The organism is Kosakonia sp., from assembly GCF_032104925.1.
Lineage (GTDB): Bacteria > Pseudomonadota > Gammaproteobacteria > Enterobacterales > Enterobacteriaceae > Kosakonia.
Genome location: NZ_DAMCGF010000012.1, coordinates 1 through 44230, shown reverse-complemented (window position 1 = coordinate 44230; position 44230 = coordinate 1). Strand labels below are relative to the sequence as shown.

Annotated in this window: 40 protein-coding genes, 1 tRNA gene and 1 other RNA gene; 30 read left to right on the top strand and 12 right to left on the bottom strand. The window is 53.5% G+C overall.

Going from position 1 to position 44230, the window contains the following annotated elements; translation table 11 throughout:
- The first annotated feature begins 520 nt into the window (after positions 1-520).
- From RT644_RS19670 to RT644_RS19645, 6 genes are all read left to right on the top strand, one after another.
- Complete coding sequence (locus RT644_RS19670; RefSeq protein WP_313627766.1) at positions 521-1180, top strand: hypothetical protein; 660 nt, start codon at positions 521-523, stop codon at positions 1178-1180.
- Between the two features lie 59 nt (positions 1181-1239).
- Positions 1240-1761, top strand: coding sequence for a CS1 type fimbrial major subunit (locus RT644_RS19665; RefSeq protein ID WP_020455426.1), 522 nt, complete (start codon positions 1240-1242; stop codon positions 1759-1761).
- A 365-nt stretch (positions 1762-2126) separates the two neighbouring features.
- Positions 2127-4223, top strand: a complete 2097-nt coding sequence (locus RT644_RS19660; protein ID WP_233500425.1) for a TcfC E-set like domain-containing protein — start codon at positions 2127-2129, stop codon at positions 4221-4223.
- Entirely contained in the window at positions 4220-5503 is a 1284-nt protein-coding gene (locus tag RT644_RS19655; protein WP_313627763.1) for a hypothetical protein, read from the top strand. The genes RT644_RS19660 and RT644_RS19655 overlap by 4 nt, the downstream gene beginning before the upstream one ends.
- Before the next feature lie 32 nt (positions 5504-5535).
- Positions 5536-6813, top strand: a complete 1278-nt coding sequence (locus RT644_RS19650; protein ID WP_313627810.1) for a hypothetical protein — start codon at positions 5536-5538, stop codon at positions 6811-6813.
- Between the two features lie 32 nt (positions 6814-6845).
- Positions 6846-8123 (top strand): hypothetical protein, encoded by a 1278-nt coding sequence (locus RT644_RS19645; protein WP_313627762.1) that lies wholly within the window; start codon positions 6846-6848, stop codon positions 8121-8123.
- Positions 8124-8165: 42 nt separating this feature from the next.
- On the opposite strand, the gene RT644_RS19640 is transcribed toward RT644_RS19645, so the two are convergent.
- On the bottom strand, positions 8166-8327 hold the full coding sequence (locus RT644_RS19640; protein WP_313627760.1) for a hypothetical protein: 162 nt from the start codon (positions 8325-8327) through the stop codon (positions 8166-8168).
- 652 nt (positions 8328-8979) lie between these two features.
- On the opposite strand from RT644_RS19640, the gene RT644_RS19635 reads away from it, so the two are divergent.
- On the top strand, positions 8980-9654 hold the full coding sequence (locus RT644_RS19635; RefSeq protein WP_160268551.1) for a hypothetical protein: 675 nt from the start codon (positions 8980-8982) through the stop codon (positions 9652-9654).
- A 124-nt stretch (positions 9655-9778) separates the two neighbouring features.
- Here RT644_RS19635 and argG read toward each other — a convergent pair whose 3' ends face one another.
- Positions 9779-11125 carry an argininosuccinate synthase gene (gene argG, locus RT644_RS19630; RefSeq protein WP_020455416.1) on the bottom strand — a complete coding sequence of 449 codons (1347 nt, stop codon included), beginning with the start codon at positions 11123-11125 and terminating at the stop codon, positions 9779-9781.
- A gap of 377 nt (positions 11126-11502) precedes the next feature.
- On the opposite strand from argG, the gene RT644_RS19625 reads away from it, so the two are divergent.
- The 12 genes from RT644_RS19625 (at position 11503) to mtr (ending at position 25225) form a co-directional block, all read left to right on the top strand.
- Positions 11503-11579 (top strand) — tRNA-Met (locus RT644_RS19625).
- 208 nt (positions 11580-11787) lie between these two features.
- Positions 11788-12240 (top strand): ribosome maturation factor RimP, encoded by a 453-nt coding sequence (gene rimP / locus RT644_RS19620; protein ID WP_017457352.1) that lies wholly within the window; start codon positions 11788-11790, stop codon positions 12238-12240.
- Positions 12241-12269: 29 nt separating this feature from the next.
- Complete coding sequence (gene nusA, locus RT644_RS19615; RefSeq protein WP_017457353.1) at positions 12270-13757, top strand: transcription termination factor NusA; 1488 nt, start codon at positions 12270-12272, stop codon at positions 13755-13757.
- 24 nt (positions 13758-13781) lie between these two features.
- Positions 13782-16496 (top strand): translation initiation factor IF-2, encoded by a 2715-nt coding sequence (infB, locus tag RT644_RS19610; RefSeq protein ID WP_020455415.1) that lies wholly within the window; start codon positions 13782-13784, stop codon positions 16494-16496.
- Positions 16497-16628: 132 nt separating this feature from the next.
- The gene (gene rbfA / locus RT644_RS19605; protein WP_017457355.1) at positions 16629-17030 is read left to right on the top strand and encodes a 30S ribosome-binding factor RbfA; all 402 of its coding nucleotides are present in this window, start codon (positions 16629-16631) and stop codon (positions 17028-17030) included.
- Positions 17030-17977, top strand: a complete 948-nt coding sequence (gene truB, locus RT644_RS19600; protein WP_313627758.1) for a tRNA pseudouridine(55) synthase TruB — start codon at positions 17030-17032, stop codon at positions 17975-17977. Before rbfA ends, truB begins: the two co-directional genes overlap by 1 nt.
- Positions 17978-18122: 145 nt before the next feature.
- Complete coding sequence (rpsO, locus tag RT644_RS19595) at positions 18123-18392, top strand: 30S ribosomal protein S15 (RefSeq protein ID WP_017457357.1); 270 nt, start codon at positions 18123-18125, stop codon at positions 18390-18392.
- 244 nt (positions 18393-18636) lie between these two features.
- Positions 18637-20772, top strand: coding sequence for a polyribonucleotide nucleotidyltransferase (pnp, locus tag RT644_RS19590; RefSeq protein WP_020455413.1), 2136 nt, complete (start codon positions 18637-18639; stop codon positions 20770-20772).
- Between the two features lie 108 nt (positions 20773-20880).
- Entirely contained in the window at positions 20881-21765 is an 885-nt protein-coding gene (gene nlpI, locus RT644_RS19585; RefSeq protein ID WP_020455412.1) for a lipoprotein NlpI, read from the top strand.
- Positions 21766-21871: 106 nt separating this feature from the next.
- Positions 21872-21952, top strand: coding sequence for a protein YrbN (yrbN, locus tag RT644_RS23675; RefSeq protein ID WP_097400725.1), 81 nt, complete (start codon positions 21872-21874; stop codon positions 21950-21952).
- Positions 21945-23840 (top strand): DEAD/DEAH family ATP-dependent RNA helicase, encoded by a 1896-nt coding sequence (locus RT644_RS19580; RefSeq protein WP_045513214.1) that lies wholly within the window; start codon positions 21945-21947, stop codon positions 23838-23840. Before yrbN ends, RT644_RS19580 begins: the two co-directional genes overlap by 8 nt.
- A gap of 140 nt (positions 23841-23980) precedes the next feature.
- The gene (gene mtr / locus RT644_RS19575; protein WP_313627755.1) at positions 23981-25225 is read left to right on the top strand and encodes a tryptophan permease; all 1245 of its coding nucleotides are present in this window, start codon (positions 23981-23983) and stop codon (positions 25223-25225) included.
- A 42-nt stretch (positions 25226-25267) separates the two neighbouring features.
- Here the strand turns inward: mtr and RT644_RS19570 are convergent, their stop codons facing one another.
- From RT644_RS19570 to RT644_RS19560, 3 genes are all read right to left on the bottom strand, one after another.
- Positions 25268-26275, bottom strand: a complete 1008-nt coding sequence (locus RT644_RS19570; RefSeq protein WP_313627753.1) for a luciferase-like monooxygenase — start codon at positions 26273-26275, stop codon at positions 25268-25270.
- Between the two features lie 142 nt (positions 26276-26417).
- On the bottom strand, positions 26418-27296 hold the full coding sequence (locus RT644_RS19565) for a U32 family peptidase (protein WP_020455408.1): 879 nt from the start codon (positions 27294-27296) through the stop codon (positions 26418-26420).
- A 7-nt stretch (positions 27297-27303) separates the two neighbouring features.
- Complete coding sequence (locus tag RT644_RS19560; protein ID WP_020455407.1) at positions 27304-28299, bottom strand: peptidase U32 family protein; 996 nt, start codon at positions 28297-28299, stop codon at positions 27304-27306.
- Between the two features lie 239 nt (positions 28300-28538).
- On the opposite strand from RT644_RS19560, the gene RT644_RS19555 reads away from it, so the two are divergent.
- Together RT644_RS19555 and RT644_RS19550 are read left to right on the top strand one after the other, a co-directional pair.
- A complete protein-coding gene (locus RT644_RS19555; RefSeq protein WP_020455406.1) occupies positions 28539-29063 on the top strand; it encodes an SCP2 domain-containing protein in 525 nt (174 codons plus the stop codon).
- Positions 29057-29560, top strand: coding sequence for an N-acetyltransferase (locus RT644_RS19550; protein ID WP_313627751.1), 504 nt, complete (start codon positions 29057-29059; stop codon positions 29558-29560). The genes RT644_RS19555 and RT644_RS19550 overlap by 7 nt, the downstream gene beginning before the upstream one ends.
- On the opposite strand, the gene RT644_RS19545 is transcribed toward RT644_RS19550, so the two are convergent.
- Positions 29547-29888, bottom strand: a complete 342-nt coding sequence (locus tag RT644_RS19545) for a GIY-YIG nuclease family protein (protein WP_020455404.1) — start codon at positions 29886-29888, stop codon at positions 29547-29549. The genes RT644_RS19550 and RT644_RS19545 overlap by 14 nt on opposite strands.
- A 14-nt stretch (positions 29889-29902) precedes the next feature.
- Here RT644_RS19545 and RT644_RS19540 point away from each other — a divergent pair, with 14 nt between their 5' ends.
- On the top strand, positions 29903-30340 hold the full coding sequence (locus RT644_RS19540) for a YhbP family protein (protein WP_020455403.1): 438 nt from the start codon (positions 29903-29905) through the stop codon (positions 30338-30340).
- Here RT644_RS19540 and RT644_RS19535 read toward each other — a convergent pair.
- Positions 30326-30844 (bottom strand): type 1 glutamine amidotransferase, encoded by a 519-nt coding sequence (locus RT644_RS19535; RefSeq protein ID WP_020455402.1) that lies wholly within the window; start codon positions 30842-30844, stop codon positions 30326-30328. The genes RT644_RS19540 and RT644_RS19535 overlap by 15 nt on opposite strands.
- Before the next feature lie 120 nt (positions 30845-30964).
- On the opposite strand from RT644_RS19535, the gene RT644_RS19530 reads away from it, so the two are divergent.
- Together RT644_RS19530 and RT644_RS19525 are read left to right on the top strand one after the other, a co-directional pair.
- Positions 30965-31618 carry an NAD(P)H-binding protein gene (locus RT644_RS19530; protein WP_045513199.1) on the top strand — a complete coding sequence of 218 codons (654 nt, stop codon included), beginning with the start codon at positions 30965-30967 and terminating at the stop codon, positions 31616-31618.
- 51 nt (positions 31619-31669) lie between these two features.
- Positions 31670-32707, top strand: a complete 1038-nt coding sequence (locus tag RT644_RS19525) for a permease (protein ID WP_020455400.1) — start codon at positions 31670-31672, stop codon at positions 32705-32707.
- 58 nt (positions 32708-32765) lie between these two features.
- On the opposite strand, the gene dolP is transcribed toward RT644_RS19525, so the two are convergent.
- Genes dolP through RT644_RS19505 form a run of 4 tightly spaced genes read right to left on the bottom strand, consistent with a single transcriptional unit; the run spans position 32766 to position 36456 of the window.
- On the bottom strand, positions 32766-33341 hold the full coding sequence (gene dolP, locus RT644_RS19520; RefSeq protein WP_017457372.1) for a division/outer membrane stress-associated lipid-binding lipoprotein: 576 nt from the start codon (positions 33339-33341) through the stop codon (positions 32766-32768).
- Between the two features lie 9 nt (positions 33342-33350).
- Positions 33351-33941: a DnaA initiator-associating protein DiaA gene (gene diaA, locus RT644_RS19515; protein WP_040016590.1), complete on the bottom strand. Its 591-nt coding sequence runs from the start codon at positions 33939-33941 to the stop codon at positions 33351-33353.
- Between the two features lie 23 nt (positions 33942-33964).
- Complete coding sequence (locus tag RT644_RS19510; protein ID WP_020455399.1) at positions 33965-34360, bottom strand: YraN family protein; 396 nt, start codon at positions 34358-34360, stop codon at positions 33965-33967.
- Entirely contained in the window at positions 34318-36456 is a 2139-nt protein-coding gene (locus RT644_RS19505) for a penicillin-binding protein activator (RefSeq protein ID WP_313627747.1), read from the bottom strand. The genes RT644_RS19510 and RT644_RS19505 overlap by 43 nt, the downstream gene beginning before the upstream one ends.
- 62 nt (positions 36457-36518) lie before the next feature.
- On the opposite strand from RT644_RS19505, the gene rsmI reads away from it, so the two are divergent.
- Positions 36519-37382 carry a 16S rRNA (cytidine(1402)-2'-O)-methyltransferase gene (gene rsmI, locus RT644_RS19500; protein WP_313627746.1) on the top strand — a complete coding sequence of 288 codons (864 nt, stop codon included), beginning with the start codon at positions 36519-36521 and terminating at the stop codon, positions 37380-37382.
- Between the two features lie 73 nt (positions 37383-37455).
- On the opposite strand, the gene garD is transcribed toward rsmI, so the two are convergent.
- Positions 37456-39027, bottom strand: coding sequence for a galactarate dehydratase (gene garD / locus RT644_RS19495; protein WP_020455396.1), 1572 nt, complete (start codon positions 39025-39027; stop codon positions 37456-37458).
- A 421-nt stretch (positions 39028-39448) separates the two neighbouring features.
- Here garD and RT644_RS19490 point away from each other — a divergent pair, with 421 nt between their 5' ends.
- The 5 genes from RT644_RS19490 to rnpB all read left to right on the top strand — a co-directional run bounded on the left by RT644_RS19490 (position 39449) and on the right by rnpB (position 44161).
- Entirely contained in the window at positions 39449-40783 is a 1335-nt protein-coding gene (locus tag RT644_RS19490) for an MFS transporter (protein WP_313627744.1), read from the top strand.
- A gap of 25 nt (positions 40784-40808) precedes the next feature.
- Positions 40809-41579 carry a 2-dehydro-3-deoxyglucarate aldolase gene (garL, locus tag RT644_RS19485; protein WP_020455394.1) on the top strand — a complete coding sequence of 257 codons (771 nt, stop codon included), beginning with the start codon at positions 40809-40811 and terminating at the stop codon, positions 41577-41579.
- Between the two features lie 31 nt (positions 41580-41610).
- Positions 41611-42501 carry a 2-hydroxy-3-oxopropionate reductase gene (garR, locus tag RT644_RS19480; protein WP_313627742.1) on the top strand — a complete coding sequence of 297 codons (891 nt, stop codon included), beginning with the start codon at positions 41611-41613 and terminating at the stop codon, positions 42499-42501.
- A gap of 103 nt (positions 42502-42604) precedes the next feature.
- The gene (garK, locus tag RT644_RS19475; RefSeq protein WP_020455392.1) at positions 42605-43750 is read left to right on the top strand and encodes a glycerate 2-kinase; all 1146 of its coding nucleotides are present in this window, start codon (positions 42605-42607) and stop codon (positions 43748-43750) included.
- A 32-nt stretch (positions 43751-43782) separates the two neighbouring features.
- Positions 43783-44161, top strand: an RNA gene (gene rnpB, locus RT644_RS19470) — RNase P RNA component class A.
- Positions 44162-44230: the final 69 nt, after the last annotated feature.

Here is a 44230-nt window from a genome sequence, read left to right as displayed (position 1 = left end):
TTTAAACCTTCAAACCTTCAAACCTTCAAACCTTCAAACCGCCAAATCGCCAAATCGCCAAATCGCCAACTTCTATCCTTAAACTTCTAACCCTTTCTGGGTATATCTGGTGGCAATTTTCTTCCACGCTTATTAATTCAATGATTAATGCAGGAAACTCGTGCTGTGCAAGGCGCTAGCCTCCATGTTTTAGCAAAGGCTGGTTAAAGGACAAGTCAGGAGGCACATTAAAACATATTAATCTTATAAATCATCGGCATATATCACCTCAAAAATAGCAATTACTGGTCTGAGGAGTAAAATTGATCAAGATTCGGTTTTTAATAATTTATTAATCTGCATGTGTTCGGTTGCTTTAATTTCGAGGCGTGATTATCGTTGCCTCGTTTTTAGCGTTGTCTGGATACTGAATATGTGTTGCGTTTCCTTATTAAGAAAGATTTCATCTGTTTCTCTGGCTCTTATATTCGGACTTAAGATGTCTGCGGCCTTCGCTCTCCCTGAAATAGGGATTGGAAGCATGTATGACACACTGACGCCTGATAAGCAGTCTATTTCTAAACGTATTTATAATACCGGGACATCCACGGCTTTTGTCCGCATCGATCTACTGGAAGTAAATATTGATAAAAGCGGGAAAGTTAAAGAAGCACCGGTAAAAGAGATTGCGGGTAATTCTTTACAGAAAGACAGACTTATTGTCACCCCGCTCAGAATGATTATCCCGCCTGGCGGATTCCAGGCCGCAAGATTCATGTGGCCAGGCGATCGCTCGGTTGAAAAATATTATCGAGTAAGATTTGTTCCGGTTCTGCCAAAAACTGATGATGGCTTCGGATTAAATAATAAAGAAGTCGATGAATATCGTAAAAAAGCATTGAACGCAGGCCTGAATGTTTTATCTGGCTACGGCACATTAGTGATCGTTTTGCCTACAAAGCCTGTTTTTAATACGCAAATTGAATCGTCTTCACCGGCGGGAATTAAAGTAGCAAACAAAGGCACCGCCACGATTGTTCTGGAGAATATCCGCAATTGCACCTCGTCTGGTACAGGGTGTAATAGCGCTACGCGTCTTTTCATCCTGCCTGGTAAAACGAAGGTAGTAGATAAACAGAAAGGGCGCAGTACTCTTTTCACCCTTATTGAAGGGGAAAACCAAAAGAAACTACGTTTCTAGTATTAAGAAGTAAGTTGCAAATAAGCAGTGTTGTATTCTTTAAATTGAAAGGATTTTCCATGTTGACTAATAAAATTGCAAAAGCTTGTCTCTTTGGTGGTGTTCTGTCTTTATCTGTATTAGGCAGCACAACGGCGATGGCCGCAAACCAACAAAGTTACAATATCGATGTTTTCGCTCATGTTCCTAGCGATGACTTTCAGGTTGAACCTGTAGAAAGCGGATGGATTAATCAGGCTCAAGAAATTGAGTATGATATTACAACGTCCAAATTAAAAGCATTTGAAAAACAGTTCCAGTATAAGAACGTTTCTGGCGGAATTCAGGCAACATTGATGAATACCGATTCTAATGGTGACGCTATTCTGTCAAACGGTACCGATATTATTCCTCTGAAAGTTGAATTTAACGGTGTTGAACTGAGCGATACGGCGCAAACCGTTGTTGACGATACCACAGCAAAAGCTGGCGGCCGTACTACTTTGCGTATCAGCCAGTCTGACTCTAAAGCTCTTACTGTGCAGGGTGATTTTACCGGCCAGGTAGCGATGATGTTTGAGGAAGCGCTAGTTAATCCGTAACGTTTATTTCCGTTTATACCCTATAAGTTCATTATAAAAATATTATGAAAATATCATTAATACTTCTTGTTGCTGTTCCATTCGTTGTTTCGGCTGGTGATATGCAACTTGCTGCAAATATGAAAGGGCTGCCAGAAGATTTTAAGCGGTATTTTTATAATTCTGAAGTTGTCGTTCAGGTATATCTGAACGACAACTATATTTTCGATGCCAGTATTTCTCTGCGGGAAAATGGAGATATTAAACTCCTGCGAGTTATTGATGAGCAGCCAAATAGTGATCCCGCAACAAATGCAGTCTGGTCTGATTTTCTTCAGAAGGGTGTTGCCATAGGTAAATGCACAGAGTCTTGCCCGTCCGGACTCATGCAGGTTGTTTATTCTCTTGATAACTCCGCGTTAAAACTTTACACCGCTAATTATGAAACCAGCCAGGTCGTCAGCCGTTATTTGTCAGTGCCAGATGACGCACCGACCGGGTTGATTATGAATAACAGCCTCTCAATCACCGACACGGCTTCAATGCGCAGTTGGGGGATTAACTCATCTTTAACCTCTTCACTGGGCGGCTGGAGTCAACAAGCGGCGTTCCAGTCTTCAGGCACTGACGGTGAGTATCAGTACAGGAATTACAGCCTCTATCAGCTTTTCACCCAAAAAGAGTTTAAAGGCAGCTTTTTGCGTCTGGGTGTGTTTACTCCTGACAGCGATAACGGCAACGTCCAGACCGCGGGGTTTGGCAATGATACTGTTATTGGCGGCATGTGGGGAACATCGGACGCCTTGCTCGCAACCACCGACAGTGTAAGCGCGTGGCCTGTCTATGTGACGGGGCGCAATCAGTCCGTTGCTGAAGTCTGGCGCAATGGCCAAATGATCCGTACCCAGCAATTACAGGCGGGCGTACAGGCGCTGGATACCCGCCCTCTGCCGCTTGGTATTTATGATATTACGATCAAAATTATCGAAAATGGCCAGGTGGTTGATACTCAGGAAGCGCAGATTTTTAAGGCGCAGGGTTGGAATAACCCTGACAAACGCTGGCGTATGAATCTCTGGGGCGGCCAACGTCGCGCGCTGGCAAGTGGCGATGTGAGCGCGGAGGATAAGAATCCCTTTGCGGCTGGCGCGGGTATGGAATGGCTGGTCAATCCCCTGGCGACCGTTGGACTTTCCGGCGCGATGTCTCTTAAAGAGCGTCGTCTGCGGATGCGCACCAACATTACGCTTTCGCAAGACGATCGCTTTTTTGCGCAGTACACGCTGGGTAATTCGCAATATCAAGCGAATCAGGACACAGATCTCCGCTATTACCGCAACTTATATGCGGGCGGTTCCGCCAGCCTTTACTGGCGTTCTACGCTTAGCGATGTTTATGGAAGGCGCGTTCGTACCCGTCAGGCAGGTCAAACGTGGGGTGCCTCTTTGTCGTCCCGATTGCCGGGAGGCTCTTCGCTGATTCTCAATACGCAATATATTGATACCCCCTGGCGTAAAGGAACCGCGGCGGATGTTTCGTGGAGTACGCAAACACGCCTCTTTGATCGCAGTACCACTTTCCGCATGAGCGCTTATGACCGTCCGGGCTTTGATAATGATCGCCGCGATCGGGGTGTCTCTTTTAGCGTGTCGATCGCCTTGTCTCCCTCCGAAGAACATTCGGTATCTTTGAGCACCGGCCTGGAACAGGATCAGAGTTATTCCAGCCTGCAGTATCAATGGGAACCAAAAGATAAAGGGACGCTGCGCAACTTAGGCGGCGGTGTTTCCTTGAGTGCTGCGGATACTACGTTGAATGGCAATGGCGCAGTGGATACCCCCTGGATAAACGGTAACTTCTACGCGCAGCACAGTATGCGGAGCAAAACGAATATTGCAGGCGCGAACCTAAGCCAGGTGCTGGTTATGGGCGGCGGTAAGGTCGCGTCCGTCAATGGCAACAACAGTGGCATGCAGTCTGCGGTGATTGTGGATATGGATGCTGACGATAAAAACACCCGTATCCTCGCAACGGGCAATATGAGCGAACTGCGTCTGAAACCAGGCCGCAATATTTTGCCGGCGGAGCTCTGGAAAAGAAGCGATATCCAGTTTAGCGCCCCCGGTGGCGACAGTGTGCAGGTGTTCCCGGAGCGCCAGACTATCCAGATGAATCGCGGTAGCGTTCAGTATGTGAACATCAAAACAGTGAAGACCTTAACCCTGATTAGCATGCTGCAGAATGCACAAGGCCAGCTGATTAAAAACCGCTACGTCAAAAGCGATGTCGCGCAGGCCATGGTTAATGCGGAAGGGGTATTGACGCTGGACTCCGGTGTCACAAATCGCCAGTTAACGGTTCCGGCAGAAAATGGCGAGCCAGAACTGCACTGCGAAATTCCAGCCGGGTTGGATCCCAATAAGAGAGTGCAGTTTATCAGCGCGCTTAAATGCCAGCAGGTTGGTTCAGGTGCAACGAAATGAAACAGGTTGCACTGAGCTTATTTACGGGGATGGCGCTACTTGCCGGTAGCGCAACGGTGATGGCTGCCACGATGGAGATTACCGCGTCATTTACGCCATCGCTGGAAAACCCGGAAAATAACACTTTCACCAACACCACGCCCGCGGGTGGGTACTGTACGATTTATCCGGACCAATGCGTTGATCTAAAAACATTCAGTATTTCCATGGGCGGGATAACCGCGTCGCTGGCGACGGCTGGCTTCACGGTCGATTCGGATCCCCGAATGGGCGTCTATTTCAAAATGCCGGGCGCATGGCGGAATACCACGTTAATCAACCGCGAAGATGGTTCCGAAACCTCTGTCCGCTTCAGGGTGAGGGGATTCGGTGCAACGTTAAATACGCATAATGACTGGACGATAGAAGATCACAATACTGCCTGGTCAGGAAGCCCCACTGGATGGGGAAACTTTGTTTTTGCCCCTTCACCTTGCTCCTATTCCGGCGTAGGGGTTTATTCAACCAGATATTTTCGTTTTATGTGGCAATGGCCAGCCGAAAATGTGGCCTGTTATAAAGTGGCAAAAATACCGCTGACGGGTGAGCCTTACTTAATTAATGACACCAGCATCATGTATGAGCTGCAAACACCGGAGCCGCTGAAATTAACTTCAGGGCTTTATGAAGGCACCTTATCCCTGACGGTGGGCCCCGGCGGCGATATTGATTTCGGTGATAATTTTCAGGCTTCCGACACTCAGTTAAACCTTCACTTTTCCCTGAGCGTAAACCACGAGCTGAAGCTCACCACCACCCCGGAAAACCAGTCAGTCTCTCTGCAGCCCTGTGCGGCCGGAAAAATTTGTACCGCTGACGAAGGGGAGGCCAACTGGGAACGCTGGATGGTTACCCGCATCACGCCCCAGCTGACCGGCAGGAGCAATTTTAACCTGACAAGCTCGGGGAGCTTTACGGTTTTCCTCGACTGCGCCGATCAGACAGGTAAGGAGTGCGCGCTCACCAGCGATAACAGCGGACAACAGGTGCCGATGAAAGTGATGATAAATCTGCCGGAAAAGGTGGTGGATATGCAGACCGGTTCAAGGGTAAGCGGCAGGCCACTTTTGATTGGCAAAAGCGCAGGGCAGAACTATTTCACTGCAAAAACCTACGGCACAAATGAGCCCGGCAGTATCGATTTTCTGGTGCGCCAGAAAGATGTGGACACCATGCTGGCGACGCGTCCGGATACCTATCGCGGTGCGGTGAGCGTGATTTTTGATCCGAATATCTTTTGAATTTACGCGACGGCGCAGATCGAGTGAAAAAAATGAATCTTCCATTTACACGCGTGCTTTCACAGTTGCTGGCTGCATGCCTGCTTCTTGTGAGCTTCGCCTTATCGGCGGCGACAATGGATATTACCGCGTCATTTACGCCATCGCTGGAAAATCCAGAAAATAATACTTTCACCAACACCACGCCCGCGGGTGGGTACTGTACGGATTATCCTGAGCAGTGTCTTAATTTGAAAACATTCAGTATCTCCATGGGTGGAATAACCGCATCGCTGGCGACGGCAGGCTTCACGGCCAATTCTGACCCCAGGATGGGCGTCTATTTAAGGATGCCGGGCGCATGGCGGGATATAACATTAACCAACCAGGAGGATGGATCCCATACCATTGTTCGTTTCAGAGTCGGTGGATTTGGTGCAGTGTTAAATACACATAATGCATGGACTATCGATGATTATAAGGGATCCTGGTCCGGTGGAAGCTTTGTTAATGCCCCCTCACCCTGCATGTTTTCCGGTGTAGGGGCATATACAACCAGATACTATCGTTTTATGTGGCGATGGCCAGCCGACAATGCGGCCTGTTATAAAGTGGCAAAAATACCGCTGACGGGTGAGCCTTACTTAATTAATGACACCAGCATCATGTATGAGCTGCAAACACCGGAGCCGCTGAAATTAACTTCAGGGCTTTATGAAGGCACCTTATCCCTGACGGTGGGCCCCGGCGGCGATATTGATTTCGGTGATAATTTTCAGGCTTCCGACACTCAGTTAAACCTTCACTTTTCCCTGAGCGTAAACCACGAGCTGAAGCTCACCACCACCCCGGAAAACCAGTCAGTCTCTCTGCAGCCCTGTGCGGCCGGAAAAATTTGTACCGCTGACGAAGGGGAGGCCAACTGGGAACGCTGGATGGTTACCCGCATCACGCCCCAGCTGACCGGCAGGAGCAATTTTAACCTGACAAGCTCGGGGAGCTTTACGGTTTTCCTCGACTGCGCCGATCAGACAGGTAAGGAGTGCGCGCTCACCAGCGATAACAGCGGACAACAGGTGCCGATGAAAGTGATGATAAATCTGCCGGAAAAGGTGGTGGATATGCAGACCGGTTCAAGGGTAAGCGGCAGGCCACTTTTGATTGGCAAAAGCGCAGGGCAGAACTATTTCACTGCAAAAACCTACGGCACAAATGAGCCCGGCAGTATCGATTTTCTGGTGCGCCAGAAAGATGTGGACACCATGCTGGCGACGCGTCCGGATACCTATCGCGGTGCGGTGAGCGTGATTTTTGATCCGAATATCTTTTGAATTTACGCGACGGCGCAGATCGAGTGAAAAAAATGAATCTTCCATTTACACGCGTGCTTTCACAGTTGCTGGCTGCATGCCTGCTTGTTGTGCACTTCGCCTTATCGGCGGCGACAATGCACATTACGGCAGAGTTTGTGCCATCGCTGGAAAACCCGGAAAAAAACACCTTCACGAATACCACGTCACAGAGTGGATATTGTTCAATTTTGCCTGGGGAATGTGCCGGTACCGGAATGGTCAGTATCTCAATGGGCGGCATAACGGCCTCTCTGGCGACGGCTGGGTTTACGGCTAATTCGGATCCCAGAATGGGGATGTACTTTAAAATGCCAGGCGCAATGCGCAATATCACGGTGGTGAATCAGCAAACGGGCTCGTCGGTGACGCTTGGTTTCAGGGTTAACGCTTTTTCTGCAAGATACCATACGCGAGCAGACTGGCCCGTCAGCCAGCATCAATCTACGTGGAACGGCAGTAGTTTTGTATATGCTCCCGCACCCTGCGGTTATTCGGGCGTGGGCTGGATTAGCTATACCGCTTATCTATTTATGTGGAAATGGCCAGCCAGTGATTCTGCCTGCTATAAAACAGCCAGGATCAACCTGACGGACGAGCCCTATTATATTGACTTGACCAGCTTAGGGTATGAGTTAGTCACACCTGATCCGCTGAAAATGGCATCCGGCACCTATACAGGAACCCTATCTCTTAGCGTGGGTTCCGGTGGAGATATTGATTTCGGTGATAACTTTAAGACTTCCGACAATCAGTTAGATCTCAACTTTACCCTCTCTGTAAATCATGAACTGAAACTCACGCCGGCCGCCGGTGCGCAGACGGTCGCCCTGCAACCCTGCCCATCGGGAAAAATCTGCTCAGAGGATGAGGGGAAGGCCAACTGGGAACGCTGGATGGTTTCCCGCGTGACGCCGCAACTGACGGGGCGAAGCGCGTTTACGCTCTCCAGTTCCGGTGGGTTCACCGTGTTCCTGGACTGCGCCGATCAGATAGGTAAGGAGTGCGCGCTTACCAGCGATAACAGCGGGCAACAGGTGCCGATGAAGGTGACGATCAACATGCCGGATAATGTGGTGGATATGCAGACCGGCTCCACGGTGACCGGCAGACCGCTTTTCATTGGCAAAACTGCGAACCAAAACGAGTTCACCGCCAAAGTCTATGGGGCAGATAAACCCGGCAGTATCGATTTCCTGGTGCGCCAGAAAGACGTGGACACCATGCTGTCGACGCGCCCGGACACCTATCGCGCTGCGGTCAGCGTGATTTTTGATCCGAATATCTTTTGAATTCACGGAGCCACTTCTTCGCGGAACAAGTGACGCTGCCATTCAGGACGAAAGCGGCTGCGGCGGGGGGCGGGAAATAAGCGCAATATCGCATCTGGTGGTGATGGTGCGCAGGGCTTCCCGGCGCAAAAGCGTATCCGGACGCGTTGCACTACCTTTCAGTGCCGGAAAAGCAAAACCGTGAACCTGAATTACCTGGCGCATTTCCGCCAGACTGGAATTGCATAAGAAAGTGCCATTTATCAGCGCCTTCTGTTATGCGTTTTGATTTTTACAGAGAAATATTATGTCCCTACTACGCCACATTACGCGAGCAGCCTTATCCGTTTCGCTATGCGTGATAAGTTTCTGCGCTGTCGCGGCGGAAATGAATATCAGCGCCAGTTTTACTCCGTCGGCAACGAATCCGGAAAACGGCGCATTCACTAATACCACACCGGTTTCTGGGTATTGTGCGACCTGGCCTGCGTATTGCCCTGCGGGCTCCTTTGGTATTGCGTTGCCGTTAGAGCTGCGCTTAAAACAGCCGATTGTTGCCAATGATGTACCAAGAAATAACCCCTACTTCGGATTAAGTAATAAAGCCAGAACGCTACCTGTCGTTAACGAAACGACCGGCGAAGTTGCGCAAGTGACCTTCCGGATCAGTGGCTTCAGTGGGCGATACTCATTGGCCGGGAATGATTACGCCTGGGTTGGGGGATCGTATTCCTCGCCAAACTCACCTTGCCAGAACAGTGGCCCCCTTGTGGGAAACTCCAACTGGACGGCTTTTGTATGGAGAGTCACCACAGCAGAGGGCGCTTGTTATAAAGTCAGTACCATAGACAGAACAGAGCCCTCGCGCTTCTACGAAATGAGTATTGCCTACGAACTGGATACGCCAGATCCGCTGAAGATGAGTTCCGGTATCTATAAAGGTACTGCTCCACTCACCATTGGCCCCGGGGGTAACATTGATTTTGGCGATGTGTATGTAGCCAGCGATACCATGCTGAATATTAACTTTGCGCTGACGGTAACTCATGAACTGAAACTCACGCCGGCCGCCGGTGCGCAGACGGTTGCCCTGCAACCCTGCCCATCGGGAAAAATCTGCTCAGAGGATGAGGGGAAGGCCAACTGGGAACGCTGGATGGTTTCCCGCGTGACGCCGCAACTGACGGGGCGAAGCGCGTTTACGCTCTCCAGTTCCGGTGGGTTCACCGTGTTCCTGGACTGCGCCGATCAGATAGGTAAGGAGTGCGCGCTTACCAGCGATAACAGCGGGCAACAGGTGCCGATGAAGGTGACGATCAACATGCCGGATAATGTGGTGGATATGCAGACCGGCTCCACGGTGACCGGCAGACCGCTTTTCATTGGCAAAACTGCGAACCAAAACGAGTTCACCGCCAAAGTCTATGGGGCAGATAAACCCGGCAGTATTGATTTTCTGGTGCGCCAGAAAGATGTGGACACCATGCTGTCGACGCGCCCGGACACCTATCGCGGTGCGGTGAGCGTGATTTTTGATCCGAATATCTATTGAGGATATGGAACGCCCATCCTGGCGGGAGAAAGCGAACCGGCTTGATAAATGTTGTTAAGCTGAAGCGATAACTTAAAGCAGAGAATCGTGCCTGCAAGGCAGGCACGAAGATGCAGAGAGAGACTTATTTTTTCTCGCTGTTTTCCAGGTTTTCTACCTGAGGCAGGCCATTCCCGGCCGTGGTGGAAAGCAGACCGGTTTGCACGTAGTTGAACAGTTTCTCACGGGTATCGGTAATATCCAGATTGCGCATCGTCAGTTGACCGATACGGTCATCCGGGGAGAACACGGACTCGCCTTTTTCCATCGTCAGACGCTCTGCTTTGTAGGTCAGATTGTCGGAAACGGTATTCAGAATCGAATAATCATTGCCGCGACGCAGCTCCAGCGTGACTTCACCGGTGATGGCGCTTGCTACCCAGCGTTGCAGGGAGTCACGCAGCATCAGTGCTTGCGGATCGAACCAGCGGCCCTGGTACAGCAAGCGACCAAGCTGGCGACCATGGGCGTGATATTGCTCAATAGTGTCTTCGTTGTGGATACCGGTCAGCAGACGTTCGTACGCGATATGCAGCAACGCCATTCCCGGGGCTTCGTAAATACCGCGGCTTTTCGCTTCGATAATACGGTTCTCAATCTGATCGCTCATTCCCAGACCGTGACGGCCACCGATGCGATTGGCTTCCAGCATCAGTTCAACATCATCAGTGAAGGTTTTGCCGTTCAGCGCAACCGGATGACCACGCTCAAAACGTACGGTAACTTCTTCCGCCGGGATTTTGACATTCTCATCCCAGAATTTAACCCCCATGATTGGGTTAACAATCTTCACGCTGGAATTGAGGAACTCTAAATCTTTCGCTTCGTGCGTTGCGCCCAGCATGTTGGAGTCAGTCGAGTAGGCTTTTTCTGCCGACATTTTGTAGTCGAAACCAGAGGCAACCATGAATTCGGACATTTCCTGACGGCCGCCGAGTTCATCAATAAAGTCGGTATCCAGCCACGGCTTATAGATTTGCAACTCGGCGTTAGTCAGCAGGCCGTAGCGATAGAAACGCTCAATATCGTTGCCTTTATAGGTGCTGCCGTCGCCCCATATATTCACACCATCTTCTTTCATTGCCGCAACCAGCATCGTGCCGGTTACCGCGCGGCCCAGCGGCGTGGTGTTAAAATAAGTCAGACCACCTGTCGTATTATGAAAAGCGCCGCACTGGATGGCGGCAATGCCTTCGGCGACCAGCTGTTTACGGCAGTCGATTAGGCGAGCATTTTCCGCACCGTACTCCTTTGCGCGACGGGGAATGGCGTCATAGTCATCCTCGTCCGGTTGACCCAGGTTCGCAGTGTATGCATAAGGAACCGCGCCTTTTTGGCGCATCCACAGCAGCGCTGCGCTGGTGTCCAGTCCGCCGGAGAAAGCGATGCCGATACGTTGACCTGCGGGAAGATGCTTGAGAATCGTCGTCATAAAAAAATCCCTGCTTGATAGACCGATGGTGAGAGACTTAACAGCCACGCCATACTCTTTGTGCCATCCGACCAGAACAATTAGTGAATGGTTATGCAAAATAAGTGAGTTTTCATTTAATCATCTTTTGACGATGACCGGAAGAGAAGAGTGCAATTTTCATTGCGATAGTGGTGAACACTGCTGTTTACATGCTTAAAAATAATACGCAACAAAATTGCATACGTCAGGGGCACAGGATGCTAACGCGCCACGGTTGACAGAACGGCATGTATATCAATATACTGCAGCCCGGTTTTACGTCCCGTCTTCGGTACCAAATCCCAGCATTATTTGCAAATTTGCACTCAAGCGAGTAGAATTTGCCACGTTTCAGGCGCGGGGTGGAGCAGCCTGGTAGCTCGTCGGGCTCATAACCCGAAGGTCGTCGGTTCAAATCCGGCCCCCGCAACCACTTTCCCTAAGTGTTCTTTTTCAAATATACTATGAAGACTTAACGCCTTCGCAGCTGGATTTGAAAAAAATACTCACGGAAGGTTCTCCAGGCCGCAGTTGCGGCTATAGGGTTCAGTTATTTAAAGCCCCGATTTATCGGGGTTTTTTGTTATCTGAGTACGAAATAACTGGGCTATACGCCCTTTTTTTATGTCTTGGGGGTGGACTTGTCCACATTAGAGCAAAAATTAACAGAGATGATTACGGCGCCGGTTGAAGCACTGGGCTATGAACTGGTCGGTATCGAGTTTGTGCGCGGGCGCACATCTACACTGCGCATCTATATTGATAGTGAAGATGGCATCAATGTTGATGATTGCGCTGATGTCAGCCACCAGGTCAGTGCGGTACTGGATGTTGAAGATCCGATTACCGTGGCTTACAACCTGGAGGTTTCCTCACCAGGTCTTGAGCGTCCTTTGTTTACGGCTGAGCACTATGCGCGCTTTAAGGGCGACGAAGTCTCGCTGGTTCTGCGTATGGCGGTTCAAAACCGTCGTAAGTGGCAGGGCATCATTAAAGATGTCGATGGCGAGATGATCACCGTTACGGTCGAAGGTAAAGATGAAGTGTTCGCATTGAGCAATATTCAAAAAGCGAACCTGGTCCCCCACTTTTAACAGTCTGGATTTGAGGTGAAAGGCCCCCGATGAACAAAGAAATTTTGGCTGTTGTTGAAGCTGTTTCTAACGAAAAGTCGCTTCCGCGTGAAAAAATCTTTGAAGCGCTGGAAAGTGCTCTGGCTACAGCAACCAAGAAAAAATACGAACAAGAGATCGATGTTCGTGTAAGCATTGATCGTAAAAGCGGTGATTTCGACACGTTCCGTCGCTGGCTGATCGTTGAAGAAGTGACGCAGCCGACACGTGAGATCACCCTCGAAGCAGCGCGTTACGAAGATGAGAGCCTGAACCTCGACGACTATGTTGAAGATCAGATTGAATCCGTCACGTTTGACCGCATCACCACCCAGACCGCAAAACAGGTCATTGTACAGAAAGTACGTGAAGCTGAGCGCGCAATGGTGGTCGATCAGTTCCGCGAGCACGAAGGCGAAATCATCACCGGCGTGGTGAAGAAAGTGAACCGCGACAACATCACGCTGGATCTCGGCAACAACGCTGAAGCCGTTATCCTGCGTGAAGATATGCTGCCGCGTGAAAACTTCCGTCCGGGCGACCGCATCCGCGGTGTGCTGTACGCTGTGCGCCCTGAAGCGCGTGGTGCGCAGCTGTTCGTGACCCGTTCCAAACCGGAAATGCTGGTTGAACTGTTCCGCATTGAAGTGCCGGAAATCGGTGAAGAAGTTATCGAGATTAAAGCCGCAGCCCGCGATCCGGGTTCTCGCGCCAAAATCGCCGTGAAGACGAACGACAAGCGTATCGATCCGGTCGGCGCCTGCGTGGGTATGCGCGGTGCGCGTGTGCAAGCGGTTTCGACGGAACTTGGCGGTGAGCGTATTGATATCGTGTTGTGGGACGATAACCCGGCGCAGTTCGTTATCAACGCAATGGCACCGGCTGACGTTGCTTCTATCGTGGTGGATGAAGATAAACACACCATGGATATCGCCGTTGAGGCGGGCAACCTGGCGCAGGCTATCGGCCGTAATGGTCAGAACGTGCGCCTCGCGTCTCAGCTGAGCGGCTGGGAACTCAACGTCATGACCGTTGAGGATCTGCAGTCCAAGCATCAGGCTGAGGCTCATGCCGCGATTGATACCTTCACCCGCTACCTGGACATTGACGAAGATTTCGCCACCGTTCTGGTCGAAGAAGGTTTCTCTACGCTGGAAGAACTGGCCTATGTGCCAATCAAAGAGCTGCTGGAAATCGATGGTCTGGATGAAGACACCGTCGAAGCCCTGCGTGATCGTGCGAAAAACGCGCTGACCACTCTGGCACTGGCGCAGGAAGAAAGCCTCGGTAATAAAGAACCGGCTGAAGACCTGCTTAACCTGGAAGGTCTGGATCGCGCACTGGCTTTCAAACTGGCTGCTCGTGGTGTTTGTACGCTGGAAGACCTCGCTGAACAAGGTGTGGATGACCTGAGCGATATCGAAGGGTTAACCGATGAGAAAGCAGGTGAGCTCATCATGGCCGCACGTAATATTTGCTGGTTTGGCGACGAAGCGTAATAAACTGTAGCAGGAAGGAACAGCATGACAGATGTAACCGTAAAAACGCTGGCCGCTGAGATTCAAACCTCTGTGGACCGCCTGGTACAGCAATTTGCTGACGCAGGGATCCGCAAGTCCGCTGAAGACTCAGTGACGGCACAAGAAAAGCAGACGCTGTTAGCGCATTTGAACCGTGAGCACGGTTCTTCGCCTGACAAGCTGACTCTGCAGCGCAAGACGCGCAGTACATTAAGTATTCAGGGCACCGGTGGGAAAAGTAAATCGGTGCAGATCGAAGTCCGTAAAAAACGCACCTTTGTAAAACGCGATCCACAAGAGGCTGAACGTCTCGCTGCGGAAGAAGAGGCGATGCGTGAAGCGGAAGAGAAGGCCCGTCGTGAAGCAGAGGAAGCCGCTGAGCGCGAAGCCGAGGAAAAAGCCAAACGTGATGCCGAAGCTCGTGCGAAACGTGAAGCTGATGAAAAGGCTAAACGCGAAAATGCTGAAAATGCAAAACGCGAAGCTGCGGAAAATAGCAAAGTGAGCAACCAACAATCTGACGAAATGACCAGGACAGCCCAGGCGGAAAAAGCCCGCCGCGAATCCGAAGCGCAAGAACTTAAGCGCAAAGCGGAAGAAGAGGCTCGTCGTAAACTGGAAGAAAATGCGCGTCGCGTAGCGGAAGAAGCTCGTCGTATGGCTGAACAAAATGAAGCGAACTGGGCAGCTCCGGCAAGCGAAGAAGAAGAGACTACTGGTGACTACCATGTAACCACTTCCCAGCATGCCCGCCAGGCGGAAGATGATAACGACCGTGAAGTTGAAGGCGGTCGTGGTCGCAGCCGCACAGCGAAAGCAGCGCGTCCGAAGAAAGGCAACAAACACGCTGAAAGCAAAGCTGATCGTGAAGAAGCGCGTGCGGCAGTTCGTGGTGGTAAAGGCGGCCGTCAGCGTAAAGGTTCTGCTCTGCAGCAGGGCTTCCAGAAGCCCGCTCAAGCGGTTAACCGTGACGTCGTGATCGGCGAGACCCTGACCGTTGGCGAACTGGCTAACAAGATGGCGGTTAAAGGCTCTCAGGTCATCAAAGCGATGATGAAACTGGGCGCGATGGCGACCATCAACCAGGTTATTGACCAGGAAACTGCGCAACTGGTTGCTGAAGAGATGGGCCATAAAGTTATCCTGCGTCGTGAAAACGAGCTGGAAGAAGCGGTAATGAGCGACCGTGACACAGGTGCTGCGGCAGAACCGCGCGCACCGGTTGTGACCATTATGGGTCACGTTGACCACGGTAAAACCTCTCTGCTGGACTACATTCGTTCAACGAAAGTGGCCTCAGGCGAAGCGGGCGGCATTACTCAGCACATTGGTGCTTACCACGTTGAAACCGACAACGGCATGATCACCTTCCTGGATACCCCAGGCCACGCCGCGTTTACCGCAATGCGTGCCCGTGGTGCTCAGGCAACGGATATCGTGGTTCTGGTTGTTGCTGCCGATGACGGCGTGATGCCGCAAACTATTGAAGCTATCCAGCACGCGAAAGCGGCGCAGGTGCCGGTAGTGGTTGCCGTGAACAAGATCGATAAGCCTGAAGCCGATCCGGATCGCGTTAAAAACGAACTCTCTCAGTACGGCATCATTCCGGAAGAGTGGGGCGGCGAAAGCCAGTTCGTACACGTTTCCGCGAAAGCTGGTACCGGTATCGACGAACTGCTGGATGCGATCCTGCTGCAGGCCGAAGTTCTTGAGCTGAAAGCCGTACGTAAAGGTATGGCGAGCGGCGTGGTTATCGAATCCTTCCTCGATAAAGGTCGTGGTCCGGTGGCATCCGTGCTGGTGCGCGAAGGTACGCTGCATAAAGGCGATATCGTGCTGTGTGGCTTCGAATATGGCCGCGTGCGTGCGATGCGTGACGAACTGGGTCGCGAAGTCACCGAAGCGGGTCCGTCCATTCCGGTAGAAATCCTCGGTCTGTCCGGTGTTCCGGCTGCGGGTGATGAAGCGACTGTTGTGCGTGACGAGAAGAAAGCGCGTGAAGTGGCACTGTACCGTCAGGGCAAATTCCGCGAAGTTAAACTTGCGCGTCAGCAGAAATCCAAACTGGAAAACATGTTTGCCAACATGACCGAAGGCGAAGTTCACGAAGTGAACATCGTTCTGAAGGCCGATGTTCAGGGTTCTGTCGAAGCTATCTCCGATTCTCTGCTGAAACTGTCTACCGACGAAGTGAAAGTGAAGATCGTGGGTTCTGGCGTAGGTGGTATCACCGAAACCGACGCGACGCTGGCTGCTGCATCCAACGCGATTCTGGTTGGCTTTAACGTTCGTGCCGACGCTTCTGCGCGTCGCGTGATCGAAGCGGAAGGTCTGGATCTGCGTTACTACTCCGTCATCTATAACCTGATCGACGAAGTGAAAGCGGCAATGAGCGGTATGCTCTCTCCGGAGCTGAAACAGCAGATCATCGGTCTGGCGGAAGTTCGCGATGTGTTCAAATCGCCGAAATTCGGTGCGATCGCGGGCTGTATGGTTACCGAAGGTGTGGTTAAACGTCACAACCCGATCCGCGTTCTGCGCGACAACGTGGTTATCTATGAAGGCGAGCTGGAATCCCTGCGTCGCTTCAAAGATGACGTCAACGAAGTCCGTAACGGCATGGAATGTGGTATCGGCGTTAAGAACTACAATGATGTACGTACCGGCGATATGATCGAAGTGTTCGAGATCATTGAGATCCAACGTACTATTGAGTAATTCGCTTCGCTTTTCGGCTGCTAGCCAGCCGAAATCAAAAGTGGATGAACATTGCTGGCCGGGTAAGCGAAGCGCCTCCCGGCAAGAAATATTAAAAGGGGCTACGGCCCCTTTTTAGTCTGGAGAATTATTATGGCGAAAGAATTTGGTCGCCCGCAGCGCGTGGCTCAGGAACTGCAAAAAGAGATTGCGATTATCCTGCAGCGCGAAATTAAAGATCCGCGTCTGGGTATGATGACCACCGTTTCTGGTGTCGAAGTTTCCCGCGATCTGGCTTATGCCAAAGTGTTTGTCACCTTCCTCAACGATAAAGACGAAGCATCCGTGAAAGCGGGTATCAAAGCGTTGCAGGATGCCTCTGGCTTTATTCGTTCCCTGTTGGGTAAAGCGATGCGTTTGCGTATCGTGCCGGAACTGACGTTCTTCTACGACAACTCGTTGGTGGAAGGGATGCGCATGTCCAATCTGGTGACCAGTGTGGTGAAACACGATGACGAACGTCGTGTGAACCCGGACGACAGTAAGGAGGACTGATGAGTCGTCCTCGTCGTCGCGGTCGCGACGTGCATGGCGTTCTGCTGCTGGATAAACAGCAGGGCGCTTCCAGCAATGATGTGCTGCAAAAAGTAAAGCGTCTTTATAACGCCAACCGTGCCGGACACACCGGAGCGCTTGATCCGCTGGCGACCGGTATGCTGCCGATTTGCCTGGGAGAAGCGACAAAGTTTTCCCAATATCTGCTGGATTCGGACAAACGTTATCGGGTTATTGCCCGCCTTGGGCAGCGTACCGATACCTCCGATGCGGATGGGCAAATCGTTGAAGAGCGTCCGTTGACCTTCAGTGCCGAACAACTGGCTACTGCGCTGGAGAGTTTTCGCGGTGATACGCAGCAAGTCCCGTCGATGTACTCTGCCCTGAAATATCAGGGAAAGAAGCTCTACGAGTATGCGCGTCAGGGCATTGAGGTTCCGCGTGAAGCGCGCCCAATTACGGTTTACGAGCTGTTATTTATCCGCCACGAAGGCAATGAACTTGAGCTGGAAATTCACTGCTCGAAAGGGACTTACATCCGTACCATCATTGATGATTTGGGTGAGAAACTTGGCTGCGGCGCACATGTTATCTATCTGCGTCGCCTGGCGGTGAGTAAGTATCCTGTTGAACGTATGGTGACGCTCGACAAGCTGCGCGAGCTGGTGGATCAAGCCGAGCAGCAGAGTATCCCGGCAGCACAACTGCTGGATCCGTTACTGATGCCAATGGACAGCCCAGCGTCAGATTTCCCGGCGGTTAACATTCCGTCAGTGGTCGCGGCATACTTCAAAAACGGTCAGCCGGTTCGGGCATCCGCTGCGCCAAAAGCGGGGCTGGTGCGCGTCACAGAAGGCGATGACGCAAAATTCATTGGTATGGGCGAAATGGACGACGAAGGCCGTGTTGCGCCGCGTCGTCTGGTGGTCGAGTATCCTGCACAATGACGGGCTTACCTTGCGGGAAACCGTGACTACGAGTAGAATATTGCCGCTTAACGCCGGCTATGTATTTAACATCACCCGGCGTTAATCCTGAGGCCGCTGAATTAGAGATCGGCGCCTTTTCATTTTTTTATCACTGGAGTTTAAAATGTCTCTAAGCGTTGAAGCTAAAGCAAAAATCGTTTCCGAGTTTGGTCGTGGTTCTAACGACAGCGGTTCTACCGAAGTTCAGGTTGCACTGCTGACTGCTCAGATCAACCACCTGCAGGGTCACTTTGCAGAGCACAAAAAAGATCACCACAGCCGTCGTGGTCTGCTGCGTATGGTTTCTCAGCGTCGTAAACTGCTCGACTATCTGAAACGTAAAGACGTTGCACGCTACACCGCGCTGATCGAGCGTCTGGGTCTGCGTCGCTAAGTCTGGCGAGTTTCAAGAAGGGGCCTACAAGGCCCCTTTTTTCAACCAGGCGGCAGCAATTGGCAGTAAACTAATGTATTGTTGCCAGGTATGATCTTCACTGCAGAGGTTCGCGCGGCTAATGAGAGGCTTTATCCGCAATGGGCGGGTTAGGGTTGTCATTAGTCGCGAGGATGCATGAAGATTCGGTTAAATTGTCAGCATGCCAAAGGTGTGCTGACTTTCATTAAGAAAGGACAGAACTTTGCTGAATCCGATCGTTCGTAAATTCCAGTATGGTCAACATACCGTCACGCTGGAAACCGGCATGATGGCGCGTCAGGCGACTGCTGCCGTTATGGTAAGCATGGATGACACCGCAGTATTCGTGACCGTTGTTGGCCAGAAAAAAGCAAAACCAGGTCAGGATTTCTTCCCGCTGACCGTTAACTATCAAGAGCGTACGTACGCTGCAGGTAAAATCCCTGGCGGTTTCTTCCGTCGTGAAGGCCGTCCGAGCGAAGGCGAAACGCTGATCGCGCGTCTGATTGACCGCCCGGTTCGCCCGCTGTTCCCGGAAGGGTTCGTGAACGAAGTGCAGGTTATCGCTACTGTGGTTTCCGTTAACCCGCAGGTTAACCCGGATATCGTAGCCATGATCGGTGCTTCCGCCGCGCTTTCACTGTCTGGTATTCCGTTCAATGGCCCGATTGGCGCCGCGCGTGTTGGCTATATCAACGACCAGTACGTTCTGAACCCAACTCAGGAAGAGCTGAAAGCAAGTAAGCTGGACCTGGTCGTAGCCGGTACTGAAGCCGCGGTTCTGATGGTTGAATCTGAAGCGGAACTGCTGAGTGAAGATCAGATGCTGGGTGCTGTGGTGTTTGGCCACGACCAGCAGCAGATTGTTATCCAGAACATCAACGAGCTGGTAAAAGAAGCAGGCAAACCGCGTTGGGACTGGCAGCCGGAAGCGGTGAACGAAGCGCTGAACGCGCGCGTTGCTGCACTGGCAGAATCACGTTTGAGCGATGCGTATCGCATCACTGACAAACAAGAGCGTTATGCTCAGGTTGACGTGATCAAATCCGAAACCATCGCAACGCTGGTGGCAGAAGATGAAACCCTGGATGCCAATGAGCTGGGTGAAATCCTGCACGCTATCGAGAAAAACGTTGTTCGTAGCCGCGTACTGGCAGGCGAGCCGCGTATCGATGGCCGCGAAAAAGATATGATCCGTGGTCTGGACGTTCGTACCGGTGTTCTGCCTCGCACCCATGGTTCCGCACTGTTTACCCGCGGCGAAACTCAGGCGCTGGTTACTGCAACTCTGGGTACCGCACGTGACGCGCAGATCATCGACGAGCTGATGGGCGAGCGCACTGACTCTTTTCTGTTCCATTACAACTTCCCTCCGTACTCCGTAGGGGAAACCGGGATGGTTGGTTCGCCGAAACGTCGTGAAATTGGTCACGGCCGTCTGGCTAAACGTGGCGTGCTGGCAGTAATGCCGGATGCTGATAAATTCCCGTACACCGTACGTGTGGTTTCTGAAATCACCGAATCGAACGGCTCTTCTTCTATGGCTTCCGTTTGTGGCGCATCTCTGGCGCTGATGGACGCAGGCGTACCGGTGAAAGCCGCCGTTGCGGGTATCGCAATGGGTCTGGTGAAAGAAGGCGACAACTTTGTTGTTCTGTCCGACATCCTGGGCGACGAAGATCACCTGGGCGATATGGACTTCAAAGTAGCGGGTTCCCGCGACGGTATCTCTGCGCTGCAGATGGATATCAAAATTGAAGGTATCACCAAAGAGATCATGCAGGTTGCGCTGAACCAGGCGAAAGGTGCTCGTCTGCATATTCTGGGTGTAATGGAGCAGGCGATTAACGCGCCGCGTGGTGATATCTCTGAATTTGCGCCGCGTATCCATACCATCAAAATTAATCCAGATAAGATCAAAGACGTTATCGGTAAAGGCGGCTCCGTCATTCGTGCGCTGACCGAAGAAACCGGCACCACCATCGAAATCGAAGATGATGGTACCGTGAAAATCGCAGCTACTGACGGCGACAAAGCGAAACATGCTATTCGCCGTATTGAAGAGATCACGGCTGAGATCGAAGTGGGCCGTGTCTATAGCGGTAAAGTGACCCGCATCGTTGACTTTGGCGCGTTTGTTGCCATCGGCGGCGGTAAAGAAGGTCTGGTTCATATTTCTCAGATCGCGGACAAACGTGTTGAGAAAGTGACCGATTATCTGCAGATGGGCCAGGAAGTGCCGGTTAAAGTTCTGGAAGTTGACCGTCAGGGCCGTATTCGTCTGAGCATTAAAGAAGCGACTGAGCAGACTCAGCCTGTAGAAGCGTCGGAAGCGCCGCAAGCAGAGCAGGGCGAGTAAGGTTGTTTTTGCCCTCCGTGATCGCGGAGGGCTTATTAGCAGGCAGGACGCCATGTTTGCAGCCGGGGGACAGGACGTTCATCCAATTGTTGTCTTCGGGAGTGGGAAATGAAGCCTTTTTTGCGCTGGTGTTTCGTTGCGACAGCTTTAACGCTGGCAGGATGCAGCAACTCTGCCTGGCGTAAAAGTGAAGTCCTCGCGGTGCCATTGCAACCGACTTTGCAGCAAGAAGTGATTCTGGCACGCATGGAACAAATTCTTGCCAGTCGGGCTTTAACCGATGACGAACGCGCACAGCTTTTATATGAGCGCGGAGTGTTGTATGATAGCCTCGGTTTGAGAGCCTTAGCGCGAAATGATTTCTCGCAAGCGCTGGCAATCCGACCCGATATGCCGGAAGTATTCAATTACTTAGGCATTTATTTAACGCAGGCAGGCAATTTTGATGCTGCCTATGAAGCGTTTGATTCTGTACTTGAGCTTGATCCAACTTACAACTACGCGCACTTGAATCGCGGGATCGCACTGCATTACGGCGGTCGCGACAAGTTAGCGCAAGATGATCTGCTGGCGTTTTATCAAGACGATCCTAATGATCCTTTCCGGAGTCTGTGGCTTTACATCGTTGAGCGGAAGCTTAATGAGAAGCAGGCTAAAGAAGCACTGAAACAGCGCTTCGAAAAATCGGACAAGGAACAGTGGGGATGGAACATTGTCGAGTTCTACCTCGGCGACATTAGCGAAGCAACGCTAATGGATCGCCTGAAGGCAGACGCAACGGATAACACCTCGCTCGCTGAGCATCTCAGTGAAACCAACTTCTATTTAGGTAAGTACTACCTAAGTCTGGGGGATAAGGACAGCGCCACGGCACTGTTCAAACTAGCGGTTGCCAACAACGTCCATAATTTTGTTGAGCATCGTTACGCATTGTTGGAATTAGCGCTCTTGGGCCAGGAGCATGACGACCTGGCAGAATCGGACCAGCAATAGCTGACGAACATATCAGCCCGTAATCTTTTTTGATTGCCATCACCTTCGCGGGTGAGGGCTTCATTGTTCGTTAATTAACCTACTTTGAGCCGGTTCACACTTTTCAATGAAAATTGCTAATTTTTTTCACGATGAGTTATGTAGACTGGCCGCCAATGACATAGAGGCACTTGTACTACATGGCTGAATTCGAAACCACTTTTGCAGATCTGGGCCTGAAGGCTCCCATCCTTGAAGCCCTTAACGATCTCGGTTACGAAAAACCATCTCCGATCCAGGCTGAGTGCATCCCGCACCTGCTGAACGGTCGTGACGTGCTGGGCATGGCCCAGACTGGTAGCGGTAAAACTGCAGCGTTTTCTCTGCCGCTGCTGAACAACATCGATCCGGACCTGCGTGCGCCGCAGATCCTTGTGCTCGCTCCGACCCGCGAACTGGCGGTTCAGGTTGCTGAAGCAATGACCGATTTCTCTAAACATATGCGCGGTGTAAGCGTGGTAGCCCTGTACGGCGGCCAGCGTTATGACGTGCAATTACGCGCTCTTCGCCAGGGGCCACAGATTGTCGTCGGTACGCCGGGTCGTCTGCTGGATCACCTGAAACGCGGCACGCTGGATCTCTCTAAACTGAGCGGTCTGGTGCTGGATGAAGCCGACGAAATGCTGCGCATGGGCTTTATCGAAGACGTAGAAACCATCATGGCGCAGATCCCGGAAGGTCATCAGACCGCTCTGTTCTCTGCCACCATGCCGGAAGCAATCCGTCGCATTACTCGCCGCTTTATGAAAGAGCCGCAGGAAGTGCGCATTCAATCCAGCGTGACGACTCGTCCGGACATCAGCCAGAGCTACTGGACTGCATACGGCATGCGTAAAAACGAAGCGCTGGTTCGCTTCCTGGAAGCGGAAGATTTTGATGCGGCGATCATCTTCGTTCGTACCAAAAACGCAACGCTGGAAGTGGCTGAAGCGCTGGAACGCAGTGGCTATAACAGCGCCGCACTGAACGGTGACATGAACCAGGCACTGCGTGAGCAGACGCTGGAGCGTCTGAAAGACGGTCGTCTGGATATCCTGATCGCAACTGACGTTGCAGCACGTGGTCTGGATGTTGAGCGCATCAGCCTGGTTGTTAACTACGACATCCCGATGGATTCTGAATCCTACGTTCACCGTATCGGTCGTACCGGTCGTGCGGGCCGTGCGGGCCGTGCACTGCTGTTCGTTGAGAACCGCGAGCGTCGTCTGCTGCGTAACATCGAACGTACGATGAAACTGACCATTCCGGAAGTGGAACTGCCGAACGCAGAGCTGCTGGGCAAACGCCGTCTGGAAAAATTCGCCGCTAAAGTTCAGCAGCAGCTGGAAAGCAGCGATCTGGATCAGTACCGCGCGCTGCTGGCAAAAATCCAGCCTTCTGCTGAAGAAGAGATGGATATTGAAACGCTGGCCGCTGCACTGCTGAAAATGGCTCAGGGCGAACGTCCGCTGATCCTGCCGCCGGATGCACCGATGCGTCCTAAGCGTGAGTTCCGCGATCGTGATGACCGTTTCGAACGCCGTGGCGATCGTAACGATCGTGGTCCGCGTGGCGAACGTGGTGGCGAAGATCGTCCGCGTCGTGAACGTCGGGATGTTGGTGAAATGGAACTGTATCGTATCGAAGTGGGCCGCGATGATGGTGTTGAAGTACGCCATATCGTTGGTGCTATCGCGAACGAAGGTGATATCAGCAGCCGTTACATTGGTAATATCAAACTGTTTGGTACTCACTCTACCATTGAGCTGCCGAAAGGCATGCCGGGCGAAGTTCTGCAGCACTTCACTCGCACGCGTATTCTGAACAAGCCGATGAATATGCAGCTGCTGGGCGATGCACAGCCGCGTGAGCGTAGCGAACGTCGTGGTGGCGGTGAGCGTCGCGGCGGTTTCGGTGGTGAACGCCGTGAAGGCGGTCGTGGTGAAGGCCGTCGTTTCAGCGGTGAACGTCAGGAAGGTCGTAGTTTCGGTGGCGAACGTCGTGCACCGCGCCGCGATCGTGACGATAGCGCTCCGCGTCGCCGTAACGACGCATAATCTGCGTTACAGTCTGTAAAGAAATAGATACAGCCCCGATCGAAAAGATTGGGGCTTTTTTTATCCGTAATGTACTCCTGTACTGGTACAATGCAGCAGCCTGAACTACTGGCATTGCTTACCACAGGAGAATCATTCAGATGTCGACACTGACAACCACACAAGCTTCCCCTTCGCTGTTCGGCGGGGTAGTGATTATTGGCGGCACGATCATTGGCGCAGGCATGTTTTCACTGCCGGTGGTGATGTCCGGCGCGTGGTTTTTCTGGTCATTGCTGGCGCTCGTTTTTACCTGGTTTTGCATGTTGCACTCCGGGCTGATGATCCTTGAAGCCAACCTGAATTACCGGAGCGGCGCGAGCTTCGATACCATCACCAAAGATTTGCTGGGAAAAGGCTGGAACCTGGTTAACGGTATCTCGATTGCTTTCGTGCTCTATATCCTGACTTACGCCTACATTTCGGCAAGCGGCTCTATCTTGCACCACACCTTTGCGGAAATGTCGCTGGATGTTCCGCCGCGTCTGGCCGGGCTTGCCTTTGCGCTGTTGGTGGCATTTATCGTCTGGCTCTCAACACACGCTGTCAGCCGAATGACGGCGATTGTACTGGGTGCGAAGGTCATCACCTTCTTCCTCACTTTTGGCAGCCTGTTGGGCCATGTCGAGCCAGTAACCTTATTTAATGTTGCTCAGAGCGATGCTTCGTACACGCCTTATCTGTTGATGACGCTGCCCTTCTGTCTGGCCTCGTTTGGCTACCACGGCAATGTGCCGAGCCTGATGAAATACTACGGCAAAGATCCGCGTACCATCATTCGTTGCCTGGTCTACGGCACGCTGCTGGCGCTGGGGTTATATGTGATTTGGTTGCTGGTTACCATGGGCAACATTCCGCGTCCGGCGTTTATTGAGATCGCGGCCAAAGGCGGGAATATCGATGTGCTGGTGCAGGCGCTGAGCGGCGTGCTGAATAGCCGCAGTCTGGATCTGTTGCTGGTTGTCTTCTCAAACTTTGCCGTCGCCAGCTCCTTCCTCGGCGTGACGTTGGGGCTGTTTGACTACCTGGCGGACTTGTTCAAGTTTGATGATTCCCCGCTGGGACGTTTTAAAACCGCACTGCTGACCTTTTTGCCGCCGATTGTGGGTGGCTTACTGTGGCCGAACGGCTTTTTGTATGCAATTGGTTATGCGGGTCTGGCAGCAACGATATGGGCGGCGATTGTTCCGGCATTGCTGGCAAATGCGTCGCGTAAGCGCTTTGGCAGTCCGGCATTTCGCGTGTGGGGTGGCAAGCCGATGATCGTATTGATCCTGCTGTTTGGCATCGGCAACGCGGTCGTGCATCTGCTTTCCAGCTTTAATTTGCTACCTGTTTACCAGTAATTATTTCTCTCCTCTCCCTTATGGGAGAGGAGAATCTCTGCGCTAGCCGAGCAGTTCTTCTTTCACCTGCATCGCCAGCTCAAACGAGTAGAGCCGCGCCTGGTGATCAAAAATCTGCCCGTTGACCATGATTTCGTCGGCGTCCGTTTCCCGCAGAATCGACTCCAGCCCGTGGCGCACTTTCGCTTTATCACCCACCAGCGACATACTCAACGCCTGCTGTACGCCGTATTGTTCCGACGGTGACCAGAACTGATCCATATTGGGGATCGGTGGCGGCAACTGCGCGCTTTCACCACGGCGCAATTTCACAAATGCCTGCTGCATAGAGGTAAACAGGAATTCCGCATCGCGGTTGCTGTCGGCTGCGACAATATTGATGCACACCATCGCGTACGGTTTTTCCAGCCGCGCCGAAGGCGTAAAGTTGGTGCGATAAAGATGCAACGCCTGGAACAACATATCCGGCGCGAAGTGCGAAGCAAAGGCAAACGGTAAGCCCAGCTTTGCGGCAAGTTGCGCGCTATACAGGCTTGAGCCCAGCAGCCAGACGGGGATTTTTTCACCGTAGCCCGGCACCGGTCGTACGTGCGGGTTTGGATCGCGGGCATCAAACCAGTCCACCAGTTCAGCGACATCACGCGGGAAATTGTCGATATCACCGCTCATATGGCGGCGCAGCGCCATCATGGTGCGCTGGTCGCTGCCTGGCGCGCGGCCAAGCCCGAGATCGATACGCCCGGGGTAGAGCGTATTCAATGTGCCGAACTGCTCGGCAATCACCAGCGGTGAATGGTTTGGCAGCATCACGCCGCCGGAACCCAAATGCAGAGTTTGCGTATTCGCCGCCAGATAGCCAATCAATACGGAGGTCGCCGCGCTGGCGATACCGGTCATATTGTGGTGTTCTGCCAGCCAGTAGCGATGATAACCGCGCTGTTCGGCCAGTTTCGCCAGATCCAGCGAATGAGCGAACGCCTCGCGGGCGCTGGAGTTTTGCGGGATCGGCGCAAGATCAAGCACCGAAAAAGGGATCGTTTTATCAGACATACACACTCACTTTGCTACAGCATTGTCATCAGATTGAAGGTCTTCTTCCAGCCTGGCGCAATGTGCCGCGCCAGGCCAGAAAAGCTGCAACTTTCATACTGCATTAACTTGTGACAATCCTTGTTAACAAAGTGAGCTTTTATTACTGCTGTAAAGCCAGACCCGGCAGCCTGCGCCAGTAGCCGTTGCAATCGCTATTAGATGCCAGCGGCAGTGGCGCATTACCCGTTTCATTAGCCTTAAACGCGTCAAGCATGGCAAACGTCTCGTTACCCATCGGCGACAGGCGCACCATATCCACAAGGCCATTCATTGAGACCAGCTCATTGCCAAGGTTGTAAACATAGCCGCTCATCGTCTGGATACCGTTGAGCACAAAGACTTGCTGATTCTCTTGCGAAAGGATGCTGCGTCCGTTCGGGTATTTAATGCAGCAAGTTTCGCACTCATCTTTGGGTCTGTCTTCGGAGCGGGCGGTAAAGCAGCGCGCGGAGTAAGCCAGTGGCAGATGACCGTAGCTCAGCACTTCCACTTCAAATTGCTGACGAATACCGAGGGAATCACACTGATCGAGTAAGTTTTTCAGCCAGTCGCGTGAAAGCTCAACCGGCATGCACCAGCGCACCATGCCTTGCTTGAGCAGTAAACGCAGCGCCACCGCGTTGTAGCAGTTGAGCGCATGCCCGGCGACAAATGGCAGCTTGCGCTCGGCGCACATATTCACCACGCCCAGGTCGCTGGCTTCGAGTAAAAACTCGCCGTTATCAACGTAACGTTTTAGTTCGTTTAATTCGGAAGAGGCCTGCACCAGCGCCAGCGTGGAAAGCACAACCTGCTTGCCGCTGCCCGCCAGTTGTTTGGCCATATCCAGCCAGTCGCCCACTTTGGTGGCGCGGCGCTTGCTGCAGACGGCTTCGCCAAGGTAAATCACATCGGCGTGGCTGGTGGCGGCCTGGCGGTAAAAATCTTCCAGCGTCTCTTTTGGCCAGTAGTAAAGCACCGGCCCTAATGAATATTTCATGGTTTTCCTACTGCCATTTGCGGTGATACGCGCCGAGGGTGGTTTGAGTGCCTTCCGACATCGACCCCAGCGTTTCCATCCAGGCCGATTGCGGCACAAAATCTTGCGGCGAGGCCATACAACGGTCGATTGCCTGACGCCATACTTTTGCCACCTGGCTTACATAGGCCGGGCTGCGCTGGCGCCCCTCGATTTTTACCGAGGCAATATTGGCGGCCAGCAGCTCTGGCAGCAGCTCCAGCGTGTTGAGGCTGGTGGGCTCTTCCAGCGCGTGATAGCGCTCGCCATCCACCAGATAGCGGCCTTTGCATAAGGTCGGATAACCGGCGTTTTCGCCATCCTGATAGCGATCAATCAGCACTTCGTTAAGACGGGACTCCAGCCCCTGCGGTGTTTGCTGCCAGCGCACAAAACGCGCCGGAGAACAGGCGCCCACGGTATTGGGCGATTCGCCTGTCAGGTAAGAAGAGAGATAGCAGCGACCTTCCGCCATAATGCACAGGCTGCCAAAAGCGAACACTTCCAGCGGCACCGGCGTGACGCGCGCCAGTTGCTTGACCTGGTGAATCGATAACACGCGCGGCAGCACCACGCGCGCCACGTCAAAGTGGCGATGGTAAAAACGAATCGCCTCTTCGTTGGTCGCGGAAGCCTGGACGGAGACGTGGCGCTCAATATGCGGATAGCGCTCGGCTGCATATTCCAGCATCGCTAAATCCGCCAGGATCAGCGCGTCAGCGCCAATCTGCGCCGCCATATCAACGGCGCGCTCCCAGCGTTGATAACCATCAGGATGCGCAAATGTGTTAATGGCGATATGCAGCTTGCGGCGGTGTTGATGAACAAAGCTGACCGCTTCCTGCAGCTTCTTCTCGGTAAAATTAAGACCGGCGAAATGGCGGGCGTTGGTATCATCTTTCAGGCCGATATACACAGCGTCGGCGCCGTTTTCGATGGCCGCCTTCAGCGCCGGAAGGTTTCCGGCAGGGCAGAGCAACTCCATAGTGTATCCTGCAATCAGGGGCGCTATGGCCCGGATGTACCCCGTGGGGTCGCTAAGTTGTTAATGAACTGGGATTTTAGTTAACCTGTCAGCGACAATTTTTGATTTGAGGCAGTTAAATGCGTATTGATGGCGCCAATAATCCCCGGCTGTTTATTCGTAATTGTTGATTTGTGCCGCTATGCCATTTGGCGATTGTGGCAAAATAGCAGTCATTATCATTTCAGGGAGTAAAGCTCGTGTTGGATAAATTGCGCTCACGTCTTGTTCACGTTGGCCCGTCGTTACTGAGCGTGCCGGTTAAGCTGACGCCTTTTGCCATCAAACGTCAGGTGCTGGAGCAGGTGCTGCGTTGGCAATTCCAACAGGCGCTGGCGGACGGAGAACTTGAGTTTCTGGAAGGCCGCTGGTTAAGTATCCAGGTTCGGGATATTGGCCTGACGTGGTATACCTCTGTTGCAGATGGGCAGATGATTGTGCGTGAATCTGCCGATGCGGATGTCAGCTTCAGCGCGGACGCCAGCGATTTGCTGATGATTGCTGCGCGTAAGCAGGATCCCGATACGCTGTTTTTCCAGCGCCGTCTGGTGATTGAAGGCGATACGGAACTTGGGCTGTACGTGAAAAACCTGATGGACGCCATTGAGCTGGAGCAGATGCCAAAACCTCTGCGGGTGATGCTGCTGCAGCTGGCGGAATTTGTTGAGGCTGGCCTGCAAGCGCCGCCTGCAACGACACAACCTTCTGTAGGTGAGCCATGCTGATTAGAGTTGAAATTCCCATTGATGCTCCCGGTATCGACGCGCTGCTGCGCCGTAGTTTTGACGGCGAAGCGGAAGCGACGCTGGTGCACGATCTGCGCGAAGACGGGCTGATCACGCTGGGATTTGTTGCGACCGATGACGAAGGTCAGGTCATTGGCTACGTGGCGTTTAGCCCGGTTTCGGTCGCCGGTGAAGAGCTGCAATGGGTCGGGCTTGCGCCGCTGGCCGTTGATGAGCAGTACCGCGGGCAGGGTATTGCGCGTCAGTTAGTGTATGAAGGGCTGGATTCACTCAACGAGTTTGGTTATGCGGCGGTGGTCACTTTAGGTGATCCCGTGTTTTATAGCCGTCTCGGGTTTGAGAAGGCGGCGCAGTATGATTTGCGCTGCCGCTGGCCAGAAAGCCATGACGCGTTTTTAGTTCATCGTCTGGCGGATGACGCGTTCAATGGCGTAAGTGGTCTGGTCGAATACTGCGATCATTTCAATCGTTTTTAACGGACACAGATAACAGGCTTTCCCGCAGCGCCTCGAACGAGCCATCCCCGGCGACGAGGCGCTCTTTCTGGCGCTTGGTTAACTGCTTAATGCGGTACTCCAGCCGCAGTGCCAGCGACCTTTCCCCCACCTCGGCTGAAAAAGCCAGTGCCAGCGCGCCTTTTCCCCGTAACGCTTTTGCGCCTTTCCCGGATTGATGCTGGGTAAAACGCCGTGCGACATCGGTGGTAATACCGGTGTAGAGCATGTTGTCAGCGGTGCGAATAAGGTAAAGAAACCAGGGCGTCATGACGATGTTCAGTATGTTAATGTGAAAGAAAAATAACATGGGGAAGGGAAAAAATGGAGACTCTAGCAGCCATTAATCGCTGGCTGGCGAAGCAGCATGTTGTCACGTGGTGTGTGGCGAATCGGGGAGAGTTATGGTGTGCGAACGCGTTCTATTTTTATGATCCGCAAGCGGTCGCGTTTTATATCCTGAGCGAGGATCAAACCCGCCATTCACAGATGACGGGTTTGAAAGCGCAGGTAGCGGGCACGGTAAACGGCCAGCCAAAAACCGTGGCGCTGATTCGCGGCGTGCAGTTCACCGGCGAGATCCGCCGCCTCGACAGCGAAGAGAGCGCGACGTTGCGTGCGAAGTACAATCGTCGCTTTCCGGTCGCCCGCGTATTATCTGCCCCGATGTGGGAAATTCGTCTTCACGAACTGAAGTTCACCGATAACACGCTGGGTTTTGGTAAAAAACTGCACTGGATCCGCGACTCAGGCACCCAATAAGCGCAGCGCTTCGCGATTAAATGCGGGCAAATCATCGGGAGTACGGCTGGTAACCAGCTGATCTTTATCGACCACCACTTCCTGGTCGTAGAACTCACCCCCGGCGTTTTTCACATCCACCACAATCGGTTTTACCGCGGTGAGCTTACGCCCGCGTATCGCATCGGCGCTGATCAGCAACTGCGGACCGTGGCAAATGGCGAAGACCGGCTTGCCAGTGCTGATGAAATCGCGCGTGAAGGTGACAAAACGATCGTCGCCGCGCAGATAGTCAGGCGAGTGTCCCCCCGGCAGCAGCAGCGCGTCAAAGTCTGCCGGGCGCACTTCATCAATGGCTTTATCAATTACCACTTCCGCTTCGCCCTTTTTGCCGTGAATGGTTTTCCCGGCCTGTTTCTCAATCGTAATAACCTCATGACCGGCCTTGCGAAATTCATGTGCCGGAGAGGTGAATTCTGAATCTTCAAACTCGTCGGTGATCAAGACAGCAATTTTCTTGCTCATACTTCCTCCGTTGTTTTGGCTTCAGAAAGGGAGTTATGCATACTGATAACTCACCAGCACACTAAGCCTGGTTCAGCAGGCTGACATTGCAACACAGATTCATCTGCAAAGGGGAAAACGATGCAACGTGTATTAATCACCGGTGCCACCGGTCTGGTTGGCGGGCATCTGTTGCGGTTGCTGAACAGCGACCCGCGCATTGACGCGATCACGGCGCCGACTCGCCGACCGTTGCAGGGCATCTCTGGTGTTGCGAACCCGCACGATCCTCAGCTCAGTGACGCGCTGGCACTGGTCACGGAACCGGTCGATACGGTTTTTTGTTGCCTCGGTACAACCCGGCGTGAGGCGGGTAGCAAAGAGGCATTTGTGCTTGCTGATTACACGCTGGTGGTGGACACGGCAATCACCGGCCTGCGCCTTGGCGCCACGCAAATGCTGGTGGTCAGTTCAATGGGAGCAAACGCGCGCTCGCCGTTTTTCTACAATCACGTAAAAGGTGAGATGGAAAACGCGTTGATGGCGCAACAGTGGCCGTCGCTGACCATCGTCCGCCCGTCAATGCTGCTGGGGGATCGGGAGAAAAAACGGGTCAATGAATCGTTGCTGGCACCGCTTTTCCGCCTGTTGCCGGGCAACTGGAAGTCGATTTCCGCCCACGACGTTGCCCGCGCAATGCTGGCGCTGGCATTTTTGCCTGCGAGCCAGCCTGTCCGGGTAGTGAAATCCGCGCAGCTACGGGCGATCGCAGCGGATAGCACATTGGCAAAATAGTTATCACGGCGTACTATTCTCGGGCTTATAAATATATCCCCGGGGAATGTTATGACTGGTCAGTCTTCACCTCAGGCGGCAACACCTGTTCAATGGTGGAAACCCGCTCTGTTCTTTCTTGTTGTTATCATTGGTCTTTGGTACGTGAAATGGCAGCCTTATTACGGCAAAGCATTCACCGCCGCCGAGACACACAGCATCGGTAAATCCATTCTTTCCCAGGCCGACTCCAGCCCGTTTCAGGCGGCGCTTGATTATGCCATGGTCTATTTTCTCGCCGTCTGGAAAGCCGCCGTACTCGGTGTGCTGCTCGGTTCGTTGATTCAGGTGCTTATCCCGCGCGACTGGTTGCTGCGCACGCTGGGGCAAAAACGCTTTAGCGGCACCCTGTTTGGTACGTTATTTTCTCTGCCTGGCATGATGTGCTCCTGCTGTGCGGCGCCGGTGGCGGCGGGCATGCGGCGTCAGCGCGTTTCGATGGGCGGTGCGCTGGCGTTCTGGATGGGCAACCCGCTGCTGAACCCGGCAACGCTGGTGTTTATGGGGTTTGTGCTTGGCTGGCATTTCGCCGCAATCCGCCTGGTTGCCGGTCTGGTCACCGTGCTCGGCGTGGCAACGCTGGTACAGATGCTGGTGAAAGATAGCCCGCAACAGGCAGAGCCGGTGGAGATCACCTTGCCGGAGCCGCAGGGCAGCTTTATGGCGCGCTGGGGCAAGGCGTTATGGCAACTGTTCTGGAGCACCATTCCGGTCTATATCCTCGCGGTGCTGGTTCTCGGTGCGGCGCGCGTCTGGCTGTTCCCGCATGCGGATGGCGCGGTGGATAACACATTGCTGTGGGTGATTGCGATGGCGATTGTCGGTTGCCTGTTTGTTATCCCCACGGCGGCAGAAATTCCCATTGTGCAAACCATGATGCTGGCGGGGATGGGCATGGCGCCTGCCCTGGCGCTGCTGATTACGCTGCCGGCGGTTAGCCTGCCATCGCTCGTTATGCTGCGTAAATCTTTCCCGGCGAAAGCCCTGTGGCTGACCGGCGGCCTGGTGGCGCTGTGCGGGATGATAACCGGAACTATTGCGCTGCTGTAAGCCTACTACTGCGCGAAAAAAAGCCCGGTTTTGACCGGGCTTTTTCATGACTGCGGGTTTATTTAAGCAGGGTAAAGGCGGTGGTCACGTGTTTCACCCCGCTTACGCGGCTGGCGATATCTGCGGCGGCGCGGCCTTCACGCTCGGTGACCAGCCCCATCAGGAACACTTCGCCGTTTTCCGTCGTCACTTTCACGTTTGACGATTTCACCTGGTCGCTGCTCAGCAACTGCGAGCGCACTTTGGTGGTGATCCAGGTATCGGAAGAGGCCGTACCCAGACCAATCGGCTGACCCTGGCGGATCTCGTTAAAGACTTCGGTTGTCCCTTCCACACCAACGGCAATCTGTTTTGCCCGCGAAGAGAGATCGGTATTCGGCGCCTGGCCTGTCAGCAGCACTTTCCCCTGGTAGGCGGTGACGTTAACACGCGCTTCTTTCTTAATTTGTTCGTCTTTCGACAGCGCGCTATTCACGCGTAGTTCCAGCGTGCTGTCATCCACCTGGGTGCCAACGGTTCGCGGATCCGTCGCGGCTTTTGTGCCCACGGCTGCGGAACCTACCACCACTGCGCCAACACAACCCTGTAACAGCAGCGCGGAAATAAGGACTGCGAGGGGCGTAAATGCCTTCATGTGTACTCCTTAATCATCCTGGTGAGGAAAAAGCGTGTTATCAATCAGATCGCATAAGCAATTTACCGTTAGCATGTGCATTTCCTGGATGCGCGCGCTGCGGTGGGAAGGAATACGAATTTCGACATCCTGCGGCCCCAGCAGACCCGCCAGCTCGCCACCGTCGTAGCCCGTCAACGCAATGATCGACATATCGCGCGTCACCGCCGCTTCGACGGCTTTAACGATATCGCGACTGTTACCACGCGTTGAGATGGCTAATAAAATATCGCCGGTATGGCCGAGCGCCCGAACCTGCTTGGCATAAATTTCATCATGCAGACGGTCATTTGCTATCGCGGTTAAGACCACATTATCGGTATTAAGTGCAATGGCAGGTAAACTAGGACGTTCTGTTTCAAAACGGTTGATCATGCTGGCAGCAAAATGCTGTGCGTTGGCGGCAGATGTCCCGTTGCCACAACAGAGGATTTTGTTGCCATTCAGCAGGGAGTGAACCATCGTCATGGCTGCTCGGGAAATGGCATCAGGTAGCGCTTCCGCCGCCGCAATTTGGGTTTGAATGCTTTCCGTAAAGCAGACTTTAATTCGTTCGAGCACGGTAATCCCTATCATTGAGCCAATCATGAGTGGTCGTTAAAGGCGTTGGCTATCCACTCAACATCATTTTCGGTGAAGGCTACCACATCAAACCGGCAATCCACAGTGTCAAAACTCCCATTGTGCCGGGCCAGCCATAAACGCGCGGTATGCAGCAGTTTGGCTTGCTTGGCGCGGGTGACGCTGCTTGCTGCACCGCCAAAACGCGCCGATTTTCGGTAGCGCACTTCAATAAACACGGTGGTCTTGCCGTGTCGCATTATCAGATCGATTTCGCCGCCGCGCTCGCGCACATTGGCGGCGATAAAATGCAGTCCTTTGCTTTCCAGCAGGCGACGCGCTTTCGCTTCCCACACGTCGCCGGTCTGCTTACGGCTTAATTCGCCGGGACGATTTGCCCCTGTTGGTATTTGAGCCATGACAACTTCCTGTTGATCACGCAGTCCTGTGTAGCAGTTAAATCGCCGGTATTGCCGTTCAGCTCAAAACCCGGCACCTGACGCATTTGCGAGAAGTTATTCGCCAGCGACCAGGCATCCGCGCCCATCGCGTACAGACGCGCCAGCGAGTAGTCGTTATTCACGCTTTTCAGCGCTTGCTGCATCAGCGACGGATTTGCCCCGGCAAGCATCGGGATTTCGTTGAATTGCAGGCCTTCCATTTCAAGGCGGAAATCCGGGCCTGCGCCGCCCTGCGCGCTGCGTGAGCTGGCGTACAGCATCACACCGCTCTGGCTGCCGGTACGCAGAGTAATCATCGGTTTAATCAGTGCGATTTCATCCTGCGTGGCGACGATATACACCGCGTCAACGCTGCCGCTACCGCTAATTTGCGCATCCGTCGGCGGCGCCGGAATATTCAGACCGCCAACCGTCACGCCTGGCTGCTGTGGCAGGCTGGAAGCAACCGGGCTACCGGTCAGCGCGATGCCAGAGCGACCGTTCAGCCCCATGCGCAGTTCAGCGGTGGAACCGAATTTTTGCGCTAACACAACGCCGCCGCCCAGTTTTTTCCACTCATCGGCAAACGCGGTGCTGACGCGTTCACCCAATGCGCTGCGTGGCACCAGCAGCAGCGGCGCATGACGACCCTGTTCAAAGATATGGCGTGCGGCATCGTGGGCTTCATCCTCTGGCGAGAGGGCGAAGTAGCAAATGTTGGCGCGGTTTTCGACATGCTCCGGCTGGTTGAGCGCCAGCACGTTCAGCGACGTGTTGCTGCGCATCAGCTCTTCAACATTGTTTTTGAGCAGCGGGCCGACCACGATGCTGGCGCCATCCTGCTGAACCTGGTTGAGGATCTGATCCATCGGTTGCGCACTGGTATCGTACACTTTCAGCTCAGCGCCAGGATTCGCCGGTGTGCCTGCCACGGCAGGTGCAGCGACCGGTTGAGTTGCATTAGCGTCGATCGGCTGAGCGGGCGTTGTGGCTGCCGGATCTTGCTGAGCAGTGGCGGCGGAATTCGTTGTTGCTGCGTCACTTTGTGCTGCGCTATCCGGTGCTTGCGCTTGTTGAGCATTCGGTGCAGCTGCATTTTGCTGCGCCGGGGCGTTGGTCAGGTCATTCACATTCGCGTCTGCCGGGCTGACAACGGCTGCGGTCGCGGCCTGGGCAACTTGCTGCGGAACAGCCGGGCCGGAAACCGGGGCAATGCCGTTTTTCGCCGCTTCAAAACCCTGCTGAATAGCGCGGCTAAACACTGCCGCCTGGCCATTTAACGGCAACAGCAGCGCGATTTTGTTGGTTGCTGCTGGTTTAAAGTTTTGCAAGTTCGACAACTGGCCAGGCAACATTTTCGCCGCCGGGTTTTGCGGGTAGCGCGTTTGCCAGTCGGTAATGCCAGCTTTCAGCATATTGGGGTCGTTGCGGTTGTCGAACCATATGCGTTGCAGGTCGAGCCAGCCTTGCAGCGTCACTTCATCGGCGTTGATCACCAGCGCTCTGGCCTGATCTTGCGTCATAGAGGCCAGCGCTTGCCAGGTGGCGTCGATGTTTTTCTGCTTCTCTTCCGGTTTACTCAACAGCGGCTGCTGGGCAATGAGCGCGCGCAGCAGCATCAGAGAAGGCTTACCTTGCGAGGCGGAAATGCCAATTTGCCAGTAACGCGCTTGCTGGTTCTGCTCAAGATCGGCGGGATCGAGTTCGTTGAGTTGCGCTTTCGCACCGGTAAAATCCTTCTGCGCCAGTTTCATTTCGGCAGCGAGCAACGTGCGTTCTTTGCGCTGATTATCGCTCAGATCCTGCGGCAGCTGGGCAAACAGTTCGCCGGCCTGCTGGGTTTTTCCCTCTTTCAGCAGTGCACGAATGGCGAGTAATTGCCAGTTGGTCTTGCTATCATCTGTGCTTTGCTGCATCTGCTGCAGGTAATAGCCAGAATCGGCCTGCGCTTCGCCCTGCATATGCGAGGCGCTCTGGTCTGTCGATTGCGTGCCGCAGCCTGCAAACAGCAGGGCGGCGAGCACCACAGGCAGGCAGCGCGTGGCTTTCGAACGTAGAAATCTTGACGGTAGCATACTGTATCCAGTGATAATTTTTACGCAATGCTCAATATTAAATCGGCAATACGGATGAAACAATGAAACAACACGAATCGGCGGAGAATTCTCAAGGTCAGCTCTATATTGTACCTACTCCTATCGGGAATTTGGCTGATATTACGCAGCGCGCGCTTAACGTGTTACAAGCCGTTGATTTAATTGCCGCTGAAGATACCCGCCACACCGGTTTACTGCTCCAGCACTTCGCCATTAATGCCCGTTTGTTTGCGCTGCACGACCATAATGAGCAGCAAAAAGCCGAAACGCTGGTGGCGAAATTAAAAGAGGGGCAGAACATTGCGCTGGTCTCCGACGCCGGAACGCCGCTGATTAACGATCCGGGCTACCATCTGGTGCGTACCTGCCGCGAGGCCGGTATCCGCGTGGTGCCGTTGCCGGGGCCGTGTGCGGCTATCGCCGCGTTAAGCGCCGCCGGGCTGCCATCGGATCGTTTCTGTTACGAAGGTTTTCTGCCCGCCAAATCGAAAGGGCGTCGCGATACGCTCAAAGGGCTGGAAACCGAAAGCCGTACGCTGATTTTTTATGAATCCACTCACCGACTGCTGGAAAGCCTGGAAGATATGGTCGCCGTATGGGGGGAATCCCGCTATGTGGTACTGGCGCGCGAGCTGACCAAAACCTGGGAAACCATTCACGGGGCGCCGGTGGGCGAGCTGCTGGCATGGGTTAAAGAGGATGAGAACCGCCGCAAAGGCGAGATGGTACTGATCGTCGAAGGGCATAAGGCGCAGGAAGATGAGTTACCCGCCGATGCGTTGCGCACGCTGGCGTTACTGCAAACCGAGCTGCCGCTGAAAAAAGCGGCCGCGCTGGCGGCGGAAATCCACGGCGTGAAGAAAAACGCGTTGTATAAATACGCGCTGGAACAGCAGAACGGCTGAGCGCCAAACCGAACGAAAAAAAAGCATGGCCTGCGCCATGCTTAAAAAGTGAGGTTTACTTTTCTTATAAAAATCAGGTCACCGGAGCCGGGTTAAACACCGCCAGTTGGTTGTGCAGGCCCCATTGATCCGAGAAAGTTTTCTTACGGCCGCTGGCGACATCCAGGATGAAGTGGAACAGTTTCCAGCCCACATCTTCAATCGTCTCTTCGCCCGTGGCGATCGTCCCGGCGTTGATATCCATTAAGTCATACCAGCGGTTCGCCAGCTCGGTACGCGTTGCCATCTTAATCACCGGCACCGCAACCAGGCCGTAAGGCGTACCGCGACCGGTGGTAAAGACCTGTACGGTAATCCCGGAAGAGACCTGCTGCGTACCGCAGACGAAGTCGCTCGCCGGCGTTGCTGCGTAAATCAGGCCGCGTTTGGTCGGGCGTTGGCCGGGAGAGAGCACTTCCGAAATGGCGCTCTTACCGGATTTCGCAATTGACCCCAGCGCTTTCTCGACCACGTTCGCCAGGCCGCCTTTTTTGTTCCCCGGAGAGGGGTTGGCACTGCGGTCGGTTTTGCCCATATCGAGATAGTTATCGTACCAGGCCATCTCTTCCAGCAGACGTTTGCCCACTTCTTCGTTAATGGCGCGCGGGGTCAGTAAGTGGATCGCGTCGCGCACTTCGGTCACTTCTGAGAACATTACCGTGCCGCCGCAGCGAATAATCAGGTCAGATGCAAAGCCAACCGCCGGGTTAGCGGTAACGCCGGAGAACGCATCGCTGCCGCCGCACTGCATGCCGACAACCAGTTCGGAGGCCGGGCAGGTTTCACGTTTGCGCTGATTCAGCTTCACCAGGTGGCGTTCAGCCACCTGCAGAATGTCGTCCACCATCGAGCGGAAACCCACGTGATGCTCATCCTGCAAACGCACAATACTGGCGCTGTCGACCGGAATGGCCTGCACATCTTCAGTGCCCTGCAGCAGACGTTCCGGCTGTAATTTTTCGCAACCGAGACCAATCACCATCACTTCACCGCCAAAGTTCGGGTTCAGCGCGAGGTTATGGATAGTACGAATGGGGATCACCGCAGCCGGTGCGTTAATCGCCACGCCGCAGCCATAGAGATGGTTCAGACCGACGACGCCGTCCACATTCGGGTACTTCGGCAGCAGATCGCGTTCGATAATCTTCACGACATAATCGACAACGCCCGCCACGCAATGCACGCTGGTGGTGATGCCCAGCAGATTTTTAGTGCCGACGCTGCCGTCCGCATTGCGGTAGCCTTCAAAGGTGTAACCTTCCAGCGGTGGCAGCGGCTCAGGGACTTTGGTCGCCAGCGGCAGCGTATTCAGCGGCGGCGCTTTTGGTAGTTCAACGGTGGATTCATCAATCCAGCTACCGCGTGCAATGTCGCGTACAGCGTAACCAATCACTTCGCCGTAACGCACAATCTCACCGTGATGGGGAATATCCACCAGCGCCACTTTATGGCCTTGCGGAATATGCTCAATCAGCTCAAGTCCATCCGGAAAACGGGTTCCCGCTTTTAAGCCATTGTCATTAACGATGATCGCGACATTATCCGTGTCGTGTACCTTAATATAAAACGCCCCTGGCGGTTGCTGTCTAATTTCAATGTCGGACATTGTTAAGTAATCTCCAGCTAACTGTACGATGCATTACTCAATAAAAAGAGGAACCATTCTTTATTCTGTAATTAATATCAGAAATAAAAATCTCATTTGCTGAAATAAGGATGTCAGGAGTTTAAATAATAAAATGTGATCTGCATCACTTATTGTTGTGATCTCCCGTCTGGTGCGGCTGTCTATTGCAAGAACTGTGCATTAGCGCCCAGGCGTATGTGCATATGCTCAAATTATTCTTTTTGTACAAGGTTAAAATTGAGCAACCCTCCAGTGTGTGACATGATGACGCTGATTATACTGAGCGCTAATAAAATCGACGTGCTAATTATCTGATATAAGTTCGGGTGCTTAAATTAAATCAGATAAGAAACATCACAATAATTATATTTTAAATTTGGCGGTGCCCAAGGAAATTAAAATGACTGTTGAACATGCCGTTGAAACAAAACGGGGCTTACCAACCCGTTATTTAATTTTGCTGATTATATTTATTGTTACTGCTGTTAACTATGCAGACCGCGCTACGCTGTCCATTGCCGGGACAGAGGTTGCGAAAGAGCTGCAACTTGATTCTGTCTCAATGGGCTACATTTTTTCAGCATTCGGTTGGGCTTACCTGCTGATGCAAATCCCTGGCGGTTGGTTGCTTGACCGCTTCGGTTCGAAAAAGGTTTATACCTGGAGTCTGTTTTTCTGGTCGCTCTTCACCTTCCTGCAGGGTTTTGTTGATGTTTTCCCGATCGCCTGGGCCGGGATTTCAATGTTTTTCATGCGTTTTATGCTCGGCTTCTCAGAAGCGCCATCATTTCCGGCGAACGCCCGCATCGTTGCTGCCTGGTTCCCGGCAAAAGAGCGCGGTACAGCTTCTGCGATTTTTAACTCTGCGCAGTATTTCTCTCTGGCGCTGTTCTCACCGCTGCTGGGCTGGCTGACTTTCGCCTGGGGCTGGGAGCATGTGTTTACCGTGATGGGCGCGATCGGTTTTGTGCTGACCTTCGCCTGGGTGAAATTTGTCCACAACCCAACTGACCACCCTCGTATGTCCCGCGAAGAGCTGGAGTACATCGCGCAGAATGGCGCGGTCGTGGATATGGACCACAAAAAAACGGACGACAGTAAAAACGCCGGTCCTAAAATGGATTACATCAAGCAACTGCTGTGCAACCGTATGATGCTTGGCGTGTTTTTTGGTCAGTACTTCCTTAACACCATTACCTGGTTCTTCCTGACCTGGTTCCCGATTTATCTGGTGCAGGAAAAAGGCATGTCGATCCTCAAAGTCGGGTTTGTTGCCTCCATTCCGGCGCTGTGCGGTTTTGCCGGTGGCGTGCTCGGCGGATTTTTCTCTGATTACCTGATTAAGCGCGGTTCCTCGCTGACCGTGGCACGTAAATTCCCTATCGTGGTCGGGATGTTACTGGCTTCAAGCATCATTCTGTGTAACTACACCGATAACACCGCACTGGTTATTGTCCTGATGGCGCTGGCGTTTTTTGGCAAAGGTTTTGGCGCGCTGGGCTGGCCAGTGATTTCCGATGTCGCGCCGAAAGAGATTGTGGGTTTGTGCGGTGGCGTCTTCAACGTGTTCGGTAACGTGGCTTCTATCGTGACGCCGTTGGTTATCGGATACATGGTTAAAGAGTTGCATTCTTTCAACGGTGCGTTGGTGTTCGTAGGCTGTTCAGCGCTGATGATGATGGTCTGCTATTTGTTCGTGGTTGGCGACATCAAACGTATGGAACTGAAGAAATAAGCAACAACTCATTAAGGTACAAAAGATGAATAACGATATCTTCCCAAACAAATTCAAGGCCGCGCTGGCGGCGCAACAGATTCAAATCGGTTGTTGGTCTGCGCTGGGTAGTCATATCAGCACTGAAGTTCTGGGCCTGGCGGGTTTTGACTGGCTGTTACTGGACGGCGAACACGCCCCAAACGACGTGCTCACTTTTGTACCGCAATTAATGGCATTAAAGGGCAGCGTTAGCGCGCCGGTGGTGCGGGTTCCGACCAACGATCCGGTGATTATCAAACGCCTGCTGGATATCGGTTTCTATAACTTCCTGATCCCGTTTGTCGAAACCGAAGAAGAAGCGGTAAACGCCGTGGCAGCGACCCGCTATCCGCCGGAAGGCATTCGCGGTGTCTCTGTTTCGCACCGCGCCAATATGTTCGGCACCGTGCCGGATTATTTCCGCCAGTCCAACGCCAATATCACGATTCTGGTGCAGATCGAAAGCCAGGCGGGGGTGGATAACCTCGATGCCATTCTGGCAACCGACGGCGTAGACGGCGTGTTTGTTGGCCCGAGCGATCTGGCCGCCACGCTGGGTTACATCGGCAATGCCGCGCACCCGGAAGTACAGCGCACCATTCAACACATTTTTGCGCGCGCCAAAGCGCACAACAAACCGAGCGGCATTCTGGCCCCGGTTGAAGCCGACGCACGCCGCTACCTCGAATGGGGCGCGACCGTGGTGGCCGTTGGCAGCGACCTTGGCGTGTTCCGCTCAGCCACGCAGAAGCTGGCCGACACCTTTAAGAAATAATCAAACCACCATTAAAGAGAGAGACGCAATTATGACGATGAAAGTTGGTTTCATTGGCCTGGGTATCATGGGTAAACCAATGAGTAAAAACCTCATTAAAGCCGGTTACTCACTGGTGGTCGTGGATCGTAACCAGGATGCCGTGGCTGAAGTGATTGCCGCAGGCGCTGAAGCCGTAACCAGCGCGAAAGCCGTTGCTGAGCAGTGCGATGTGATTATCACCATGCTGCCGAACTCCCCGCACGTAAAAGAAGTGGCGCTGGGCGAAGGCGGCATCATCGAAGGCGCGAAGCCTGGTACTGTGCTTATCGACATGAGCTCCATCGCACCGCTGGCCAGCCGTGAAATCAGCGAGGCGCTGAAAGCGAAAGGCATTGACATGCTGGACGCGCCGGTCAGCGGCGGCGAGCCGAAAGCCATCGACGGCACGCTGTCGGTGATGGTGGGCGGGGACAAAGCGATTTTCGACAAATATTACGATCTGCTGAAAGCGATGGCGGGTTCTGTGGTGCACACCGGTAATATCGGCGCGGGCAACGTGACCAAACTGGCGAACCAGGTGATCGTGGCGCTGAACATTGCCGCGATGTCCGAAGCGCTGACGCTGGCGACTAAAGCGGGCGTTAACCCGGATCTGGTCTACCAGGCGATTCGTGGCGGGCTGGCGGGCAGCACCGTGCTGGACGCGAAAGCGCCGATGGTGATGGATCGCAACTTCAAACCGGGCTTCCGTATTGATCTGCATATCAAAGATCTCTCCAACGCGCTGGATACCTCGCACGGCGTTGGCGCACAGTTGCCGCTGACAGCCGCAGTGATGGAGATGATGCAGGCGCTGCGTGCAGACGGTCTGGGCAATGCCGACCACAGCGCGCTGGCATGCTATTACGAGAAACTGGCGAAGATCGAAGTGACTCGTTAATCAAAAGGGCGCGGCGCTGCGCCCTTGACTCCTTATTTATCCACTTCTTCAGGCCGCTATTGGCCTGAAGGGTGAAGTGCGCGGCACTATCAGGCTCACAACTATGAAAATCGTAATCGCCCCAGACTCTTACAAAGAAAGCCTTTCAGCTACTGAAGTAGCGCAGGCGATAGAAAAAGGATTTCGGGAGATTTTCCCGGATGCTCAATATGTTTCCGTTCCGGTTGCGGATGGTGGCGAAGGTACGGTTGAAGCCATGATTGCCGCCACGAATGGCACGGTGCATACCGCGCGCGTCACTGGACCGCTGGGGAAACATGTTGAAGCCTGCTGGGGGATGTCGGGCGACGGAAAAACCGCGTTTATTGAAATGGCGGCGGCGAGCGGGCTGGCGCTGGTTCCACCTGAATTACGTAACCCTTTGATTACCACTTCGCGCGGCACCGGGGAACTTATTTTGCACGCGCTGGAACAGGGGGCGACCACTATTATTATCGGCATTGGCGGTAGCGCAACTAACGACGGCGGCGCGGGTATGGTGCAGGCGCTGGGCGCGAAACTGACCGATGCTAACGGGACGGAAATCGGCTACGGCGGCGGTAGCCTGATAAGCCTGAACGGCATTGATATTTCCGGGCTCGATCCGCGTTTGCAGCACTGTACGCTGCGTGTCGCCTGCGATGTCACTAACCCTTTGATCGGCGAGCAGGGCGCATCACGCATTTTTGGCCCGCAAAAAGGGGCGACGGAAGCGTTGATTGTCGAGCTGGATCGCAACCTGAGTCATTTCGCCGATGTTATTAAAAAATCGCTACGCGTTGATGTGAAAAACGTGCCGGGCTCCGGCGCAGCAGGCGGGATGGGCGCGGCATTGATGGCTTTTCTCGGCGCGGAATTGCGCAGCGGCATTGAGATCGTGACGCAGGCGCTCAATCTTGAAGAGCATATTCACGATTGCACACTGGTAGTGACCGGCGAAGGGCGCATCGACAGCCAGAGTATCCACGGAAAAGTGCCGGTGGGCGTGGCGCATGTCGCCAAAAAATACCACAAGCCGGTGATCGGTATCGCCGGGAGTTTGACCAGCGACGTGGGCGTGGTTCACCAGTACGGCATTGACGCCGTATTTAGCGTGCTGACCAGCATCGGTACGCTGGAAGAGGCGTTTCGTGGCGCGTTTGACAATATTTATCGCGCATCGCGCAATATTGCCGCCACCTTGCAAGTGGGAATGTTGACGGAAGGGTGACAGGCGCAAGCAAACCCTCTATACTGCGCGCCGAAGCTGACCAGACAGTCGCCGCTTCGTCGTCGTCCTCTTCGGGGGAGACGGGCGGAGGGGAGGAAAGTCCGGGCTCCATAGGGCAGGGTGCCAGGTAACGCCTGGGAGGCGCAAGCCTACGACCAGTGCAACAGAGAGCAAACCGCCGATGGCCCACGCAAGTGGGATCAGGTAAGGGTGAAAGGGTGCGGTAAGAGCGCACCGCGCGTCTGGCAACAGTTCGCGGCACGGTAAACTCCACCCGGAGCAAGGCCAAATAGGGGTTCACAAGGTACGGCCCGTACTGAACCCGGGTAGGCTGCTTGAGCCAGTGAGCGATTGCTGGCCTAGATGAATGACTGTCCACGACAGAACCCGGCTTATCGGTCAGTTTCGACTATTAATAAAACCCCGCTTCGGCGGGGTTTTTGCTTTCTGGCGGCTAAAGCTGAATGACTGTCCACTCCG

Bases quoted from the DNA above. Each gene is read 5' to 3' on its own strand.
- RT644_RS19670 (WP_313627766.1), top strand. From the start codon at position 521: ATGTATGACACACTGACGCCTGATAAGCAGTCTATTTCTAAACGTATT.
- RT644_RS19665 (WP_020455426.1), top strand. From the start codon at position 1,240: ATGTTGACTAATAAAATTGCAAAAGCTTGTCTCTTTGGTGGTGTTCTG.
- RT644_RS19660 (WP_233500425.1), top strand. From the start codon at position 2,127: ATGCAGGTTGTTTATTCTCTTGATAACTCCGCGTTAAAACTTTACACC.
- RT644_RS19655 (WP_313627763.1), top strand. From the start codon at position 4,220: ATGAAACAGGTTGCACTGAGCTTATTTACGGGGATGGCGCTACTTGCC.
- RT644_RS19650 (WP_313627810.1), top strand. From the start codon at position 5,536: ATGAATCTTCCATTTACACGCGTGCTTTCACAGTTGCTGGCTGCATGC.
- RT644_RS19645 (WP_313627762.1), top strand. From the start codon at position 6,846: ATGAATCTTCCATTTACACGCGTGCTTTCACAGTTGCTGGCTGCATGC.
- RT644_RS19640 (WP_313627760.1), bottom strand. From the start codon at position 8,327: ATGCGCCAGGTAATTCAGGTTCACGGTTTTGCTTTTCCGGCACTGAAA.
- RT644_RS19635 (WP_160268551.1), top strand. From the start codon at position 8,980: ATGAGTATTGCCTACGAACTGGATACGCCAGATCCGCTGAAGATGAGT.
- argG (WP_020455416.1), bottom strand. From the start codon at position 11,125: ATGACGACGATTCTCAAGCATCTTCCCGCAGGTCAACGTATCGGCATC.
- nusA (WP_017457353.1), top strand. From the start codon at position 12,270: ATGAACAAAGAAATTTTGGCTGTTGTTGAAGCTGTTTCTAACGAAAAG.
- infB (WP_020455415.1), top strand. From the start codon at position 13,782: ATGACAGATGTAACCGTAAAAACGCTGGCCGCTGAGATTCAAACCTCT.
- rbfA (WP_017457355.1), top strand. From the start codon at position 16,629: ATGGCGAAAGAATTTGGTCGCCCGCAGCGCGTGGCTCAGGAACTGCAA.
- truB (WP_313627758.1), top strand. From the start codon at position 17,030: ATGAGTCGTCCTCGTCGTCGCGGTCGCGACGTGCATGGCGTTCTGCTG.
- rpsO (WP_017457357.1), top strand. From the start codon at position 18,123: ATGTCTCTAAGCGTTGAAGCTAAAGCAAAAATCGTTTCCGAGTTTGGT.
- nlpI (WP_020455412.1), top strand. From the start codon at position 20,881: ATGAAGCCTTTTTTGCGCTGGTGTTTCGTTGCGACAGCTTTAACGCTG.
- yrbN (WP_097400725.1), top strand. From the start codon at position 21,872: ATGAAAATTGCTAATTTTTTTCACGATGAGTTATGTAGACTGGCCGCC.
- RT644_RS19580 (WP_045513214.1), top strand. From the start codon at position 21,945: ATGGCTGAATTCGAAACCACTTTTGCAGATCTGGGCCTGAAGGCTCCC.
- mtr (WP_313627755.1), top strand. From the start codon at position 23,981: ATGTCGACACTGACAACCACACAAGCTTCCCCTTCGCTGTTCGGCGGG.
- RT644_RS19570 (WP_313627753.1), bottom strand. From the start codon at position 26,275: ATGTCTGATAAAACGATCCCTTTTTCGGTGCTTGATCTTGCGCCGATC.
- RT644_RS19565 (WP_020455408.1), bottom strand. From the start codon at position 27,296: ATGAAATATTCATTAGGGCCGGTGCTTTACTACTGGCCAAAAGAGACG.
- RT644_RS19560 (WP_020455407.1), bottom strand. From the start codon at position 28,299: ATGGAGTTGCTCTGCCCTGCCGGAAACCTTCCGGCGCTGAAGGCGGCC.
- RT644_RS19550 (WP_313627751.1), top strand. From the start codon at position 29,057: ATGCTGATTAGAGTTGAAATTCCCATTGATGCTCCCGGTATCGACGCG.
- RT644_RS19545 (WP_020455404.1), bottom strand. From the start codon at position 29,888: ATGTTATTTTTCTTTCACATTAACATACTGAACATCGTCATGACGCCC.
- RT644_RS19540 (WP_020455403.1), top strand. From the start codon at position 29,903: ATGGAGACTCTAGCAGCCATTAATCGCTGGCTGGCGAAGCAGCATGTT.
- RT644_RS19535 (WP_020455402.1), bottom strand. From the start codon at position 30,844: ATGAGCAAGAAAATTGCTGTCTTGATCACCGACGAGTTTGAAGATTCA.
- RT644_RS19530 (WP_045513199.1), top strand. From the start codon at position 30,965: ATGCAACGTGTATTAATCACCGGTGCCACCGGTCTGGTTGGCGGGCAT.
- RT644_RS19525 (WP_020455400.1), top strand. From the start codon at position 31,670: ATGACTGGTCAGTCTTCACCTCAGGCGGCAACACCTGTTCAATGGTGG.
- dolP (WP_017457372.1), bottom strand. From the start codon at position 33,341: ATGAAGGCATTTACGCCCCTCGCAGTCCTTATTTCCGCGCTGCTGTTA.
- RT644_RS19510 (WP_020455399.1), bottom strand. From the start codon at position 34,360: ATGGCTCAAATACCAACAGGGGCAAATCGTCCCGGCGAATTAAGCCGT.
- RT644_RS19505 (WP_313627747.1), bottom strand. From the start codon at position 36,456: ATGCTACCGTCAAGATTTCTACGTTCGAAAGCCACGCGCTGCCTGCCT.
- rsmI (WP_313627746.1), top strand. From the start codon at position 36,519: ATGAAACAACACGAATCGGCGGAGAATTCTCAAGGTCAGCTCTATATT.
- garD (WP_020455396.1), bottom strand. From the start codon at position 39,027: ATGTCCGACATTGAAATTAGACAGCAACCGCCAGGGGCGTTTTATATT.
- RT644_RS19490 (WP_313627744.1), top strand. From the start codon at position 39,449: ATGACTGTTGAACATGCCGTTGAAACAAAACGGGGCTTACCAACCCGT.
- garL (WP_020455394.1), top strand. From the start codon at position 40,809: ATGAATAACGATATCTTCCCAAACAAATTCAAGGCCGCGCTGGCGGCG.
- garR (WP_313627742.1), top strand. From the start codon at position 41,611: ATGACGATGAAAGTTGGTTTCATTGGCCTGGGTATCATGGGTAAACCA.
- garK (WP_020455392.1), top strand. From the start codon at position 42,605: ATGAAAATCGTAATCGCCCCAGACTCTTACAAAGAAAGCCTTTCAGCT.